General features: G+C 63.1%; 49 protein-coding genes and 1 tRNA gene (1 of these 50 running past the window's edge). 38 read left to right on the forward strand and 12 right to left on the reverse strand.

What is annotated here, in order from left to right; translation table 11 throughout:
• Window positions 1-78: 78 nt before the first annotated feature.
• Together ACFRJ9_RS04035 and ACFRJ9_RS04040 are read right to left on the reverse strand one after the other, a co-directional pair.
• On the reverse strand, window positions 79-2,193 hold the full coding sequence (locus ACFRJ9_RS04035; RefSeq protein WP_377664700.1) for an acyl-CoA dehydrogenase: 2,115 nt from the start codon (window positions 2,191-2,193) through the stop codon (window positions 79-81).
• Window positions 2,194-2,239: 46 nt separating this feature from the next.
• A complete protein-coding gene (locus tag ACFRJ9_RS04040) occupies window positions 2,240-3,004 on the reverse strand; it encodes a TetR family transcriptional regulator (RefSeq protein ID WP_377664702.1) in 765 nt (254 codons plus the stop codon).
• Between ACFRJ9_RS04040 and ACFRJ9_RS04045 the strand changes: the two genes are divergently transcribed.
• From ACFRJ9_RS04045 to ACFRJ9_RS04055, 3 genes are read left to right on the forward strand one after another with little or no spacing between them, the layout of a single operon-like run.
• Window positions 3,003-4,355 carry an acetyl-CoA C-acetyltransferase gene (locus ACFRJ9_RS04045; protein WP_377664704.1) on the forward strand — a complete coding sequence of 451 codons (1,353 nt, stop codon included), beginning with the start codon at window positions 3,003-3,005 and terminating at the stop codon, window positions 4,353-4,355. The two genes, ACFRJ9_RS04040 and ACFRJ9_RS04045, sit on opposite strands and share 2 nt — an antisense overlap.
• An 8-nt stretch (window positions 4,356-4,363) precedes the next feature.
• Window positions 4,364-5,704 (forward strand): 3-oxoacyl-ACP reductase, encoded by a 1,341-nt coding sequence (locus tag ACFRJ9_RS04050; RefSeq protein ID WP_377664706.1) that lies wholly within the window; start codon window positions 4,364-4,366, stop codon window positions 5,702-5,704.
• Window positions 5,701-6,627, forward strand: a complete 927-nt coding sequence (locus tag ACFRJ9_RS04055; RefSeq protein ID WP_377664708.1) for a MaoC family dehydratase — start codon at window positions 5,701-5,703, stop codon at window positions 6,625-6,627. Before ACFRJ9_RS04050 ends, ACFRJ9_RS04055 begins: the two co-directional genes overlap by 4 nt.
• A gap of 91 nt (window positions 6,628-6,718) precedes the next feature.
• On the opposite strand, the gene ACFRJ9_RS04060 is transcribed toward ACFRJ9_RS04055, so the two are convergent.
• The gene (locus tag ACFRJ9_RS04060) at window positions 6,719-7,687 is read right to left on the reverse strand and encodes an alpha/beta hydrolase (protein WP_377664710.1); all 969 of its coding nucleotides are present in this window, start codon (window positions 7,685-7,687) and stop codon (window positions 6,719-6,721) included.
• A gap of 120 nt (window positions 7,688-7,807) precedes the next feature.
• Window positions 7,808-7,890, reverse strand: a tRNA-Leu gene (locus ACFRJ9_RS04065).
• Window positions 7,891-8,156: 266 nt separating this feature from the next.
• Here ACFRJ9_RS04065 and ACFRJ9_RS04070 point away from each other — a divergent pair.
• Window positions 8,157-9,461 (forward strand): M20/M25/M40 family metallo-hydrolase, encoded by a 1,305-nt coding sequence (locus tag ACFRJ9_RS04070; RefSeq protein WP_377664712.1) that lies wholly within the window; start codon window positions 8,157-8,159, stop codon window positions 9,459-9,461.
• Window positions 9,462-9,489: 28 nt separating this feature from the next.
• A complete protein-coding gene (locus ACFRJ9_RS04075; protein WP_377664714.1) occupies window positions 9,490-10,650 on the forward strand; it encodes an acyl-CoA dehydrogenase family protein in 1,161 nt (386 codons plus the stop codon).
• A 13-nt stretch (window positions 10,651-10,663) separates the two neighbouring features.
• Here ACFRJ9_RS04075 and ACFRJ9_RS04080 read toward each other — a convergent pair whose 3' ends face one another.
• On the reverse strand, window positions 10,664-10,897 hold the full coding sequence (locus ACFRJ9_RS04080) for a DUF5703 family protein (RefSeq protein WP_377664716.1): 234 nt from the start codon (window positions 10,895-10,897) through the stop codon (window positions 10,664-10,666).
• Window positions 10,898-10,936: 39 nt separating this feature from the next.
• Between ACFRJ9_RS04080 and ACFRJ9_RS04085 the strand changes: the two genes are divergently transcribed.
• From ACFRJ9_RS04085 to ACFRJ9_RS04140, 12 genes are all read left to right on the forward strand, one after another.
• Window positions 10,937-11,194 carry a hypothetical protein gene (locus ACFRJ9_RS04085; protein WP_377664718.1) on the forward strand — a complete coding sequence of 86 codons (258 nt, stop codon included), beginning with the start codon at window positions 10,937-10,939 and terminating at the stop codon, window positions 11,192-11,194.
• A gap of 266 nt (window positions 11,195-11,460) precedes the next feature.
• Complete coding sequence (locus ACFRJ9_RS04090; protein ID WP_377664720.1) at window positions 11,461-13,137, forward strand: sugar transferase; 1,677 nt, start codon at window positions 11,461-11,463, stop codon at window positions 13,135-13,137.
• Window positions 13,138-13,198: 61 nt separating this feature from the next.
• Complete coding sequence (locus tag ACFRJ9_RS04095; protein WP_377664722.1) at window positions 13,199-14,308, forward strand: Gfo/Idh/MocA family protein; 1,110 nt, start codon at window positions 13,199-13,201, stop codon at window positions 14,306-14,308.
• A complete protein-coding gene (locus tag ACFRJ9_RS04100; RefSeq protein WP_377664724.1) occupies window positions 14,305-15,324 on the forward strand; it encodes an NAD-dependent epimerase/dehydratase family protein in 1,020 nt (339 codons plus the stop codon). Before ACFRJ9_RS04095 ends, ACFRJ9_RS04100 begins: the two co-directional genes overlap by 4 nt.
• The gene (locus ACFRJ9_RS04105) at window positions 15,321-16,487 is read left to right on the forward strand and encodes a DegT/DnrJ/EryC1/StrS family aminotransferase (protein ID WP_377664726.1); all 1,167 of its coding nucleotides are present in this window, start codon (window positions 15,321-15,323) and stop codon (window positions 16,485-16,487) included. Before ACFRJ9_RS04100 ends, ACFRJ9_RS04105 begins: the two co-directional genes overlap by 4 nt.
• Entirely contained in the window at window positions 16,484-17,146 is a 663-nt protein-coding gene (locus ACFRJ9_RS04110; protein ID WP_377664728.1) for an acetyltransferase, read from the forward strand. The genes ACFRJ9_RS04105 and ACFRJ9_RS04110 overlap by 4 nt, the downstream gene beginning before the upstream one ends.
• The gene (locus ACFRJ9_RS04115; RefSeq protein ID WP_377664730.1) at window positions 17,143-18,216 is read left to right on the forward strand and encodes a glycosyltransferase family 2 protein; all 1,074 of its coding nucleotides are present in this window, start codon (window positions 17,143-17,145) and stop codon (window positions 18,214-18,216) included. Before ACFRJ9_RS04110 ends, ACFRJ9_RS04115 begins: the two co-directional genes overlap by 4 nt.
• Entirely contained in the window at window positions 18,213-19,727 is a 1,515-nt protein-coding gene (locus ACFRJ9_RS04120) for an oligosaccharide flippase family protein (RefSeq protein WP_377664732.1), read from the forward strand. The genes ACFRJ9_RS04115 and ACFRJ9_RS04120 overlap by 4 nt, the downstream gene beginning before the upstream one ends.
• A complete protein-coding gene (locus ACFRJ9_RS04125; RefSeq protein ID WP_377664734.1) occupies window positions 19,724-21,001 on the forward strand; it encodes a glycosyltransferase family 1 protein in 1,278 nt (425 codons plus the stop codon). Before ACFRJ9_RS04120 ends, ACFRJ9_RS04125 begins: the two co-directional genes overlap by 4 nt.
• The gene (locus ACFRJ9_RS04130) at window positions 20,998-22,449 is read left to right on the forward strand and encodes an O-antigen ligase family protein (RefSeq protein ID WP_377664736.1); all 1,452 of its coding nucleotides are present in this window, start codon (window positions 20,998-21,000) and stop codon (window positions 22,447-22,449) included. The genes ACFRJ9_RS04125 and ACFRJ9_RS04130 overlap by 4 nt, the downstream gene beginning before the upstream one ends.
• Entirely contained in the window at window positions 22,437-23,333 is an 897-nt protein-coding gene (locus ACFRJ9_RS04135) for a chain-length determining protein (protein WP_377664738.1), read from the forward strand. Before ACFRJ9_RS04130 ends, ACFRJ9_RS04135 begins: the two co-directional genes overlap by 13 nt.
• Window positions 23,334-23,343: 10 nt before the next feature.
• Window positions 23,344-24,696, forward strand: a complete 1,353-nt coding sequence (locus ACFRJ9_RS04140; protein WP_377664740.1) for a hypothetical protein — start codon at window positions 23,344-23,346, stop codon at window positions 24,694-24,696.
• On the opposite strand, the gene ACFRJ9_RS04145 is transcribed toward ACFRJ9_RS04140, so the two are convergent.
• The 3 genes from ACFRJ9_RS04145 to rfbB form a co-directional block, all read right to left on the reverse strand.
• The gene (locus ACFRJ9_RS04145; protein ID WP_377664742.1) at window positions 24,697-27,450 is read right to left on the reverse strand and encodes a WecB/TagA/CpsF family glycosyltransferase; all 2,754 of its coding nucleotides are present in this window, start codon (window positions 27,448-27,450) and stop codon (window positions 24,697-24,699) included.
• A gap of 231 nt (window positions 27,451-27,681) precedes the next feature.
• A complete protein-coding gene (locus ACFRJ9_RS04150) occupies window positions 27,682-29,088 on the reverse strand; it encodes a sugar nucleotide-binding protein (RefSeq protein WP_377664744.1) in 1,407 nt (468 codons plus the stop codon).
• Between the two features lie 3 nt (window positions 29,089-29,091).
• The gene (gene rfbB, locus ACFRJ9_RS04155; protein ID WP_377664746.1) at window positions 29,092-30,090 is read right to left on the reverse strand and encodes a dTDP-glucose 4,6-dehydratase; all 999 of its coding nucleotides are present in this window, start codon (window positions 30,088-30,090) and stop codon (window positions 29,092-29,094) included.
• A gap of 53 nt (window positions 30,091-30,143) precedes the next feature.
• Here rfbB and rfbA point away from each other — a divergent pair, with 53 nt between their 5' ends.
• Window positions 30,144-31,010 carry a glucose-1-phosphate thymidylyltransferase RfbA gene (gene rfbA / locus ACFRJ9_RS04160; RefSeq protein ID WP_377664748.1) on the forward strand — a complete coding sequence of 289 codons (867 nt, stop codon included), beginning with the start codon at window positions 30,144-30,146 and terminating at the stop codon, window positions 31,008-31,010.
• A gap of 7 nt (window positions 31,011-31,017) precedes the next feature.
• Here rfbA and ACFRJ9_RS04165 read toward each other — a convergent pair whose 3' ends face one another.
• A complete protein-coding gene (locus ACFRJ9_RS04165; RefSeq protein ID WP_377664750.1) occupies window positions 31,018-31,950 on the reverse strand; it encodes an aldo/keto reductase in 933 nt (310 codons plus the stop codon).
• A gap of 52 nt (window positions 31,951-32,002) precedes the next feature.
• Between ACFRJ9_RS04165 and ACFRJ9_RS04170 the strand changes: the two genes are divergently transcribed.
• Together ACFRJ9_RS04170 and mshC are read left to right on the forward strand one after the other, a co-directional pair.
• Window positions 32,003-32,836, forward strand: a complete 834-nt coding sequence (locus tag ACFRJ9_RS04170; RefSeq protein WP_377664752.1) for an undecaprenyl-diphosphate phosphatase — start codon at window positions 32,003-32,005, stop codon at window positions 32,834-32,836.
• A 15-nt stretch (window positions 32,837-32,851) separates the two neighbouring features.
• The gene (mshC, locus tag ACFRJ9_RS04175; protein WP_377664754.1) at window positions 32,852-34,129 is read left to right on the forward strand and encodes a cysteine--1-D-myo-inosityl 2-amino-2-deoxy-alpha-D-glucopyranoside ligase; all 1,278 of its coding nucleotides are present in this window, start codon (window positions 32,852-32,854) and stop codon (window positions 34,127-34,129) included.
• A gap of 64 nt (window positions 34,130-34,193) precedes the next feature.
• Here mshC and ACFRJ9_RS04180 read toward each other — a convergent pair whose 3' ends face one another.
• On the reverse strand, window positions 34,194-35,099 hold the full coding sequence (locus ACFRJ9_RS04180; protein ID WP_377664757.1) for a PAC2 family protein: 906 nt from the start codon (window positions 35,097-35,099) through the stop codon (window positions 34,194-34,196).
• A 30-nt stretch (window positions 35,100-35,129) separates the two neighbouring features.
• Here ACFRJ9_RS04180 and ACFRJ9_RS04185 point away from each other — a divergent pair, with 30 nt between their 5' ends.
• The 18 genes from ACFRJ9_RS04185 (at window position 35,130) to ACFRJ9_RS04270 (ending at window position 56,163) form a co-directional block, all read left to right on the forward strand.
• Window positions 35,130-35,942, forward strand: a complete 813-nt coding sequence (locus ACFRJ9_RS04185; RefSeq protein WP_377664759.1) for an HAD family hydrolase — start codon at window positions 35,130-35,132, stop codon at window positions 35,940-35,942.
• Window positions 35,943-37,106 carry a site-2 protease family protein gene (locus tag ACFRJ9_RS04190; protein ID WP_377664761.1) on the forward strand — a complete coding sequence of 388 codons (1,164 nt, stop codon included), beginning with the start codon at window positions 35,943-35,945 and terminating at the stop codon, window positions 37,104-37,106.
• Window positions 37,107-37,224: 118 nt separating this feature from the next.
• Window positions 37,225-38,289 carry a tRNA (adenine-N1)-methyltransferase gene (locus ACFRJ9_RS04195; protein WP_377664763.1) on the forward strand — a complete coding sequence of 355 codons (1,065 nt, stop codon included), beginning with the start codon at window positions 37,225-37,227 and terminating at the stop codon, window positions 38,287-38,289.
• A 97-nt stretch (window positions 38,290-38,386) separates the two neighbouring features.
• Window positions 38,387-40,195, forward strand: coding sequence for a proteasome ATPase (gene arc, locus ACFRJ9_RS04200; protein WP_377664765.1), 1,809 nt, complete (start codon window positions 38,387-38,389; stop codon window positions 40,193-40,195).
• Window positions 40,196-40,245: 50 nt separating this feature from the next.
• Window positions 40,246-41,865 carry a depupylase/deamidase Dop gene (gene dop / locus ACFRJ9_RS04205; protein ID WP_377665224.1) on the forward strand — a complete coding sequence of 540 codons (1,620 nt, stop codon included), beginning with the start codon at window positions 40,246-40,248 and terminating at the stop codon, window positions 41,863-41,865.
• Window positions 41,866-41,985: 120 nt separating this feature from the next.
• On the forward strand, window positions 41,986-42,189 hold the full coding sequence (locus ACFRJ9_RS04210; protein ID WP_377664767.1) for a ubiquitin-like protein Pup: 204 nt from the start codon (window positions 41,986-41,988) through the stop codon (window positions 42,187-42,189).
• Window positions 42,190-42,268: 79 nt separating this feature from the next.
• Window positions 42,269-43,078 carry a proteasome subunit beta gene (gene prcB, locus ACFRJ9_RS04215; RefSeq protein ID WP_377664769.1) on the forward strand — a complete coding sequence of 270 codons (810 nt, stop codon included), beginning with the start codon at window positions 42,269-42,271 and terminating at the stop codon, window positions 43,076-43,078.
• Window position 43,079: 1 nt separating this feature from the next.
• Window positions 43,080-43,787 (forward strand): proteasome subunit alpha, encoded by a 708-nt coding sequence (gene prcA, locus ACFRJ9_RS04220; protein WP_377664771.1) that lies wholly within the window; start codon window positions 43,080-43,082, stop codon window positions 43,785-43,787.
• Between the two features lies 1 nt (window position 43,788).
• Window positions 43,789-45,153: a Pup--protein ligase gene (pafA, locus tag ACFRJ9_RS04225; RefSeq protein ID WP_377664773.1), complete on the forward strand. Its 1,365-nt coding sequence runs from the start codon at window positions 43,789-43,791 to the stop codon at window positions 45,151-45,153.
• 112 nt (window positions 45,154-45,265) lie between these two features.
• A complete protein-coding gene (locus ACFRJ9_RS04230; RefSeq protein WP_377664775.1) occupies window positions 45,266-46,192 on the forward strand; it encodes an FKBP-type peptidyl-prolyl cis-trans isomerase in 927 nt (308 codons plus the stop codon).
• An 83-nt stretch (window positions 46,193-46,275) separates the two neighbouring features.
• Window positions 46,276-46,671: an FKBP-type peptidyl-prolyl cis-trans isomerase gene (locus ACFRJ9_RS04235; RefSeq protein ID WP_377664777.1), complete on the forward strand. Its 396-nt coding sequence runs from the start codon at window positions 46,276-46,278 to the stop codon at window positions 46,669-46,671.
• A gap of 96 nt (window positions 46,672-46,767) precedes the next feature.
• Window positions 46,768-48,786, forward strand: coding sequence for a helix-turn-helix transcriptional regulator (locus ACFRJ9_RS04240; RefSeq protein ID WP_377664779.1), 2,019 nt, complete (start codon window positions 46,768-46,770; stop codon window positions 48,784-48,786).
• Between the two features lie 9 nt (window positions 48,787-48,795).
• Window positions 48,796-49,146: a hypothetical protein gene (locus ACFRJ9_RS04245; RefSeq protein ID WP_377664781.1), complete on the forward strand. Its 351-nt coding sequence runs from the start codon at window positions 48,796-48,798 to the stop codon at window positions 49,144-49,146.
• Window positions 49,147-49,182: 36 nt separating this feature from the next.
• Complete coding sequence (tatA, locus tag ACFRJ9_RS04250; protein WP_377664783.1) at window positions 49,183-49,452, forward strand: Sec-independent protein translocase subunit TatA; 270 nt, start codon at window positions 49,183-49,185, stop codon at window positions 49,450-49,452.
• 6 nt (window positions 49,453-49,458) lie between these two features.
• Complete coding sequence (gene tatC / locus ACFRJ9_RS04255; RefSeq protein ID WP_377664785.1) at window positions 49,459-50,295, forward strand: twin-arginine translocase subunit TatC; 837 nt, start codon at window positions 49,459-49,461, stop codon at window positions 50,293-50,295.
• 24 nt (window positions 50,296-50,319) lie between these two features.
• Window positions 50,320-53,295, forward strand: a complete 2,976-nt coding sequence (locus tag ACFRJ9_RS04260; RefSeq protein ID WP_377664787.1) for a DEAD/DEAH box helicase — start codon at window positions 50,320-50,322, stop codon at window positions 53,293-53,295.
• A 52-nt stretch (window positions 53,296-53,347) separates the two neighbouring features.
• Complete coding sequence (locus tag ACFRJ9_RS04265) at window positions 53,348-55,006, forward strand: amidohydrolase (RefSeq protein ID WP_377664789.1); 1,659 nt, start codon at window positions 53,348-53,350, stop codon at window positions 55,004-55,006.
• Between the two features lie 413 nt (window positions 55,007-55,419).
• Window positions 55,420-56,163, forward strand: a complete 744-nt coding sequence (locus ACFRJ9_RS04270; protein WP_377664791.1) for a polyprenol monophosphomannose synthase — start codon at window positions 55,420-55,422, stop codon at window positions 56,161-56,163.
• Between the two features lie 74 nt (window positions 56,164-56,237).
• On the opposite strand, the gene ACFRJ9_RS04275 is transcribed toward ACFRJ9_RS04270, so the two are convergent.
• Together ACFRJ9_RS04275 and ACFRJ9_RS04280 are read right to left on the reverse strand one after the other, a co-directional pair.
• Window positions 56,238-56,585 (reverse strand): RNA polymerase-binding protein RbpA, encoded by a 348-nt coding sequence (locus ACFRJ9_RS04275; protein ID WP_011774875.1) that lies wholly within the window; start codon window positions 56,583-56,585, stop codon window positions 56,238-56,240.
• A gap of 255 nt (window positions 56,586-56,840) precedes the next feature.
• A protein-coding gene (locus ACFRJ9_RS04280) for an SPFH domain-containing protein (protein WP_377664793.1) crosses the window boundary here: on the reverse strand, window positions 56,841-57,671 show its 3' portion. It continues 150 nt past the right edge of the window; the window shows 831 of its 981 coding nt (coding positions 151-981); its start codon lies beyond the right edge, outside the window — the gene reads right to left on this strand; its stop codon occupies window positions 56,841-56,843.

The raw sequence follows: 57,671 nt of genomic DNA on the forward strand, positions 1-57,671 counted from the left end.
CGCCCCCTTTGGTGGGGGCGGCGCCGTCGTGCTTGGCGAAAGTTCCGCGACTGTTCACCGCGCGGACGCGAAGTGATGCTATCGGGACTTTGATGCCTTGAGAGCCAGGAGGGTTTTCTCGTCGGCGGGCGCGCTTCCGCTGGCACGTTGCTCGCGGAAATGCTGGCGCGCCTCGTCCTGGCGGGCAGCCTCCGCGCCGGTGGCGATCGAAGCACGCAGGTGCTCGGGACCGTAGCCAAAAGCGTCCACGAGGTCCACGGCGTGCGGGCGGATCTTGACCAGCAAACGGTTGATATAGGTGCCCACGGTCCGGCCACGCTGCATGGAGAGCCGGCCGTTCATGAGGTACCAGGAGAGGTGCTTCTCTATCAGCGACAAGCCGAAGAGGTCGCGCAGCCACGTCAGGACACGCTTGGTTCCCTCATCGGAGACGTGGGTGAGCGCCTCGGTAAAGGCCTCCCACTGGAGCAGTTCGGCGTGCGCTTGGGCGGCTTCGATGAGTTCGTGCTGGTGCTGGTTGAACAGCGCCGCCGCCTGGTGCTGGGGAAGCTTGTTGGCTCCCTTCAGGGACGCACCCACTTCAGCCACCATCGACTGCACCCGGTCGGCGAGCAGGGTCCGCTGGCCTTCCTCGTCCCGCAAGGCCAGGGCTGCCTTCTGGACCGAGCCTGTGTCAGCCACGAACTGGGCTACTTGCCGCAAACCGGTCCGGTGCAAGGCAACCCCCGCTGCCTGGTCAACGACGTACCGGGCCAGGACACCAAAGTCCGCGCTGCGGAACTCCTTGGCGTAGTCGGCCAGCAGCCGCTTTGCCACCAACTGGAGCAGGACCGTGTTGTCCCCTTCGAAGGTGACGTAAACGTCGAGGTCTGCCCGCAGTGACGCGAAACGGTTTTCGATCAGGAATCCGGCTCCGCCGCAGGCTTCGCGGCATTCCTGCAGGGTATCCAGTGCATGCCAGGTGCTGAGCGGCTTGAGGGCGGCTGCCAGCGTTTCCAGATCCTGGCGGTCGGCGTCGGTGTCGTGGGCCCCGGAGAAGACGTCGTCAAACTTCTGCAGTAGCTGTTCGTGGGCGAAGCTGGCCGCGTACGTGGTGGCAAGACGCGTGAACAGGCGGCGCTGATGCCGTTGATAGTCCAGGAGAACTTCCTCGTCGGTGGCAGAGGAAGCGTTGAACTGGCGGCGCTCGGTGGCGTACTGGATGGCCGTCTTGAGGGCCACCTTGCTGGCGGCCACCGCGGCGCCATCCAGGGAAACGCGGCCTTGGACCAACGTGCCGAGCATGGTGAAGAAGCGGCGGCCGGGGCTCTCGATGGTGGAGGAGTACGTGCCGTCCACAGCTACGTCGCCGTAGCGGTTCAGCAGGTTGGTGCGGGGGATACGGACATCCGTGAAGTGCAGCCGACCGTTGTCGATGCCGTTCAGTCCGCCCTTGATGCCGTCATCTTCTCCGCCGATACCCGGGAGGAATTCCTTGGTGGCGGGATCGCGGAGTTCCACGTAGAAGGCATGGACGCCGCGGTTGACGTTGCGGGTGATTAGCTGGGCGAACACGACGGCGGCCAAGCCGTCATTGGCCGCATTGCCGATGTAGTCCTTCCACGCCGCGCGGAAAGGCGTGTTGATGACGAATTCCTGGCTTGTTTCGTCATAGGCGGCTGTGGTGGCGATGCTGGCAACGTCTGAGCCGTGGCCGGTTTCCGTCATGGCAAAGCAGCCCGGGATCTCCAGGCTCATGATGCCGGGCAGCCACTTGTCCTGGTGCTCCGCAGTGCCCAGGTGCATCACTGCGGATCCGAAGAGGCCCCACTGGACGCCGGCCTTGATCTGGAGCGAGGGGTCGGCCGTGACGATCTCTTCGAAGCCGGCGATGTTGCCGCCATGGTCATCGGAGCCGCCCAGGCGCGTGGGGAAAGCCCGGTGCACGGTGTTGTTGTCCACCAGGAACTTCAACTGCTCGAACACCCTGGCGCGATGCTCCGTGTGAGAGAGGCCTTCGATCTTTTGCACTGCGGGATTCCCGGCTACGGCGCGGGCCTGATGCCGGATGTGGGCCCATTTTCCGAGGAGCTGCTCGCCAAGGGCAGCGACGTCGACCACCGGCTCCGGGCCAGTGGCACCATTGGGCGCGGCGGCGTCATTGCGGCCAGAGGGCTGGTGGGCTGATGAAGCCCGGTCCACTACTTCAGTCATGTTGATTCCTTCTTTGGTTCCGACAACTGATGAGTCATTGCTGGTGTCAGGTGGTGGCCTTGAGTTCGGGCGCGATTCCGAGGCACAGCCAATCGGTGATTTGCCCGGCCATGGTGGCTTGGTCCGGCTTGGCGCTGCTCGCGGGGCTTCCCAGCCACATCTCGCCGGCGTTCCTAACGAGTCCGATAGCGGCGGTGGGCCAGTAGATGATGACGGATTCCTTCTCTTCACCGAGGTGCTCCCGCATGGGCGTAGCGATCATGTCCGTGATCTGCTCGAAAAAGTTCCCCAGCGCTCCGGACGCTGCAATAGCGTCCTGGGCGGAAGCTTCCCCGGGCGTAAGCCGCGTGATGAAGGCATAGACGTTGGGGCTGGATTCGGCCATTTGCAGATACGCGGAAACCATGGCGAACAACCCTTCGCGGGGCGTTTGCGCCGACTGGGCGGCTTCCTGCATGCGCCGCTGCATCTGCCCCAGCACCACCTCGCCCATGGCTTGTTGCAGGCCCGCCTTGTCTCCGAAGTAGCGGTAGAAGACAGACTTCGAGGTGCCAGCGGCTCCGGCGATGTCCTCCATGGAGGCGTCACTGCCCAGCCGGTGGACTGCCTTCCGAGCCGTCTTGATCAGTTCGCGGCGACGCTCCTCGCGATGGGACTGCCACCGAGCAGCGCGCCCATCAACGGCGGCAGCGCCGACATCCCTCGGGGCACCGGCGGCACTGGCAAATTCTTCGTGGCGACTGTTCACGATACCCAGCGTATCAGGTACGCTGGGTATCAGTAACTGGCATTGATCGAAGGAGACAAGCATGGCTGCAGCAGACGTGACCGCGGGCGGAACCCGGGAATCGAACACCACCCCACAAGCAACGCGATCGGCGGTCATTGTGGGCGGAAACCGCATCCCGTTTGCCCGCACCGGCGGCGCTTACGTCAAGTCCTCCAACCAGGACATGCTCACTGCGGCCTTGGAAGGGCTGATCGCCAGGTTTGGACTCCAGGACGAGCGCATCGGCGAGGTTGCTGCCGGGGCAGTACTCAAGCACTCGCGGGACTTCAACCTCACCCGGGAGGCCGTCCTGGGTTCGGCTTTGTCGCCGGAGACTCCCGCCTACGATCTCCAGCAAGCCTGCGCAACCGGGCTGGAGACCGTCCTCGGACTCTCCAACAAGATCAAGCTTGGCCAGATTGATTCAGCTATCGCCGGCGGCGTGGACTCGGCATCCGATGCTCCGATTGCGGTCAGTGAGGGCCTCCGCGAAATTCTGCTGGACCTCAACCGCGCCAAGACACCGGTGCAGAAGCTGAAGATCATCGGACGCATCCGTCCCAAAGACCTCGCCCCCGACGCACCCAACACCGGAGAACCACGCACCGGTTTGTCCATGGGTGAGCACCAGGCCCTCACCACTGCACAGTGGAAGATCGCCCGTGAAGCCCAGGATGAGCTCGCCTTCAACAGCCACCGCAACCTGTCAGCAGCCTATGAACGCGGCTTCTTCGATGACCTCATCACTCCTTACCGCGGGCTCACCCGGGACTCCAACCTTCGCCCGGACACCACGCTGGAGAAGCTCTCCACATTGAAGCCGGTCTTTGGAAAGAACCTTGGCTCCGAAGCAACCATGACAGCCGGGAATTCCACACCGCTGACAGATGGCGCCTCCACTGTCCTGCTTGCCACCGAAGAATGGGCAGACAGCCATGGCCTGCCGAAGCTTGCCACCGTCCTGGATGGCGAGGCGGCCGCCGTCGACTTCGTCCACGGTAAGGATGGACTCCTCATGGCGCCTGTCTTCGCCGTACCCCGCCTGCTTGCCCGCCACGGCCTGACCTTTGAAGACATCGACTTCTTCGAAATCCACGAGGCCTTCGCCGGAACCGTACTCAGCACACTGGCCGCCTGGGAAGACGAAGATTTTGGCCGGACACGCCTGGGACTCGACGGGGCGCTGGGGAAGGTGGACCACGCAAAGCTTAACGTCAATGGATCGTCACTGGCCGCGGGGCACCCCTTCGCTGCGACAGGTGGAAGGATCGTGGCTTCGCTTGCGAAGATGCTGCATGAGAAGGGCACCGTTGATGGACGGCCGGCTCGTGGCCTGATTTCGGTCTGTGCCGCAGGCGGCCAGGGCGTCGTCGCCATCCTGGAAGCAGCGTAGGGAGCGCCATGACAGACAAGTACACCCAGATCGTCAGTCAGGGACTGGGCAAGGACGTCGCCAAGCGACTCGGCCTTCCGCAACCTGTTGTGTTGCGTCGGCACCAATCCGGTGCGCCGTTAATCACCGGGCCGGTCCTGGTCAACGGCGATAGCGCCGGGGCCGACGACATTGCAACCACGCTTCTGGGCTGGGGCCTGGACGTCCGTCGCAATGCATTGCCCAAGGAAAAGCTGGGTGCCATCATTCTGGTGCTCGATGCTGTCCAGCATCCCGAAGACCTGGGCAAACCCGTCCTCACCGCAGCTGCCTCGCTGCGTGACCTCGCGCCGAATGCCCGTGTGGTCACCATCTCCCGCACATCCCGCTCGGCCCAATCTCCGGCGTCAGCGGCCGCACGGCAGGGAATCGACGGCATGCTGCGATCTTTGGCCAAGGAATTGCGCGCCGGGGCAACAGCCAACGGTATTCTCCTGGAGGACGACCTCAGTACCACGAGCCCTTCGGCGCTGGGAGCGTTGCGCTTCTTCCTGTCCGGCCGGTCCGCCTATGTGGACGGCCAGTTCCTGACGGTCAGCTCGACGTCGGGCAGCCTGCCCGCGGATGCTGACAGGCCACTGGCCGGCAAGGTCGCGGTGGTGACGGGAGCGGCCCGGGGCATTGGAGCGGCCATCGCCCGTACGCTGCACCGGGACGGCGCCAAGGTCGTGGCTGTGGACATCCCCGCGGCAGGGGATCACCTGGCAGCCGTAGCCAACGAGGTCCGGGGAACGGCACTGCAGCTTGACATCAGCCGGGACGACGCCGGCCACCGGATCATCGAGCACGCCGTGGAACGCCACGGCAGGCTCGACATCGTGGTCCACAATGCCGGGATCACTCGTGACAGGCTCCTGGCCAACATGGACGAGGGACGCTGGCAGTCCGTCATCGCCGTCAACATTGCCGCCCAATTGCGCATCAACGAGGCCCTTCTGGCATCGGAGCACTTCAAGGATTCGCCGCGGATTGTCTCCGTGGCTTCCACCAGCGGCATCGCCGGCAACAGGGGCCAGACCAACTACGGCGCCTCCAAGGGCGGCGTGATCGGCATGGTGAGGTCCACCGCCGGCCTGATGGAACCGTTCGGTGGGACCATCAATGCGGTGGCACCGGGGTTCATCGAAACGGAGATGACAGCCAGGATGCCATTTGCCATCCGGGAAGCTGCCCGCAGGTTGAACTCGCTCAAGCAGGGCGGACAGCCCCAGGACGTTGCCGAGGCCATCGCTTTCCTGGCCAGCGATGCCGCCGGCGGCATTTCCGGGGGAGTGTTGCGCGTCTGCGGCCAACAACTGGTGGGCGCATGAACCCTGCCCAGCCGGTCATCCTTGGCGAGCTGCCCTCACTGTCCAAGCTCTACGTCAATGCGGCAGCGACGGCCGCCCGCCGCAGGGTATTGGGAGCATCCGGCGGAAAGAACAAACTGCCCGCCGTCAGCCATGAGGTCCGGGGTGTCCGGGCAGACGTTGGGAACCTGACTGCCTACCAGCACCTGCTCGGGGAGACCGCCAGTGACGCGCTCCCGGCGGGCTTCGTCCATGCCTTGGCTTTTCCCGTATCAATGAGCGTCATGAACCGCGACGATTTCCCGTTGCCGCTCCTTGGCATGATCCACCTGAAGAACCACGTCCAGCAGTATGCTCCCATCCAGTTCTCGGAGGCGTTGGACATCCGTTCCTGGGCCGAGGGCCTTTCAGGTCATAGGGCCGGCACGCAGTTGGACGTGGTTGCCGAGGTGCGGGCCGCATCAACGCATGAATTGCTGTGGAGGGGCGTCTCGACCTATCTCGCCAAAGGCGTCTTCCTGCCTGGCATCGACAAGCCGGGCAGCTCCAACGGAACCGTAACGATGGCGGATTTTTCACCGCCGGATCCAACAGCGCTCTGGCAACTGGGGTTGGACACAGGGCGAAGCTACGCCGCTGTTTCAGGTGACTTCAATCCGATCCACCTCAGCGTCCTCTCGGCTAAAGCGTTGGGACTGCGCGGTTCCATAGCCCATGGAATGTACCTTGCCTCCCGTGCACTGGCTGACGTTGGCGCGGCCAAGTCGGATGCTTTCACCTGGGATGTCGCGTTCGAGGCTCCGGTCTTCCTTCCGGCAAAGGTGGCCCTGGACATCACCACGGTGCCCTCGGCTTCGGGTACATGGCTGCGCTCGGACTTCGTCGCCTGGAATCCACGCAGCGGCCGCCGCCATTTCACGGGCAGCGTCACTGCCGTGGACTGAGTCGCCGCAGTGGACTGAACGGGACAAAACTGAGCGGGACAAAAATGACGGCGGCGGCCACCGGAAAGTGACCGCCGCCGTCGTCGTTTGGCTAGTGGCTCGCCGCCGCGCTTTGCGGCACATACGCCCCCGTCCAGCGGAAAACCTCCTCGAAGAACCTGCTCCGAGCCGGTTCGGCGGACAGCGCGAGGTCATGGATGCCGCCCTCGATCCTTGCCAACGTGACCAAATGGCCCAGACGCGTGCTGCGCTGTGCAATGTGCCTCACGTCCAGGACGATGTCCGAGGAATTGATGGTCTCCAACGGCGCCGTCTCAGCTGCACTGGCTGTTGAGGCGCACACCAGCACAGGGCAAGCGATATCCAAGCCCTTGGCAAGTTCGGTGTGTCCGCGCCTGATGGCACGCAGCCATCCGGCCAGGACCGGAAACCCCTCCAGCGGCTTCCAGCTGAGGTTGAAATCCCATGCTCCACCTGTGTCAGCGTGCAGGCTCCGTCCATACCGATCACCCAGGGAACCCACGCGTCGCCGCGGCTGATAGGTCGCCAGGCGGTTTACGACGGCGGTACCCACCGTGCGTTGCAGGAAAGGCTTGTTGAGGTCGAACCAAGGACTGTTGAGGACCAGGGCATCGATGATCCCGTCGAATCGCCGCCTGTTGGCCCACAAACTGGTCACCAGGCCACCTGTTGAGTGGCCTAGGACCACCAGGACATCATGCCCGTCGTCCTCCTTGATGATGCGGGCCGCCTGATCAAGTTCTTCGTCGTAGCTTTCCAGGGACTCAATATAGTTGGGTGTCTGGTGGGGGAGCAGGGAACGCCCGTACTTCCGGAGGTCCAGGGCATAGAAGTCATAGCCAGCTTGGATCCACTCATCCGCGAGGTGCGTTTGGAAGAAGTAGTCAACGAAGCCGTGGACGTACAGCACCGCCCGGCCGGTGGGATCCGGGATTTTCCTTGAGACCAGGGTGGCTACGACATCGCCCTCGGCATCGGGTTGGAGGGTCAGTGTCCTGACGGAGTAATCAGGACCAAGAATGTCTTCGGAGCCGGCCATGTTTTCCTTAGATGAACTGGGAAGAAACAATTGTGATCAAGCTCGCATTCTAATTCGCACCATGAATTCCCGGCAAAACAAACAAGGCCCGGAATCCGTGGATTCCAGGCCTTGTGATTGTGCGCGGAGGGGGACTTGAACCCCCACCCCCTTTCGAGGACTAGCACCTCAAGCTAGCGCGTCTGCCATTCCGCCACCCGCGCAGGTGGTGTTCAGCTGGACCGTTCCGCACCTTCCGGTGCTTCACTTTCCTCCGAAGCAGCGAGAAAAACTCTAACACGGTTTCGGGTCACTGAAAAATCCGTGCTGGTCAGGGCTGGTACGCAGTCATTCGGAGACTCCTGCGCGCATTGATTCCTGACTCCTCCGGCCGCTGGTGAGTAGGCTGATGGGACACGGGACGGGACACACGCGGGATCCGCAGTGCGCGTCTCCGGACCTGCAGCCCAGCCACGCAAGGAGAGTTTCCATGTCTGTCATCCGCCCCGAAGACGAAGTTGTCCGGATCTGCCAGGAGCTCATCCGCATCGACTCCTCCAACTTCGGCGACGACACCGGACCGGGAGAGCGCGCAGCGGCCGAATACACCGCCGGGCTGATCACCGAAGTCGGATTGGAGGCCGAGATCTTCGAATCGGCCCCGGGACGAGCGAATGTTGTGACCCGGATGGCGGGCGAAGACCCGTCCGCCGACGCCTTGGTAGTCCACGGACACCTGGATGTCGTTCCTGCCCTCAAAGACCAGTGGAGCGTTGATCCCTTCAGCGGCGAACTGAAAGACGGGCTGGTCTGGGGCCGTGGCGCTGTGGACATGAAAGACATGGATGCCATGATCCTGTCGGTGATGCGCGGTTTTGCCAGGACCGGCCGCAAACCCAAGCGAGACATCATTTTTGCCTTCTTTGCCGATGAGGAAGCCGGCGGCACGTACGGTGCCCGCTACGCCGTGGAACACCGGCGCGAGCTCTTCGACGGCGCCACGGAGGCCATCTCCGAAGTGGGCGGCTTCTCCGCCACTATTGGCGGACAACGGACCTACCTGCTTCAAACCGCGGAAAAGGGTCTCTCCTGGTTGCGGCTGGTGGCCCACGGCCGGGCAGGGCACGGCTCCCAGATCAACACGGACAACGCCGTCACCCGGCTTGCAGCTGCAGTGACCCGAATCGGTGAGTACAAGTGGCCGGTGGAACTGACGCCCACCACGCGCCAGTTCCTTGACGGCGTGACTGAACTGACCGGCGTCGAGTTCGATGCCGACAACCCCGACATCCTCCTGAAGGAACTGGGCACGGTGGCCCGGTTCGTTGGTGCCACGTTGCAGAACACGTCCAACCCCACGTTCCTGCGTTCGGGCTACAAGCACAACGTCATCCCTGAGTCGGCCGAGGCATTCGTGGACTGCCGTACCCTGCCGGGCCAGCAGGAGCTGGTGTTCGAGACCATCAAGGAACTCGCCGGAGACGGTATCGAGATCAATTACGTCAACAAGGACGTCTCCTTGGAGGTGCCGTTCGCCGGCAACCTGGTGGACTCAATGATCGACGCGCTGCACTCCGAGGACCCCGGGGCCAAAGTCCTTCCGTACACCCTCTCCGGCGGCACGGACAACAAATCGCTGAGCAAGATCGGCATCACCGGCTACGGATTCGCTCCGTTGATGCTGCCGGACGACCTTGATTTCACGGGAATGTTCCATGGCGTGGACGAGCGCGTCCCTGCAGAGTCCCTCCAGTTCGGTGCCCGGGTACTGAACACGCTGCTCAGCAACTACTAGGAAGCAATTTCCGGAAGAAGGCCCCGCGATGGCTCCTGAAGATATCCTGCCCGATGCCCTCCTTGAACGCCTTCGTGGACGTGCTGCCGGTTACGACCAGAACAACCAGTTCTTCCACGAGGACCTTGAGGACCTGGCGGCGGCCGGCTACCTCAAGCTGTTCGTGCCAGAGTCCGACGGCGGCTGGGGACTCGGTCTCGAAGCGGTAGCCGGGCTGCAGCAGCGTCTCGCCACGGCTGCCCCGGCCACCGCGTTGGCTGTGAACATGCACTTGGTCTGGACCGGCGTCGCGCATGTCATGGCAGCCCGGGGCGACACGTCCTTGGACGCTGTGCTGAAGGAAGCCGGGCAGGGGGAGATCTTTGCGTTCGGTATTTCGGAGGCCGGCAACGACTCCATGTTGTTCGATTCGGGAACCGTCGCCGAGCCCTTGCCTGACGGAAGTTACCGTTTCACGGGCCGGAAGATCTTCACCAGTCTTTCGCGCGGTTGGACCCGGCTGGGAACTTTCGGCAAGGATCCAGACGGGCGGAACGGTGAAGGGGAACTGGTTTTCGGTTTTCTCCGCCGCGATGAGCCCGGCCACGAGACCTTGAGCGACTGGGACACCTTGGGCATGCGCGCGAGTGCTTCAAATACAACGCTCCTGCATGGCGCCGTGGTGCCCCCCGAACGGATTTTCCGGAAATTGCCGGTGGGACCCAACCAGGACCTGCTGATCTTCGCCATCTTCGCTTGTTTCGAAACACTGCTCGCCGCTGTGTACACCGGTGTAGCGGAGCGTGCTTTCACACTGGGCGTGGAAAATGTGAAGCGTCGCGTTTCGGCCAAACACGGTGGCCGCAGTTTCGCCCAGGACCCGGATATCCGGTGGAAGGTTGCCGACGCTGCTTTGGCGCTGGACGGGATCTACCCCCAGATTGCCTCGGTAGCCAGGGACATAGACAACCGGGTGGACCATGGTGCGCAATGGTTCCCCAAGCTGGTGGGCCTCAAGTCCAGGGCTACGGAAAACGCCCGGCACGTGGTGGACCTGGCGATCCGGGTCACGGGAGGATCCAGCTACTTCAAGGGCTCCGAGATGGAAAGGCTGTACAGGGACGTGCTTGCGGGCATCTTCCATCCCTCCAACGATGAATCAGCGCACAACACAGTGGCGAACGCCTGGCTGGGTCCCCTGGCTGATTAGCGTCCGCTAAGGGTCATACCGTGCGTTGCACCGAATAGACCTTCCGGCGGAGCCAGAAGCGCCGCCCGCCCCCGACATAGAGGACGCTGCGTTCCAGTTCCCACTTGCCGTACTCGGAATGTTCCGCGAGCCGGCGCCGGGCGTCGGGCAGCGAATCGTCAGGTCCCACGGTCAGAACGAGGTACTCGTACTGACGTGCATAGTCTCGTTGGCGCTCTATGGAGCTGCCTGGAAATTGTTCTCTCATCCCTCTCCATTTTCGTCCTTTTCGGGCTAACGTGAAGTCATGAGCATCGATCCGCGTGTCGCGCTTCAGTCCTTGACTGGCGCCTTGGAAGAGCATCTTGCCGCCGCTTCTGCCCGGCGGGGTGAGGGTGACCCAACCGTCGAAGCCGCTTTTTTCGCTGTCGCAGATGCCTTCGAAGTTTACGAAGACGCACTCTATGAGGCCTATTCCGAGGTTACTCCGCTGCAAGTGTTCGACGACGAAGACGAGGACGATGACGAAATCCTCGACGAAGACCTGGAAAGCCTTGAGGACTAGTTACTGATAAAACCGGCCACCCTGGGGTGGCCGGTTTTTTGTGCCCTTTACCGGCCTCGATTGTGGCGGTTCAGCCCCGGTTTTCCGGGGTTTTTCCACTGGCCGGCAGGTATGGAAGCACGTAGTCCCGCCACCGTCAGCTAGGTACTCGCACGTAGGCACAATGGGTAATCCTGCGCAAACTTGAGTACCGACTACTGGTGCGCCTCCAGACCGCCGCCGCTTCACTGAATGTAGGCATTGGCAGGTCTGAAAAGAAGGCTGACATGGTGAAAGTTCCAGTCTTGCGTACGGGCAAGGTAGCGGCACCCAAGGGTGCGGCCCATGCCACCGTGGGCGCAGCGTTCACGGCACGACCCGCCATTGCCGACGTCAATCCGCCGCTGTCTCCCTGGATTGACAAGTCCGTTGCTGCACAACGGACTGAAAAGGCGGGACTGGCGGCACAGAGGCCGGATGTCACCCTGGACCTCGTGCCGCCAGTCACCCACCGGCACTCCCGTGTGCGGGCACCCCGCCGGCATGCGTCCACCTGGACCCGCTTCCTGACCACCAGCTTGCGGGTTGCTGATACCGCCCTGGTGGCGGCAGCCGTCTTTGCCGGCTACGTCCTGAACACCGACGGACCGGCGTCCACGGGCGGCTACGGCATGACGGGCCACTTGGCCCTCGGATTGATCCTGGGAACCGCATGGCTGGCAGCCTTGGAGGTCTACAGGACAAGGGATCCAAAAGTCCTGGGCGTCGGGCCGGAGGAGTACAAGCGCGTACTCTCGGCCAGCCTTCGCGTCTTCGGCTTCCTGGGCCTGGTGGCCGTCATTCTTCGTCTTGAAGCCGTAAGCTCCTTCGTCCTGGTCTCCCTGCCACTTGGATTGGTGGCGCTCACAGGAAGCAGGTGGGGGTTCCGGCGCTGGCTGAGCCACGAGAAGTCCCGCGGCCGCTGCCTCTCACGGGCGATCGTGGTGGGTGAACCGCAGGACGTCAGGTACGTCATCAAGCAAATCAACCGCAAGTCCGGAGCCGTCTACGACATCCTCGGAGCCTGCCTCCCGGGCGCGCGGCGCGGAGCCGTTCTCGTGGTGGATCAAGTACATGTCCCCGTCCTGTCCTCTATCTACGGAATTGCCCACACGGTCCGGCAGACAGGGGCGAACGCCGTGATCGTTGCCGGCCCCGTTCCCGGTGGCCACCAGTTCATCCAGGAACTGGGGTGGCGCTTGGAAGAAGATGCCGCCGAACTGGTCCTGGCGGCAACACTGACCAACGTCGCCGGTCCGCGTATCCATTGGCGCCCCGTGGAAGGCCTGCCCCTGATGCACGTGGACATCCCGCACTACTCCGGTGGAAAGCACACACTGAAGCGGCTCATGGACGTTGCGGTGTCCTCGGCCGCGTTGATTCTCCTCTCGCCGCTGCTCCTGGTCCTGTCACTGATCGTCAGCGCGGACAGCCCGGGGCCCGTCCTCTTCCGGCAGGAACGGATCGGAAAGCGCGGCACCACCTTCCAGATGCTGAAGTTCCGCTCAATGGTGGTGGATGCCGAAGCCCGTCTGGGTGAGCTCAGCAACCAGGACGAAGGCGCAGGTGTCCTGTTCAAGATCCGCGGTGATCCCCGCGTCACCAAGTGCGGCCGCTGGATGCGCAAGTACTCCCTGGATGAACTACCCCAGTTCTGGAATGTCCTGGTGGGAAACATGAGCCTGGTGGGTCCACGGCCGCCGCTTTCGCGAGAAGTCAGCGGCTATGAACGCCACACCCACCGAAGGCTCCTGATCAAACCAGGCATCACAGGATTGTGGCAGATCAACGGACGATCAGACCTTCCGTGGGACGAGGCCGTCCGGCTGGATCTCTACTACGTGGAGAACTGGTCAATTGCCGGCGACTTCATGATCATGTGGCGGACTTTCCGGGCCATGACCAGACCGTCAGGCGCCTATTAGCTTCAAGCAAGCAGTACCAACCAACCGAGAACCGAGCTACCAACACAGATCTGAGTGGGAAATGAGCATACGAACTATTCCATCAGGCCAACTGAACGGCAATGGGCTGCGGCCGCGGCTGCGGATTGCGGTAGTTGGGGCCGGCTACTGGGGCCCCAACCTTGCCAGGAACTTGAAAGCGAGCCCCGACTGGGACTTGGTGGCCATTTGCGACCTCGACGTCGAACGCGGGCTGAAGCTCGCTGAGACGGTTGGCGGAGTGCCCGTCGTCGAGTCCTTGGACGAACTCCTGGATACGTACAACCTGGACGCCGTCGCTGTGGCAACGCCCGCGCATACCCATCACGGCGTGGTGATGACTGCCCTGCGCGCCGGCAAGCACGTGCTGGTGGAGAAGCCGCTGGCCGACAGTCGCGCCAAAGGCATTGAAATGGTGGAGGAAGCCAAAGCCAGGGGATTGGTCCTCATGGCAGACCACACGTACTGCTTCACCCCGGCAGTCCTGAAAATCCAGGAACTGGTGGCCAGCGGCGCCTTGGGCGACATCCTGTACGTGGATTCGGTCCGCATCAACCTTGGACTCGTCCAACCAGACGTCAACGTCTTCTGGGACCTGGCCCCGCATGACCTCGCAATCCTGGACTTTGTCCTCCCCGGCGGACTGCACCCCACGGAAATTGCCGCCCACGGTGCCGATCCGCTGGGCACTGGCCGGGACTGCGTGGGACACCTGACGTTCGGGCTGCCCAACGACGCCATGGTCCACATCCACGTGAACTGGCTCAGCCCCACGAAGATCCGCCAAATGATCATCGGAGGATCAAAGAGGACCCTTGTGTGGGATGACCTGAACCCCCAACAGCGCCTCAGCGTCTATGACCGCGGGGTCAGCCTGGACCATCAACCACGGTCCGCAGCGGACAAGAAGGCCTCCGCTATCTCCTACCGGCTTGGGGACACGTGGTCGCCGGCGCTGCAGGAACGCGAACCGCTGGGACAGGTAGTGGCAGAACTTGCCTCGTCAATCAGGAACCACACCACACCCCGAACCAGCGGCGAATCCGGGCTCCGGGTTCTGTCAGTCCTTGAAGCCGTCACCCAAAGCCTGGGCACCGACGGGCGGTCCACGGTGGTGGCCGGCAACGAGGTCAACCTCCAGGTTGCGCGGTGAAAGAGCTGCTCGGCGCCAACGTGCTGGTCACAGGCGGCGCCGGAACCATAGGCTCCACGCTCGTTGATCAGTTGCTCGACGCCGGGGCGGCGCACGTCGACGTACTGGACAACCTCGTCCGGGGCCGCCGGGCAAACCTGGATGACGCTTTGGCCAGCGAACGGGTCCGCCTGGTCGAAGGCGACTTGCGGGACCGCGACCTTGTCCATGACCTCACCCAAGGCAAGGATCTGGTGTTCCACCAGGCTGCCATCCGCATCACGCAGTGCGCAGAAGAGCCTCGGCTGGCCCTTGAGGTCTTGGTTGACGGGACCTTCAACGTCCTCGAAGCTGCCGCGGACCACAAAGTGGACAAACTCATCTCGGCCTCAAGCGCGTCCGTCTACGGCATGGCCGAACAGTTTCCCACCAAAGAGAACCATCACCACCACAACAACGACACTTTCTACGGCGCATCAAAGTCGTTCAACGAAGGAATGGCCAGAAGCTTCCGTGCCATGTCGGGACTGAATTACGTCCTGCTCCGGTACTTCAACGTTTACGGCCCCCGAATGGACGTCCACGGACTGTACACCGAGGTGCTGGTGCGGTGGATGGAACGGATCGTGGACGGCCAACCTCCACTGATTTTCGGCAGCGGGGAACAAACCATGGATTTCATCCACACCGCAGACGTCGCAAGGGCCAACGTCCTGGCGGCCCTCAGCGATGTGCAGGAAGGCGTGTACAACGTGGCCAGCGGTACCGAAACCAGCCTGGCCGACTTGGCACACACCTTGCTCAGAGTCATGGACTCGCCCCTGCATCTGGAACACGGTCCGGAGCGCGCAGTGAACGGCGTGGCTCGCCGCCTGGCGGACGTCACCGCAGCCAGGGAGGACCTTGGTTTCGAGGCAGCCGTTGGCCTGGATGACGGCCTGCGGTCGCTGGTTTCCTGGTGGCAGCCGCTCCGCGGGGAAATCGCGGCAGCACGGCTCGTGGGTCGCCCCGAGGCTCCGGCAGTAGGTGCACGATGACCGCACAGGAGACCGGCTTGCGGCGCATAGACGTCATGAAGCCATGGCTTGGCGCCGAGGAAGCCCAAGCCGTCGCCGAGGTGATCGCATCCGGTTGGGTGGCCCAAGGCCCCAAAGTCCGGCAGTTCGAGGAAGCGTTCGCCCTCGAGCAGCAGGCTGGCTTCGCCGTCGCAACCTCCAGCTGCACCTCAGCGCTGCATCTGGCGCTCGCCGTAGCCGGTGTAGGTCCAGGCGATGACGTGGTGGTTCCTTCCTTCTCCTTCATTGCCACCGCGAACGCAGCAACCTACGTGGGAGCACGTCCGGTGTTCGCTGATGTCAGCCCCGTGACGGGTTGCGTGACCGCTGAAACCATTGCGGCCGCCCTGACCCCGGCGACGAAAGCTGTCATCGCTGTTGACCAAGGCGGAGTTCCGGTGGACCTTCAATCCCTCCGGGTCCTCTGCGACCCGTTGGGCATCACAGTGGTCGAAGATGCCGCATGCGCCATCGGTTCCCGGTACCGTGGGCGCCCGGTAGGTTCCGGCGCCGAGGTTGCCGCGTGGTCGTTCCACCCCCGCAAGATCCTTACGACAGGCGAAGGCGGAATGCTTTCAACGTCCCGGCAGGACTTCGCCGACAGGTCCCGCCGGCTCCGCGAACACGCCATGAGCGTTTCGGCCACCGACCGTCACGCCAACATCCTCGCTCCCCCGGAGGAGTACCTCGAGGTGGGGTTCAACTACCGCATGACCGATCTTCAGGCCGCCGTCGGAATCGTTCAACTGGGACGGCTCAGGGAGGCTGTGCAGCGCCGGCGTGACTTGGCCGACGCCTACGCTGAGGCTCTAGCCGGCGTCGAAGGCCTGCGGTTGGTACGGGACCCCGACTACGGTACCGGAAACTACCAATCGTGCTGGCTGGAAGTCGGGGAAGATTTCACCCTGGACCGGGACGCCCTGATGGAACGGCTGGCCCAGGACGGAATCTCCGCCCGGCGAGGCATCATGGCCGCTCACCTCCAGCCTGCCTACGCGGGGAAGGACACCGGCAGGGCCTCACTGGAAAACACTGAGTGGCTCACCAACCACACCCTCATCCTGCCTCTGTATCACCAACTCGAAGAGGGCGACCAAGCCCGCGTCATCGAATCGGTGCTCCACGCCGCCGGGCGGGGAACATGAGCGAACTCCTCCTCATCGCGGCCAGCGGCCTGGCCCGGGAAGTGCTTGCCATGGTCCGCAGCAGCGGGCCGTTCGACGTCATCGGGATCCTCGACGACGACGAGGACAAGCTTGGGCGGGTGGTGGACGGCGCCCATGTGCTCGGCCCGATCCGCGATGCCTTGAAATTCCCCCACGCCCTCCTCCTGGTGTGCATTGGTTCCGGCAGCGGCCGGGAAAGCGTCGTGATGAGGCTGCGCGCCCTCGGACTCGCCGAGGACCGCTACGCCACAGCGATCGATCCCTCAGTCCATGTGCCCGAGGGATGCATGATAGGCCGCGGAAGCATCCTTCTGGCCCATGTCAGCATGACAGCGTCGGTGACGCTCGGCAGCCATGTCGTGGCCATGCCAGGGGTCACCTTCACGCACGACGACGTCATCAGCGACTTCGCGACGTTCGCCTCGGGCGTCTCCCTTGGCGGTAACGTCCACATCGGCCGTGCCGCCTACATCGGGATGAACGCCAGTGTCCGCGAGCGCCGGACCGTCGGCGCCAAGGCGACAATCGGCATGGGGGCCGCAGTACTGACCGATGTCCCCGAGGACGAGACTTGGGCCGGTGTGCCGGCCCGGGTGATCCGGCGGGGCAATTCGCCGGCGCTGGAGGGCATCCAGTGAAACTCACGCGTCCCATTCCCCTGCGAAGCCGGCCGAGTGTCTCGGTGGTGGTTCCTTGCTACAACTATGGCCGGTACCTGCCGGACGCCGTAGCGAGTGCACTGACGCAGGAGGGTGTGAACGTTGAGGTCATAGTGGTTGATGACGCCTCCACGGATGACAGTGCCGGCGTGGCCTTGCAACTGGCCTTGGCGGATAAACGCGTTTCAGTGGTATTCCATGAAAAGAACCAGGGGCACATCGCCACGTACAACGACGGCCTCTCCAGGGCCAGGAACCGCTATGTCACGCTGCTCTCGGCCGATGACCTGATCGCGCCGGGGGCCTTGGCACGTGCCGCGGCGTTGATGGAAGCGAACCCCCGGGTGGGGATGGTGTACGGCCTCCCCAAGGACTTCACGGACCAGCCGCCGCCGCGGGCTTTGCATGAGCACACCACATGGACCGTGTGGGGAGGCAAGGGGTGGATCTCCCTGGCCTGTGCACGGGGTCGGAACTTCATCCTTTCCCCCGAAGTGGTCATGCGGACGGAAGCTGTTCTCAGCATCGGCGCGTACAGTGCGGCGCTGCCGCACTCGGGAGATCTTGAGTATTGGCTGCGGGCTGCGGGGTCCTGGGATGTGGGCCGGATCAACGGACCAGTCCAGGCGTACTACCGGGTCCATGGGGCGAACATGCACCAAACGGAGTACGCGGCCGCTGCCGTGGACCTCCATCACCGGCTTGAGGCCTTCCGCGTCCTTGAGGATCCCCGCTTTCCGTCGTCCCCGGAGACCCGGGCCAGGCAGTTGCAGCGGGCAAAGCGTGCACTGAGCAAGGAAGCAGCCCAGCTCGGGTTCAGGGAGACCACCCGCGGCGGTTCAGTGGAAGCCGCCACGGAACTCCGAAAGTTCATCGAATGCCTGCATGATGTCCCTGGCAACATCCACAGGGCCAACGCGCTTCAGTCGCGGATTACCCGGGCCGCCAGCGGCAAGAGGCCCGGGACGGGTCCGTCCGCTGCTGAGTTTGTGCGTAGCCAGTTGGACCGCGTCCGCTGGCGCCTGTGGGCGATGACGGGGATCTCATGACTACCGTCCGAGGTCAGGACCGCACGCTGGGCCACCGGGCCGCGAACGCCACGGTCTGGGGCGGGGTCAACATGGCGTTGGGCAGGATCGTCCAGTTCACCACCACTATCATCGTTGCCCGGATGATTGCGCCGGAGCACTTTGGCGCTCTTGCTGTCGCCATCGTGGTCCAGACAATTGCCACCAACATGGCCGAGCTTGGCGCGACTGCCGCGCTGGCAAGGGGCAACGGGGATCCGGACAAGATCGCCCCCACCGTTTTCAGTATCGCTTTGGTGACAAGCGGGATCATGACGGCGGCCGCTATTGCTTTGGCGCCGGCACTGGCCGCGGCCTTTGACGATCCCGCCGCAACACCGGTCATCCAGGTGCTCTCCATCACCATCCTCTTGCAGGGGATCGGCGCTGTCCCGTCCACGATGGTGTGGCGGGAGTTCCTGCAGAAGCCGCGTGTCGTCGTCGACGTCGGCAGCGTTCTGACGGTCCTGGTGCTCGTGGTTCCCATGGCCCTGGACGGCTGGGGCGCCATGGCTCTGGCCTGGTCCAGGGTAGGCGGCCAGCTTGTTGCCATGGTCGGGTATTGGATCATCACCCCCAAACGCTATGCGCCCGGTTTTGACCGGACCGTGGCGGGGGAGATCCTGCGCCTGGGAATGCCGTTGGCCATGGCGAACCTCGTGGTGTTTGTCACCCTCAACATGGACTACCTGTTGATCGGCCGGATGCTGGACCCGACGGCCCTGGGCTTGTATTTGCTCGCTTTCAACCTGGCCGGCCTACCAAGTTCAGTGATCACGGCAGTCATCCGCGCAACAGCGGTGCCGACATTCGGCCGGCTCTTCGCCGAAGGCACGCTTGGCACGCTCGCGGCCAGGTTCGTGGCCGGTGTTTCGTACTGTGCTTTCCCCATTTCCGCCCTGCTCATAGCGTTGGCCCATCCGCTGATCGTGACCGCCTACGGTGAGGCCTGGGCCCCGGCCGGGATCGCACTGGCCACGTTGGGGGTGTTCGGTGCCACGCGGATCCTTGTGGAGCTCTTCGCCGACCTGAGTTTGGGCGCTGGTCGGACCGGGTGGCTTTTCTGGGTCCAGGTGGCGTGGCTTGTCGCCCTCGCACCGGCACTGTACGTGGGCATAACGCAGTGGGGTATAGCGGGCGCGGGCATAGCCCACGCCACCGTTGCCTGCCTCGTGGTTATTCCCCTCTACGTCAAAGCCTTGACATCGGTCCTGCGAATCTCCGCCTGGCAGCTGATGGGGGGAAGCCTTCCCTCGCTTCTGGCCGCCAGCGCAGCAGGGCTCGTTGCCTGGCTGGGTACCAACGGGATCACCGACCCCGTGCTCGCAGTGGTCGCGGGCGCATTGCTCGGGACCATGACCTACGCCCTCCTGACGTTCCGCCAAGGCAGGGCGTTGGCCGGGGAGATCCGCTCCTTGCTGCACGCCAAGGGGACCGCGAGCGATGAAACGTCACCGCATGCTTCCACGCAGGGAAGAACCGGTACGCCATGAAGCCCACTCTGAAGAACCTTGACTTCGTTATCAAGCGTGTCCGCAGGGACGGCCTCGCTTCGGTGGCGCGGACCGTGATGGCCCGGGCAGCGAACACGATGGTGGACGCCTGGCATTTGTCAGAGCCCAGCCTTCCCTTGCGGGAACCCGACATCTGCGATCCCGGACTCGTTTACCGCGAAGCCCCGGCCCGGCGCACGGCGGCACCGCTGTCTGTTGGCTGGGTCTGCACCCCACCAGCGCCCGGCTCGGGCGGGCACACCACGTTCTTCCGCATGGTCAAAGGCCTTGAAGACCGGGGACATCAGTGCACCTTGTTCCTCTACGACCGCAATGACGACGACGTAGACCGGCACACCGAGACCATCCGCCGATACTGGCCGGAGCTGCGTGCCGTGGTTCGCAGCGCCACGGATGGAATGGAAGGGGTGGACGCCATCGTCGCGAGTTCCTGGCCCACGGCACATGTTGTTGCCGCAAGGGCCCCGCGCGGCGTCCATCTCTTCTACTTCATCCAGGACTACGAACCGTACTTCTACCCCAGGGGAGCACACTACGCGCTTGCTGAAGACAGCTACCGCCTGGGCCTCACCAACGTTGCCCTGGGAGCGATGATCGGTGAAGCCATGAAGGCCGAACTGGGGTTTGCCCCGGGAGCGGTAGTTCCCTTCGGCTGCGACACGGGCGTTTACCGGCTCCTCCATACCGCCGGACAGGCACCGCGCACGGGAGTGGTCTACTACGCCAAGAAGTCGGTGGATCGGCGCGGTTACCTCCTCGCCAAACTGGCACTCGAACAATTCCACGCGCTACACCCCGAACAAGAAATCCACATCTACGGCGATGTGATCACCGGATGGTCAGTGCCCGTCACCAACCACGGCAACCTGGCTCCCCGGGAACTCAACAAGCTGTACAACCGAACCATCGCAGGCCTGGCCATATCCTTCACGAACATTTCACTGGTACCAGGAGAGCTGCTGGCCGCCGGCAACGTCCCCGTACTTAACAAGGCAGCTTTCGCGTCGGGCCTCCTCACAGAGGCAGGACCAATCTGGGCATCCGCAACGCCCGCCGGGCTCGCCGCAGCCCTCGCGGAGGTAGTCAGCGCCCCTGACATTGCGGCACGGGCAATCAGCATTGCCGGCCGGGACCGGCCCAATTGGGCCGCAACCCAAAGTACCTTCGCGGACCTGGTGGAGGCTGCCTGCACCAGTGCACCCTCCACCCTTGCGGACCACCGGTTGGCCCCCGCGGACGGTGTCCAACCATGAGGTCAGCACGCAAAGCCCTGGTCTTCCCTCCCGCTCCAGAAGTCGGAGTGGATGACCTTACGGTGAATCCCGCCACATCAGGCCACGTCTCCCTGCTGTTGCAGTTCGCAGCGTTCGGGGTCTTCTTCTTCCCTTCGAACATGGTCATCAAGCCCTTGGGGGCCGTAGGAACCGTGCCCGTCCTCCTGGCCCTGCTGCTCCTGGCCCTCTGGGTGTGCTCCATGCTCTTCGGCTTGAACCATCCCCTGAAGGGCAGGCACCCGGGCAGGCTGGCGATAGGTCTGCTGTGGGTGGCCACGTGCGCTTCCTACGTAGCCATGTTCTCCGGTCTGTCCGGGGACACCAGCGCCGCATCACAGGCCGCCGCCGACCGGTGGCTGATACTCGTCCTCGCGAGCGGCGGAATCATCCTCGTCACGGCAGAGGCCGTCCGGACCGTGAACCATGCGATGTCGCTGGTACGGGCAATCCTCGCCGGAGCGTTCTTCTGCTGTTTGGTCGCAGCAGTACAGTTCGTCTTCCGGATCAACCCGATGGTGTGGATCCAGGAGGCGCTTCCCGGGTTCACGGACAACGGAGGCAACACCGCATTCCAAGTCCGTGGCTACTTGGTGCGGGTGGCCGGCAGTACGTTCCATTCCATCGAACTGGCGGTGGTCTGCTCCATGCTGCTGCCCCTGTCCATCTGGCGGGGCCTGTACGACCCCATCGGCCGTAAGTGGTTCCACTGGACCGGAACGGCCTTGCTGGTTTTCGCCATCGCATCCACCGTCTCCCGCTCGGGGGTGCTCGGGCTCTTCCTCGGACTCCTGGTGTTCATCCCGTTCATGCCAAAACCGGCCCGAAACTGGGCTGTCATCACCGCACCGGCGGCCTTGGCCGTACTGTTTGTGGCCATGCCCGGGCTGGTGGGGACCTTGACGTCATCCTTCACAGCCGGGGACAGCGACCCCTCCATCACCACACGGACCAACAACTATCCCCGCGTAGCCGCCATGGTTGCGGAGAATCCCGTCCTTGGCCTGGGCCCCGGAAACTACCTGCCCAGCAACGCCCTGTACATCCTGGACAACCAGTACCTCAACTCCTTGGTGACCTTGGGCATCGTCGGCTTCATCGCCACGGCCGTCTATTTGGCGCTTCCTGGCCTCTCAGCGGCCATCGCAGCCCGCGCGTCCCGAGTACCTGCACTCCGGGCGCTCGCCGGGGCCGTGGCGGCCGGAGGCATCGTAGCGGCTGTCTGCGCACTCACCTTCGATTCCATGGCCTTCCCGGTCTTCACCCTGACCTACCCGTTCATCGTTGGCCTGGCCGGCGGAACCTGGATCATGATCCAGCGCGAGCTGGTGCTGCGAAGACAGACCAGCACCAGCAGCGGAACGCCCCCACTCCAACCCACCGAACGCTTTACCAGCACCAGATTCGAGGACATCACATGGACCCGATAGCCGTACTCAAGACACTGTGGCACCACAAGCTCGTGGTGCTTCCCGTACTGCTGCTGACAGCAATCGCGGCCGTGTACGTGTACTCCTTTGCGCCACGGCTCTACGAGGCCAAAGCAACCTACGCAATCGTGAATCCGAAGATCCCCTCCGAGGCCGAGATGGAGAAGGACCCCGCCCTCCGGAACCTCAACGCGGACAATCCCTACCTCCGCTCCGCCGACTCATCACTGATCGCGCAGGTGGTCGCCACAAGGCTCAGCGACGATTCCACGGGGGAGGCCATGAAGAGCGGCGGCCTGAGCACAGACTTCACCGTTGCACGCCCTCCGTCGTCCTTCCTCATCGAAATCTCGGCGGCAGCTGACAGCAAGGAATCGGCCATCGCCACAGTCCATGCCCTCGGCACCCGGTTGGAGGAGGACCTCAAGACCATCCAATCGGTCAACGGCGCGGCCGAACAGTACCTCTTCACCTCGATCATGATTGCTGCACCCGATGACGCCACGGAGCAGTTCTCCAGCCGCCTCCGCTCCCTGATCGTCGTCGCTGTTGCCGGCCTGGTCCTTGTCATCGGCGCCGTTTCAGCGGCCAGGGGAGTTGAGGCAGCAAGGGAACGATCACCGAAAGCGGCCCCGCGCCGCCAGAAGGGGACCCGTAAGAAGCACTCGGACACCAGCAGCAATGAGGCCCCGCCAGGGAAAAGCCCGGAAGCGCCCGCTGAACGGTCCAAGGCAAGCTCCCTCAAACACCGTGACGAACTGGCGTTCCGCGACGTCATGGAGCACGGCTCCGACGCCGACGCTTTTCCAGGAAACGAGACATTTCGCGACACCATCAACGCGAGGGCAACAGGGAAAACAGCCGTGAAAGAGACCAGGGTCTGACGGGTGAGGCGTGAAAGCAAAGACAGCTGTCATAGGCGCGGCGCTGCTGGCAGGCGTCGCCGTGGTCGCCTCCGCCGCCACCGGAGTTCCACGTCTCACCACAACCACCCCGCAGGAGCCTCCCCAGGTGTCCGTTCCAGCAGCCACGGTACCGGCCGACGCCCCACCGGGTAGCCTGGCGCTGCGGCCCGTCGACGGTGGACCGGACTACTACTCCCGCTACAAGAACGGACTCCCGTCAGACCCATCTTTCTTCCCCGTGGGTGTCTGGTTCGAAAGCGTCCTCGACAAAGGCAACATTGCCTTGGACACGGGGGTCGGCATCAACACCTATGTAGAGCTCACAGGCAACTCCGACCTGCAGCTCGTCCGGGCCTCCGGAATGTACGCCATACCCACGTTCGAGTCCGCACATGCCTCAGGATTCGCCCTGAGCGATGAAGTGGACATGTGGGCAGGTCCCGGCAGCGTCCCTTGGACAGGCAAGTACCCCGGCGAAGGCGCCCTTTGCATCCCCGAACAGGGCAAATGCGGCTACACCGTCCAAAAGGAACGCCGGGCAGCCGCACCGCAAGGAACAATGCTGTACGCCAATTACGGCAAAGGCGTAACGTTCTGGCTCTCTGACGAAGAGTCGGTCGAGTTCTTCAAAGGAATCCAGGACATCGTCTCGGCGGACAACTACTGGTTCACCGACCCCAACATCTGCGCCAAAGGCGAAGGCGGCGCCATCATCGGTTACGAACGCGACCTGACACCGGACGAATGCAGGCTGGCATCGAACTACGGATGGACCGTCGAACGCGTCCGCACACTGCAGACCCTGGCCTCCGCCACCACCCCCATTTGGGCGTTCATAGAAACCGGACACCCCTTCAAGGACTCCGCCAACGCAGCCTCCATCACAGGACCCCAGATCCGTGCAGCCGTGTGGAGCAGCCTCATCCACGGCGCAAGGGGAGTCATCTACTTCAACCACAACTTCGGTGGCGACTGCATCTCCCAGCACGTACTGCGGGACTGCGGCGAACAGATACGACCCGCAGTTACAGCCCTCAACAAACAAATCAAGGAACTCGCGCCCGTCCTGAACGCTCCGTTCCTGGACGGAGCGGCAACCGTGACCGGCCCCATTGACGCAGCCAGCAAACTCTACAACGGCAAGGTCTACGTCCTGGCAGGTGCCAACAAGCAGGCCGGCGGCACCGCAACCATCCACGTGCAATGCGGCGGCAGCTCCGCCGTCGTCATCGATGAAAACCGGACCATCCCCATCGTGGACGGAAACTTCACCGACGCGTTCGCCGACGGCAACGCCGTCCACCTCTACAGGATCGAAGGCGGCGGCAGCTGCGGCTTCTGACTAACGGCTGCTGTTATCCCGCTCCCACACCACCGGCCGCTTACGGGACAACAGCGGACGACGGCGGCCCGCACCGGCGAACACGATGTAGACGGCGGCGTCAACAGCGGTCAGCGGCCCCCGGACCGAAGCAAGCAACTCCTGCAACGTACGTCTAGTAGACACACCCACATATCCGGAATCCTGCTGCGAATTCCCACGATAGGCCCGGCGCAGGACAGCCAACAACGCCGCAGAGGTCCGAGGTGTGCGAACCACCACAGGCTCAGTACGAACAACAGCCTTCTCCCGCGCCTCAAAGAGCCGGTCAACGTAGTAGTCATCTCCCGTCAAAGCAGGAAACGAACCCAAGCGCTCATGCCCGGAGCGGCTCAAAGCATACGCACCGGCACCCCAAAGCCCCTGGGAGTTGCCCGGTACCCGGTCGCGTGCACGGTAGTAGGCGCGGACCAGCACCGAAGCACCCAAAGTGTCGTAACGAAACGCCGGACGCGCAGCCAACAGCCCCTCACCGTCCAAAGCCCTGAAAACCTCACGCAAAGCCCCCGCACTGACCTCAATATCGGCATCCAGGTACAGCCGCGGCCACCGCTGCGTCACCTGGTCAGCGGCATTCAACGCAGCAGTCTTTGACGCTTCCGCCACCTGAAGGACCCGGACACCCCTGTAACGGGCCGCGATCTCCTCGGTGTCATCCGTACACCCATTGCAGGCCACCACCACATCAACAGTGCCCCACCCGATGACCTCCGTCAGCGAATCAAGCGTCCGCGCAATAACGGAAGCCTCATTGTGCGCAGGAATGATCACCGCGCCAGAGGGGGGAGGCCCGTCAACGAAGGAACGTCCAAGCCCTGTCCGCGTAGCTTTGGGAAGAGCATCCCGCTGCCGACGACTCACCACTGCCAACACAGCCCCGCGATGCCCCGGCTTATGGACCCGCACAAGCTCCGACGCCAGGACAGCGCCCTTGAACAACACCAACTGGCCCCGCCCAAGGTACTTGGCCGCATAACGCACACGGTTGACCGACATCAACGCCGTCAACTGAGCCGACGTACCCGAACCCCCACGCTCATGCCACATCCGGGCACCCGGCTCAAACCAAATGCCGTACCCCGCCTCACGGACACGCCGGCAATAATCCGTCTCCTCGGAATACAGGAAGAACTGCTCATCCCACACCCCCACCACAGCGGCGGCATCGGCACTGATCAACAGCGCAGCACCGGTGGCCCAGTCAACACGATGCCCATGCAAATAGCTCTCCGGCTCAAAGTCCATCTCAGACAACCACCCCGGCCGCGCCTGCAACCGGCTGCCCAAAGCCGCATCGCCCAGCGCTCGCAGAATCCTCGGTTCGCGGCGCAACGACGGATAGACGCTTCCGTCATCGTCCAACAGGACGGGCACCACCATGCCAGCCCCCGAATCCTGCATGCGTTGGCGCATCGCGGCAATGGCGCCGCGTTCAACGCGCAGATCGGGGTTCAGGATGAGGTAGGTGTCTGCTTCACCGGCTGCGGACAAGGCACGATTGATGCCGCCGGCGTAGCCAAGGTTGCCTCCAGTAGGGATCGTGGTGACGTCAGGGTGGCCGGACAGCTCGTCCAGGGTCCGGTTGTCTGGCGAGTTGTCCGCCACCACCACCTTGATCGACTGGTCGGCGGTTTCCTTCCGCAGGCTGGTAACCAGCGGCCCGACATCGTCCGCGTTGTTGTACGTCACCACGATCACCGCGACGTCGGCCCGCTCTGAAGCGGGCACGAAAAGTCCCGGAGCACGGCTGGGGGCGTACTCCGGGACGGCTGGGGGACGGTTGCTCGTCAGGCTCGCCGACTCTGCGACGCTGCTGCTGCCGTTGCGCAGTTTCAGGTACGCCTCAGGGCCGTCAACCAGATAACGGCGGGCCAATCTGCGCGGCTCCAGCACCAGGCGCCACGCCCACTCGAGGCTGTTGTCACTGACCCAGGACGGAGCACGCCTGATGTGGCCTGCCAGGAAGTCCACTACCGCACCAAAAGCAAGCAATACCTTGGCGCCAGTCAAATGACCGTATTCGGCGATCCACAACTCCTGGCGGGGCTTCCCCAAGCCCACCACAAGGATGTCCGGGGCGCTTGCGGCCACATCGGCCGCCAGCTCACTGGACGCCTTGGCGTCCCCCAGCGTGGAGCGCTCCGGAGCCCACCATCCGGCCACCTCCAAACCCGGCCGCTCCACCGCAAACTTGCCGCGGATGAGTTCCTGCGTCTCTGGCGAGCCACCCAGGAATCCCACGCGCAGCCCCCGAACCGCTGCCTCGTCCAGCAGGGGTCCTACCAGGTCACTCCCTGCCAACCGGGGCCACGCACGTGCGGTCAGACGTCGCGCTTCCGTCGCCAGGGGTGCGCCGTCAATCAAGGTCAGCCACTCCACAGACGATGATGCCGGATCGAGGGTACCCAGCCAGCGGCTTCCCACGCCAAAGTGGCGGATGTGGTCCAGGTTCGCTGAGCACACCCCCAAGGGCGGTGCCCCTTCCGTGGATGCGCGTGCCAGGATTTCCTGAAGCGCGTCGTCGAACTCCACCAGCTTCACGGGGACCCCTCCCAAGTTCACCCACGGAGCTTCGGGGGAGCCTGCCTCGGGGCCAACTTCATTGGCGCCTGGTGGGAGGAGGAAGCTCGGGCCGGCGAGGTCGGGGCGCGGACTCCGGTGGGGGACCGCCAAGGGGCGAACGTCCCGGGTGGGCATGATCTTCGGTAGCAGCATTCTTGACTCCAAGCTCGGGTCCAGCTCAAGGCATCACCATGTTGCCCACGATCCGAGGCTGCTGCACTGCCCGGATCGTGGGTGGCGGACTCATGCCGCCCATCAACTGTTCACTTGAGTTGTCTCCCGGCCCCTCGTGGAGGCTGCCGTAGGGCCACTTTAGGCCGATTTCACGGCCGGCGCCATAGCTGCGGTTGGTCCTGCTGCCGCCGACGAATTCCGCAACCGCCGCTAAGAACCGCCGTCGAGATATTCAGCCAGGCGCTGGGCCGCCGCCGGCGGATCAAAGCCGGTCGCGCGGATCTTGGACAGATCCAGGACACTGCTGCGCGGACGCGGGGCAGTCCCGGGCTTCGCATATTCTTCCGTGCTCACGGGCGTCACCTGCCCAGGATCGGCTCCGCACAGCCTGTACACGTCGCGTGCCACCTGGGCCCAGGATTGCCGCTCACCACTGCTACTGATGTTGTAGATCCCGTACGGAGCCTCATGGTGGAGCAAGTGCCGGATCCCCGCCGAGATGTCTGTTGCGAAGCTCACCCTTCCCCACTGGTCATCCACCACTGACACAGAGGCTCCCCGCGCCGCCAGCCCGGCCATGGTTCGAACAAAGTTCTTTCCTTCACCCACCACCCAGCTGGTCCGCACGATGTAGTGCTTCGGCACCGCCGCCACCGCTGCGTCTCCGGCGGCTTTGCTCTGTCCGTACACGCCCAAAGGCCCGGGAATCTCTTCCTCGGTGTGGGCATCGGCGGTGCCGTCGAAGACGTAGTCGCTGCTGACGTGGACCAGGGTCAGTGAATGCTCGACGGCGGTCCTCGCCAAGCGGGTTACGGCAGCTGCGTTGATGCTCCAGGCCGCTGTGCGGCCGTCCGCGGTCTCCGCGGCGTCCACGCCGGTAAAGGCGGCCGCATTGATGATGGTGCCGTATTTGCGCCAGTCCGTGGCACGGTAGGCCTTTTCCGAGGTGACGTCGAACTGTGCACGGCCCGCGAAGTCCACGGTGGGGTCGCCGTCAAACGCCCGACGCAGCGCCGTGCCAAGTTGACCGTCCGCTCCCAGGACCAAGGTACGCCGCCGCTCCATGGGCCTGACGTCCGCCAAGCGTGGATGGGTCCTGTCCTGCGGCGAGACGGTGGCACGGTCCAAGGGAATCGGCCAAGGCACGGCGACGTCCTCATCGGCCAGGTTGAGGAACGTGTACTCCGCCTGCGCCTGGGCACTCCAGTGGTCATTGACCAAGTACGTATAGGCGGTGTCGTCCTTCAAGGTCTGGAAGGCGTTGCCTACACCGCGCGGAACGTAGATGGCGTCCTTGGCCGTGAGTTCGGCGCAGAACAGCGTGCCGAACGCCGGGCCCTCGCGGAGGTCCACCCATGCGCCGAAGATGCGGCCCGAGGCAAGGGAAATGAACTTGTCCCATGGCTCAGCATGAATCCCGCGGGTGGTCCCGCGTGCGGCGTTGAAGGAAATGTTGTTCTGCACGGGCTGGAAGTCCGGCAAGCCGACGTCCAGCATCTTGCTCCGGTGCCAGTTTTCCTTGAACCACCCTCGGTTATCGCCGTGAACCGGCAACTCGAAGAGCATCAGCCCGGGGATAGGGGTGGTCCTTGCTGTCAGTTGCCGCGCCGGTTCCATGGGCTAGTGGCCCTGCCCGGCGTACTTGGACTCCGTTGCCGCCTTCTGGGGGCGCCACCAGTCCTCGTTGTCCTTGTACCACTGAACAGTGTCAGCCAGGCCTGCATGGAAGTCGCCGAACCGCGGTACCCAGCCGAGTTCCCGGCGGAGTTTGGCCGAATCGATGGCGTAGCGAAGGTCGTGCCCTGGCCGGTCGGTCACCAGATCGAAGGCATCGGGGGATTGGCCTGCAAGGGAGAGGAGCATCTCCACAACCTCACGATTGGACCGTTCTCCGTCCGCCCCGATCAGGTAGGTCTCACCCAGCCGCCCGCGCTCGAGAATCGCCAGTACCGCGGAGGAGTGGTCCTCCACATGGATCCAGTCCCTGACGTTGCGCCCGTTGCCGTAGAGGCGGGGACGGCCGCCGTCCAGGATGTTGGTGATCTGGCGCGGGATGAACTTCTCAACGTGCTGGTAGGGACCGTAGTTGTTGGAGCAATTGCTCACGGTGGCCTTCAGGCCGAACGAACGTACCCAAGCGCGCACCAACATGTCGGAGCCCGCTTTCGTGGCGGAATAGGGACTCGTGGGCCGGTACACGGAATCCTCGGTGAACCGCTGGGGATCATCCAAGGCCAAGTCACCGTAGACCTCATCGGTGGACACATGATGAAAGCGCGTGCCGTGCTTCCTGGCTGCTTCGACCAACGTGAAGGTGCCCACCAGGTTCGTATCCACGAACGGCCGGGGATCGGCCAGGGAATTGTCATTGTGGGACTCGGCAGCAAAGTGGACCACAGCATCCACGGCGGCCACGAGCCTGTCCACCAACGGCGCATCGCAGATGTCCCCTTGGACAAAGTCGAAACGCACCGACGGCAATCCGGACAAGGATTCGATGGTGCCTGCGTAGGTCAGTTTGTCCAATACCGTGACATGGAGCCCTGTGTGCTCCATGATGTAGTGGACAAAGTTGCATCCGATGAATCCGGCCCCGCCGGTGACAAGGATTCTCTGCATGGCCCTAGAGTAGCCGTCCGCGGCGAGACTGGGCACAGGTGAGGACGGCAGGTTTGCGAGGAATTGTTCTTGCAGGTGGGACGGGCTCAAGGCTCCACCCCATCACGCTCGGAATCAGCAAGCAGCTGGTTCCCGTGTTCGACAAGCCGATGATCTATTACCCCCTGTGCACGTTGATGCTCGCCGGGATTCGGGACATCCTGATCATCACCACGCCGGGGGATGCAGCCCAGTTCCAGCGGCTCCTTGGCGACGGCTCCCAGTTCGGCATCAACCTCACGTACGCCGAGCAGCCGACGCCGGACGGCCTCGCGCAGGCGTTCATCCTGGGGGAGGAGCACATCGGCAGCGGCAAGGTGGCCCTCATCCTGGGGGACAACATCTTCAACGGGCCCGGAATGGGCAACCAGCTTCGCCACTATGTGGACGTCGACGGCGGTGCCATCTTCGGCTATCGGGTCAAGGACCCCACCGCTTACGGCGTGGTGGAGTTCGACGACGACGGGCTGGCAGTTTCCATCGAGGAAAAGCCCGCAGTACCCAGGAGCAACTACGCCGTTCCCGGACTGTACTTCTACGACAACAATGTGGTTGCCATGGCAAAGGACCTGGAACCCTCCCCGCGGGGGGAACTGGAAATCACCGACATCAACCGCAGGTACATGGAGCTCGGCCGTTTGCACGTCCAGAAGTTCCCCCGGGGCACTGCCTGGCTGGACACCGGTACGTTCAGCGACCTGAACGATGCTTCAAACTATGTCCGAACCACTGAGAACCGGCAGGGCTTGAAGATCGGCGCTCCCGAAGAGGTGGCATGGCGGATGGGGTACCTGAACGACGACGAACTCCGCCAGCAAGCGGCCAAACTCGCAAAGAGCGGCTACGGAAGCTACCTGTTGGACATCCTGGACCGCCAATAGCCGCGAACTAGGCGGCAGATACATCCTCGAGCGCGCGCGCAATTTCCGCGGGCAGGACTGTCAGCTGGGCGTCCAGCAGTTCCTTGAGCTGGACGGCGTTCCTTGCTCCGACGATCGCAGTCGAAACCCCGGGTCGGGACAACAGCCAGCTAAGGGACACATCCAACGGCGAACGTCCCAATCCTCGTGCCGCCATGGCTACGGCTTCGACTATCCGCGAAGCCTGCGGCTCAAGGTACGGTTCCACGTAGCCGGCGAGCCTGCTTTGGGCGGCACGGGAATCGGCGGGAATTTGCCCGCGGTATTTACCGCTCAGGACGCCCCTGCCCAGCGGTGCCCAGGCCATCAGGCCCAACCCGGCATCCTCCACGGCCGGAATGAGTTCGTCCTCGGCTTTGCGTTGGACCAGCGAATACTCAGACTGGTTGGCCACCAGCGTAAACCCCGCCACCGCAGCGGCCTTGGCTGTCTGCCAGCCGTTGTAGTTGGAGATTCCGACGTAGCGGGCTCGTCCTGTCCGTTGGGCGAGTTCCAACGCTGACAGGGTCTCGTCCAGGGGCACGTTCGGGTCCCACTCATGGGCGAACCAGATGTCGATGTAGTCGGTTCCAAGCCGGGCGAGGCTGGCATCCAGGGCGGACAGCATTGCGCCGCGTGAGGCGTTGATGCTGCGCCTGGAATCCGACGACGACACGCCGGCTTTGGTCGAGATGACAACTTCAGAGCGGGCCACCACATCGCCCAACATGGAACCCAGCATCGCCTCGGCCTGGCCTTGGGCGTAAGACGCCGCGGTATCGATGACCGTGCCTCCGGCGGCGACAAATGCATGGAGTACCTCGGCAGCGTCCTGCTCGTCTGTTTCCTGGGCCCAGGACATGGTGCCAAGGGACAATGAGGACACACGGAACCCGCTGTTTCCGACATAACGCTGCTGCATAGCAGCAAGCTTACGGGGAGTTCCGGGTGTTCATGACGTAGGGTCTATTCACGTGAACTGGATAGAAGCAGCCTTGCTGGGCCTCGTGCAGGGCCTCACCGAATTCCTCCCGATCTCCTCAAGCGCACACCTGCGGATTGTGGGTTCATTCCTTCCGGATGCAGCCGACCCGGGTGCGGCGTTCACCGCCATCACGCAGCTCGGAACGGAAACTGCCGTGATCGTCTACTTCTGGCGCGACATTGTCAGGATCGTCCGGGCATGGTTCGGGTCCCTGACCGGCAAGGTCGAACGCAACAATCCCGATGCCCGCATGGGATGGCTGGTTATTATCGGCAGCCTTCCGATCATCGTCCTCGGCCTCTTGTTCCAGGACCAGATCGAGTCCGTCCTGCGGAGCATGTGGATTGTGGCCACCATGCTGATTGTTTTCGGCATGATCCTCGCCGTCGCCGATGCCATCGGACGGCAGGAGAGGGATCTCACGCAACTCACCTATAAGCACGGCATCTTGTACGGCTTCGCCCAGGCCATGGCCTTGATTCCCGGCGTTTCCCGCTCGGGCGGAACCATCACCGCAGGCCTGCTCATGGGCTACACGCGTGAAGCGGCAGCCCGGTATTCCTTCCTTCTTGCCATTCCCGCAGTCTTCGGCAGCGGCCTCTACCAGCTGTACAAGACAGTCTCGAATGAAGGTCTCGCGGGACCCTACGGCCTTCCGGAAACGGCCCTGGCCACGGTCATAGCTTTTGTTGTTGGCTACGTCATCATCGGTTGGTTCCTGAAATTCGTGTCCACCCGCAGCTACCGCCTCTTCGTTTGGTACCGCATATTCCTTGGACTGGCCTTGTATGTCCTGCTCGGTTTCAATGTGATCAGTGCCTAGCACTAAGGTTGAGTCGTGAAATCGTGGACCTCCCGCCCTGTTCCAGAGCTGCCCGGCAGCATGCCGCAACTACGCCTCTTTGACACCGCCGTGGGCGGGGTCGTGGACGTCGAACGGCAGGCCGAACAGTCCATGTACGTCTGCGGGATCACTCCTTATGACGCAACGCACATGGGGCACGCCGCCAGCTATGTGGCGTTCGACCTCCTGAACCGGGCCTGGCGCGACGCCGGGGTCCGGGTGTCCTATGTCCAGAACGTCACGGATATCGACGACCCCCTGCTGGAACGGGCCACGGCCACAGGGGTGGACTGGCGTGAACTGGCGCAGAGCCAGATCGAGCTTTTCCATAGCGACATGGACGCCCTCAACGTCCTTGCCCCCGACCACTACATCGGCGCTGTCGAGGCCATCCCGGACATTGTGCCCGCCATCGAGCAACTCCTCGCGGACGGCGTCGCCTATCGCGTCCACGGTACAGACGGCGAACCCGACGGCGATGTCTATTACGACGTCGAAACGGCCGGCAAGCGCTCAGACGCCACAGACGCCTGGACGCTGGGCGACGTTTCCGGACTGGGCGAAACGGAAATGCTGTCCTTGTTCGCGGAACGCGGCGGCGACCCTGCCAGGTCCGGCAAGCGCAATGCTCTGGACCCGCTGCTGTGGCGGGTGGCCCGCGACGGAGAGCCGAACTGGCCCGGTGCAACCCTGGGTGATGGACGGCCTGGTTGGCACATCGAGTGTACGGTCATCGCGCAGAAGCATCTTCCGGAGCCCTTCACCGTCCAAGGTGGCGGCTCGGACCTCATCTTCCCTCACCATGAAATGGGCGCCGGACATGCGTACTCGCTCTCCGGCATTCCCCTTGCCCGGCACTATGCCCACGCCGGCATGGTGGGCTTGGACGGCGAAAAGATGAGCAAGTCCAAGGGAAACCTGGTTCTCGTTTCCAAGCTGCGTGCAGCGGGTGAGGAACCTGCCGCCATCCGGCTCGCCATCCTTGCGAACCACTACCGCGCCGACTGGTCGTGGACCGAAGAAACCTTCGAGTCAGCCAAGTCACGGCTCGCTCGCTGGCGTGAAGCCCGGGATCAGGCCCCGGCAGGTTCGGCCGCCGGACTGGTCGCGGCGATGCGGCGTGAGTTGGCAAACGACCTCAACGCACCCGGGGCCATTGCCGCAATCGATCAATGGGCCGTCGAGGCCTTGGACAACAATTCCGAGGCCTCCGCGCTGGACAGTGCGATCATTTCGGACGCCGTCAGTGCGTTGCTTGGTGTGGAGCTCTAGTTCATTGCTAAAAAACCAATGGCCCTGACGTGTTCGTCAGGGCCATTGGTTTCTTATCGAATTTTCAGGGCCTGTCCTTGCCACGGCGTTTGAGGTACCGCTCGAATTCGCGGGCAATCGACTCTCCGGAGGCTTCGGGCAGGTCGGCGGTGTCTTTTGCTTCTTCCAACTGCCGAACATAGGCAGCAATCTCCGGGTCCTCGGTTGCAAGCTCATCCACACCGCGTTCCCAGGCCTCGGATTCTTCTGCAAGGGCCTGGCTGTCCAGGGGAACCTGGAGCAGGTCCTCAACCTTGTGAAGGATGGCCAGTTGGGCCTTGGGGGAGGGAGGCTGGGCAACGTAGTGGGGGACCGCCGCCCACAATGACACGGTGGGCAAACCGGCCAGCATGGCGAACTCCGCCAACACACCCACAATTCCCACCGGCCCCTCGTACTGGGAAGCCTCCAGGTTGAGGCGCTCCCGGAGGGAACTGTCCTCGGTGGTGGTACTCACCGGTATAGGACGGCTGTGGGGTACATCGGCCAGTAGGGCGCCGATCAAGATCACGGAATCAACCTTGAGCGCCTCGGCGTGAACCAGCAATTCGGTGGTGTACGCCCGCCAACGGTAGGAGGGTTCGGTGCCCAGCACGAAGACGACGTCCACATTGCTGTCCGGGACAGCTGCCTTGTAGATCCTGGTTGATGGCCATTTGACCTTCCGGGCGCCGGAGGATGTACGCCGCACGGTGGGACGGGTGAACTGGAAGTCGTAGTACTCCTCGGCATCAACCGTGCCGACCTTCTTGCCGTCCCAAAGCTTGTTCAAGTAGTGCAGCGCATCACTGGCGGCCTCACCGGCGTCGTTCCAGCCCTCAAAGGCTGCAAGCATTACGGTGACGCGTTGGCCGTCCGCAGCTTCCTTGAGGAAACGCTCGGGCTCCGCGGTGATGTCCTGCCCTTCGGGGGTCCCGTCCACACTGTTCATCCACTCACCCTACGTCCAAGACCCTCGGGGATGCATGGCATTTCGCGTCAATGCGTGTCACCGATTCGCCCACAGCGCAATGCACGGACAGCCGCCCGCCAGGTTCCACGTAGACTTGAATCCATGCATTCGTTACCCAGCCAGCCCCTCCTCAAAGCCGTGCTCTGGGATATGGATGGCACACTCGTGGACACCGAGCCCTACTGGATCGCAGCCGAGCGCGCGCTGGTTGAGTCCCACGGCGGCAGCTGGTCGCACCAGCAGGCCATGCAATTGGTGGGACAGTCCTTGCTGCACTCGGCAGCCGTTCTGCAGGCCGCAGGGGTCAGGCTCGAGGCCCGTGAAATCGTGGACACCCTGAGCAGCCAGGTCATCGAGCAGGTCCGCAAAGAGGTTCCCTGGCGGCCCGGTGCGCGCGAGCTGCTCGACGAACTGCACCAGGCCGGCATCCGTTGCGCCTTGGTGACCATGTCAGAAGGCCCCCTGGCCGGCGTTGTCGTAGAAAGCCTGCCCCGGCCCTACTTCGAGTTCCTGGTCACCGGAGACTCCGTCACCAACGGAAAGCCCCATCCGGAGGCGTACCTCACCGCGGTGGAGCGGCTCCGATTGGACGACCCCTCCTTGACCATCCACCACTGCGTAGCCCTGGAGGATTCCGTGCCGGGGGCAACCGCCGCCATTGCCTCGGGTGTGGTCACGGTGGGAATTCCGCATCAAGTGCCGCTGCCCCATGACCACCGCATGATCTTGTGGGACACCTTGGTTGGCAGGACTGCCGCGGACGTCGCCCGGCTGGTCGATGAGCGCATCACGGCAGTAAACCTGCTTGAAGGGGCCAACTAGGTGAGTAGTTCTTCCACGCCGCACCACGCTGCCACCAAGAAGGACGGCATACCCCTCGGGAGAATCGCCGGAATCCGGGTTTACCTCGCTTACTCGTGGTTCGTGATCGCCGGTTTCACCGTGATTGTGTATGGCCCGGCCGTTTTGGTGCAGTTTCCTTACCTTGGGATGGGCGCGTACCTGGTGGCACTTTGCTACGCATTGCTGCTCGCCGTGTCCGTACTGGTCCACGAGCTCGCCCACGCACTGAGCGCCAAGGCTTTCAACTGGCCCACAGAGAAGATCGTGCTCAATCTTTGGGGCGGACATACTCAATTCGAAAGCTTCACATCGTCTCCGGGGCGGGCTGTCATTGTCGCCATGGCAGGGCCGGCCTCAAACTTCGTTCTGGCCGGGATCCTGGCACCTGTGGTGTTTGGCGGCGTCTTTGACGGCGTGGTGGAAATGCTCGCCAACATCCTGATGTGGGCAAACTTGCTCATCGGTCTCTTCAACGTGCTGCCTGGTATGCCATTGGACGGTGGGCGGCTGGTCGAATCCGCTGTCTGGAAAGCTACCGGCAGCCAGGACAAGGGAGCGATTGCCGCAGGATGGTCAGGACGCGGCATCGCCATTGCCTTGGTTATCTGGGTGATCGGGCTGCCATTGCTGCGCGGCGCGCCCCTCGACATCAACCTCATGCTCATCACCGTCCTTGTCTGCGGCTTCCTCTGGATGGGAGCTTCGAGCTCCATCAACCACGCCAAGCTCCGCAGCCGTCTCTACCTGGTGAGCGCTGCCGGCCTGGCGGAGCGTGCCGTGGGCGTACCGAACTCGGCCACTGTCGCCGACGTCCTGGCCGTATCGCCGGCCGGAAGTCCCGCCGTCGTGATTTGTGGTCCTGACGGAAAGCCGCAGGGAGTCGTGGACGCAGGCGCCACTGCCGCCGTACCCGCCGAAGCCGCCACGACGACGCCCGTCACCGCGGTTGCCCACGCACTGGCCGCCGGAGCCTATGTCCCTGAATGGTCCAAGGGGCAGGAACTGATCCAGTACTTGGCGCGGCTGGAGGGCGGCGAATACGCTGTGGTGGACCACAACGGCCTCGTCACCGGGCTTTTGCGCCAGCAGGCCGTAGTGACTGCCATTACAGGCAAGGAAGCCCGCCGGAGCGGACGCGCCTGACACCCTGCCGGTAGAGTTACATGCTGGCCGCTTTAACCCAACCACCCGTTGAACTTTTTTGGCGCCCACCAGCCAGCAACACATCGCGGCCCAGCCGTACAGGAGCGAGGAACACCACATGAGCAGCGAAACCGCCGCCCCCGAAGCAGGCGCAGGCACCGAAGAGGCAGCAACCGGCACGTCCGTGCAGCCGACAGGCGCTGCGCGTCGCCGCGGACCTTTCCGCGTGGGCGAGCGGGTCCAGCTCACCGACGAGCGCGGCCGTATGAACACCATCACTTTGGAGGTGGGCGGCGCCTTCCATACACACCGCGGCTTCCTGAACCACGATGAGATCATCGGCCAAGTGGACGGCTCCGTGGTCAGCAACAACGTCGGTCAGCAGTACCAGACCCTGCGGCCTCTGCTGTCCGACTTTGTCCTGTCCATGCCCCGCGGTGCTGCAGTTGTCTACCCCAAGGACGCCGGCCAGATTGTCACCATGGCTGACATCTTCCCGGGCGCACGCGTGGTTGAAGCCGGCGTGGGTTCCGGAGCCTTGTCCATCTCCCTCCTGCGCGCAGTAGGCGACGGCGGCTACCTCCATTCGTTCGAACGTCGCGAGGAATTCGCTGACATCGCCCGGGGAAACGTTGAGACCATCTTCGGTGGCCCGCACCCCGCCTGGCAGATCTCGCTGGGCGACTTCCAGGAAGAAGTAGTCCGCGCCGAAGCTCCCGGTTCGGTGGACCGCGTGGTGCTGGACATGCTCGCCCCGTGGGAATGCCTGGACGCCGTTGCCACCGTCCTTGCTCCCGGCGGCGTCTGGATCAACTACGTGGCCACAGTCACGCAGTTGTCGCGTACTGCCGAAGCCATCCGCGCCGACGGCCGCTTCACCGAACCCGATGCCTGGGAGTCAATGGTTCGAGGCTGGCACCTCGAAGGACTGGCCGTACGCCCGGACCACCGCATGGTCGCACACACCGGGTTCCTCCTCGTCACCCGTCGCCTCGCCGATGGCGTCACTGGAATTTCCGTCAAACGCCGCCCTTCGAAGACAGAGTTCAGCGCGGAGGACCTCAATGCCTGGACACCTGCCGCAGTGGGGGAGCGTGCGGTATCGGACAAGAAACTCCGCCGCGCAGCACGCGACGCGATCGCTGGAACCAACGTTCAGGATGACCCTTCAGTCACAAACTGAGAAAGGTCACAATCGAGTCCGCATTCCGGATGTCACACAACCCCCTGGGCTTTTCGGGACTATGGTCTTGTTAAGCGCAGGAAGGGGCTGATGAATCGTGGATACGTCAAACAACGACCTTGGACGGCCGACGCCGGAGGAACCAAACGCCGCATCGGAAGAGGCAGCAAGCCGGGGACTTGCCGCGATCCAACCCCCGGAACCCTCGAGTGAACTGACCGTCGCCGAACGGCAAATCAACATCCTTCGGGACAAGCTTCGCCATATCGACCGCCAGTTGGCAGCTGCTACGCAGAACAACAGCAAGCTAGTCACCATGCTGGAGACGGCGAAAACAGAAATACTTCGCCTCAAGGGTGCTTTGGAGCAGGAAGGGCAACCGCCCTACAGCTTCGGAACCGTGGTGCAGATCAACCCCCGCAGGCAGCCGGCCGCCGGCAGCTCCGGCCAGGCAGCAACTGAAGAGTCCGTGGACATTTTCAATGCCGGGCGCAAGATGCGCGTGGGTGTCAGTCCGCTGGTCAACGTCAGCCAGCTCGCCGTCGGACAGGAAGTCCTCCTCAACGAGGCCCTCCTGGTGGTTGCCGGCCTCGGTTACGAGCGCGCCGGAGAGCTGGTCACGCTCAAGGAAATGCTGGGCAAGGACCGTGCCCTGGTGGTGGGCCGCGCTGACGAAGAACGCGTGGTCCGGCTCTCCGGAGCACTGCAGACCATCCACCTGAAGGTGGGCGACGCTTTGTCGCTGGACTCCCGCACCGGCTACGCGCTGGAGAAGGTTCCACGCGCCGAGGTGGAGAACCTGGTCCTCGAGGAAGTACCGGACATTACGTACGAGGACATCGGTGGCCTCGGCCCGCAGATTGAACAGATCCGTGACGCCGTTGAACTACCGTTCCTCCATCCTGACCTTTACCGCGAGCACGGGCTGAAGGCTCCCAAGGGCATCCTTCTTTACGGCCCTCCCGGCTGCGGCAAGACGCTCATCGCCAAAGCCGTCGCCAACTCCCTGGCGGCCCGCGCTGCCGAACGTGCCGGCAACATCGACCTCAAGAGCTACTTCCTGAACATCAAAGGCCCCGAGCTCCTGGACAAGTATGTTGGCGAAACCGAACGCCACATCCGGCTGATCTTCTCCCGTGCCCGCGAAAAGGCTTCGGACGGCAGCCCGGTGGTGGTCTTCTTCGATGAGATGGACTCGTTGTTCCGCACCCGCGGGACCGGTGTATCTTCCGACGTCGAAACCACCATCGTTCCTCAGCTGCTCAGTGAGATCGATGGCGTGGAGCGGCTGGACAACGTGATCGTTATCGGCGCCTCCAACCGCGAGGACATGATTGACCCTGCAATTCTTCGCCCGGGACGCCTCGACGTGAAGGTGAAGATCCAGCGGCCTGATGCCGAGGCCGCGGCGGATATCTTCGCCAAGTACATCACCACGGACCTGCCCTTCCACGCCCAGGACCTGGCCGAGTACGGCGGAGACGTGCAGGCCACTGTGGACGCCATGATCCAGCGCACCGTAGAGGCCATGTATTCGACTGAGAAGTCGAATGAATACCTCGAAGTCACCTACGCCAACGGCGACACGGAAATGCTGTACTTCAAGGACTTCAACTCAGGCGCAGTGGTTCAGAACGTGGTGGACCGCGCCAAGAAGTACGCCATCAAGGACCTGCTGACCACCAATCAAAAGGGCCTGAGGATCGATCACTTGCTGCGTGCCGTGGTGGATGAGTTCCGCGAGCACGAGGACATGCCCAACACCACCAACCCTGACGACTGGGCGAGGATTTCCGGTAAGAAGGGCGAGCGGATCACCTATATCCGTACGATCGTTCAGGGCAAGGCCGGACAGGAACCGGGCAAGTCGATTGAAACCACCGCCAACACGGGCCAGTACCTGTGACAGCTAGACCCGAAGGTTCGCCTGCCGACAAGTTGCCCGTTGGCGGTGCCATGCGTGTCATGGGCTCGGAGACGGAATACGGAATCCACGCCCCATCGGCTCCAGGCGCGAACGCAACCATGATGTCTGCGCGGATCATCCAGGCCTATGCCACGGTGACCCGGCAGCGGGCGGCCGGCGGTGCTGAGACGCGGTGGGACTACACGGACGAGGAACCGCTGCACGATGCCCGCGGTTGGACAGTGGACAGGGCATCGGCGGATCCCAGCCAGCTCACGGACCAACCACCAGTGCTCGACGCCGAAGCTGTCGCGTTGGCGTATGGTCGCCAGGAGTTGGAACTCGATGGCGCGGACGAGTCCGGCTCGCTTCTGATGAACATGGTCCTGGGCAACGGTGCACGCCTTTATGTGGACCACGCGCATCCGGAGTATTCCAGCCCGGAGGTCACCAACCCCCGGGACGCCGTTGCCTGGGACGCCGCCGGTGACTTGGTTGCCCTTGCCACGGTCCGGAAAGTCGCAGCTGACAGCAGCCTTCCTGCGATCAATCTTTACAAGAACAACACGGACAACAAATCGGTGTCCTACGGCTCGCACGAGAACTACCTCATGCCACGCTCGGTGCCCTTCGGTGACATCATCCGTGGCCTGACCCCGTTCTTTGTCTCCCGGCAGATCATGTGCGGTGCCGGACGGGTGGGCTTGGGCCAGGACAGTTCCACCGCCGGTTACCAGATCAGCCAGCGGGCCGACTTCTTTGAGGCCGAGGTCGGTTTGGAAACCACCATCCGACGCCCCATCATCAACACGAGGGACGAGCCGCATGCTACCGCGGACAAGTATCGCCGCCTCCATGTCATCATCGGGGACGCCAACCTCAGCCAAGCCTCCAACTACCTGAAGTTCGGCACCACCGCCATGGTCCTGAGCCTGATCGAGGCCGGGCAGGCTCCGCGGATCGAGGTCCACGAACCCGTTCAGGCGCTCCAGGCCGTCAGCCACGACACCACGCTCACCGCCACTGTCCGGCTCCTTGACGGCCGACGCGTGACGGCGCTGGACCTCCAGTGGATGTACTACGAGTCGGCCGCCAAGCTGGCCCAGGAAACCGGCGTGGCGGACTCCGTCACAGGTGACGGACACACCCATGAGGTCCTGGCACGCTGGGAGGCTACCTTGGCAACGCTGGGCAGCGACCTTGGCGCCGCTGCCTCATCGGTCGAGTGGGTTGCCAAGAAGTCCCTGCTGGATGGTTACCGAAACCGCGACAACCTGTCATGGAACGACGCCCGGCTCGGTCTGGTGGACCTCCAATGGTCCGATATCCGTCCCGAAAAGGGCCTCTACTACAGGCTTTTGTCCCGGGATCGCATGACACGGATCGTCGACGACGCCGACATCGCCCGCGCGGTGGGGGAACCGCCGTCGGACACGCGCGCGTACTTCCGCGGCAGGTGTGTTTCCAGGTTCGGCAAGGACGTCGTAGGGGCTAGCTGGGATTCGGTGATTTTCGACGTCCCGGGGCTAGGCAAACTTCAGCGCGTTCCCACCCGGGAACCCCTGCGCGGCACGCAGGCGCTGACGGGCGCACTCTTCGACCGCCACCAGGAGGCGGGCTCATTCCTTGCGGAATTGATGGGCCAGAACCCTCCTCCTGCCAAGAACTGAGGCGTGCCCGTCACAGCAAGATTCAAGCCTCGCGAATGCCGCACGCAGCAGCCCGCAGCGTGGCAATATGGCAGTTAGGAAGTCTCCATCATCAGGGGACTGACAGTAGGGAGAAAGAAAATGGCAGCTCAGGAGCAACAGCAACCACAGTCGCGGGAGTCCGAGACCGAGGTAGACGTACCGGAGGCACCGCCCGCGGCACCCGAAGCGCAGGCCTCGGAAGCAACCCAGGGCGTGGACGATCTCCTTGACGAGATTGACGGCGTCTTGGAATCCAACGCCGAAGAGTTCGTCAGGGCCTTCGTCCAAAAGGGCGGACAGTAAGCGGCCCCACCAAGGAACGTACTGCCCGGACGGCGTGAGGCCGCCGGGCATCGGAATGCAGAGTCGAAGGAGTGCAGCAATGCAGGACCCATCAGCCGGCCCCCTGGCCACCCAGGCAACGTCTTCATTCACGGAGCATCTCCAACGCTCGCGTCCCGAACTCCTTCCGTTTAGTCAATCGTTACCCGCCGGCACGGTGCCGGCCTCGCCGCACGCCACCACCATCGTCGCGCTGACGTACGCGGGAGGCGTCCTCATGGCGGGGGACCGCCGTGCCACCATGGGCAATGTCATTGCAAGCCGGCACATTGAGAAGGTCTTCCCGGCCGACGAGTACTCTGTGCTGGGCATCGCAGGTACGGCAGGCCTGGCCATTGACATCACGCGGCTTTTCCAGGTGGAGCTGGAGCACTACGAGAAGATCGAGGGCACGCTGCTTAGCCTTGTTGGCAAAGCGAACCGTTTGGGCGCCATGATCCGCGGCAACCTGCCCATGGCCATGCAGGGTATGGCCGTCATCCCCTTGTTTGCCGGGTTTGACCAAGTATCCGGCGTTGGACGGTTGTTTTCCTACGACATAACAGGTGGCCGTTACGAGGAGCAGGAGCACCACTCGGTTGGTTCGGGTTCGGTGTTCGCGCGGGGGGCCTTGAAGAAATTGTGGCGTCCCAACCTCCAGGAAGAAGACGCAGTAGCAGTGGCAGTCGAGGCACTCTACGATGCTGCTGATGACGATTCCGCCACCGGAGGCCCGGACCCTGTCCGCCAACTGTGGCCGGTGGTGTACACCGTCAACCGAGCCGGAAACCGGCGCGTTCCGGACCGGGACCTTGCAGCCATAGCCAGCGCAATTGTGGAATCGCGGGCCATCGCCGGACGGGAGGCCTGATATGACACAGCAGTTCTACGTTTCACCTGAGCAACTGATGAAGGACCGTGCGGACTTCGCACGGAAAGGCATCGCCAGGGGGCGGTCAGTGGTGGTCATCAGCTGCGCTGACGGGATCGTGTTAATCGCAGAAAACCCGTCGCCTTCACTGCATAAAATCGGTGAGATCTACGACAAAATCGCATTCGCCGCCGTGGGCAAGTACAACGAGTTTGAAAGCCTCAGGCAGGCCGGGGTCCGGTACGCCGATGTGCGCGGCTACTCGTATGACCGTGAAGACGTCACTGCCCGCGGGTTGGCCAGCGTCTATGCTCAGAGCCTCGGAGCGGTCTTCACAGCTGAGCAGAAGCCGTTCGAGGTTGAGCTGGCTGTCGCTGAGGTGGGTTTGGCTCAGGACCAGGACCACCTGTACCGGCTGACATTCGACGGCTCGATCGCGGATGAGAACGGCTTCGTCGTCATGGGCGGCGTCGCTGAGCAAATTTCCGACGTCGTGAGCGGGGGTTGGGAGCCCGAACTCAACCTTGCCGGGGCCCTGCGTTTGGCACTGCGCGCCTTGGCTGCGGACAAGGAAGCGGAAGCACTTCCGGCCACCGCCGTCGAAGCGGCTGTCTTGTACCGGGCTTCGGAGAGTCACCGCGGATCGCGCAGGGCGTTCCGGCGGCTGTTGCCCGAGGACCTTATCCTGCTGCTCACAGAGGAGGCTTGAGATGGACAAGCGGATATTTGGCATTGAAACCGAGTTCGGGATTTCCTATTCCAGTCCGGATTCGCGTCCACTGGCCCCAGAGGAAGTAGCGCGCTATCTCTTCCGCAAGGTGGTGAGTTGGGGCAGATCCTCCAACGTGTTCCTGACGAACGGCTCCAGGCTCTACCTCGATGTGGGCTCACACCCCGAGTACGCCACTGCAGAGTGTGACGACCTCGCTCAGCTCATTGCCCACGACAGGGCCGGAGAACTCATCCTCGACGACCTCGTCGACGAAGCCCAGGCCAGGCTCGCCGCAGAGGGGTTCAACGGAACGGTCTACCTGTTCAAGAACAACACCGACTCCGCCGGCAACTCCTATGGCAGCCACGAAAATTACCTCATTCCGCGGCGGGGGGAATTTTCCCGCCTGGCGGAGATCCTGATCCCTTTCCTGGTCACGCGCCAGTTGATCGCCGGGGCGGGCAAGGTCCTGAAAACTCCCCATGGCGCCACGTTTGCATTCTCGCAGCGTGCCGACCACATCTGGGAGGGCGTGTCCTCGGCCACCACGAGGTCCCGGCCCATCATCAATACCCGCGATGAGCCTCATGCGGACGCTGAGTTCTACCGTCGGCTCCACGTCATCGTGGGCGACTCCAACATGTCTGAGACGTCGGCGCTGCTCAAAGTGGGCACTGTGGACCTCATTCTCCGGATGATCGAGGCCGGAGTGATCATGCGGGACATGCGGATGGAGAATCCCATCCGCAGCATTCGTGAAATCTCCCATGACCTTACGGGGCGCGCTTTGGTCAGGCTCGCCAATGGCAGGCAGCTCACGGCGCTGGATATCCAGCGGGAGTACCTCTCCAAGGTTACCGAGTTTGTCGCGGCGAATGGTGCCCACAACGCCCACGTACCGCTCATTCTGGATTTGTGGCAGCGGACCTTGGATGCCATAGAGAGTGGTGACACTTCTACTATCGACACCGAGGTGGACTGGGCCATCAAGAAGAAGCTCATGGACGGCTACATGCGCAGGCATGATCTCAGCCTCGATTCTCCCCGGATCGCCCAGCTTGACCTCACTTACCATGACATTTCCCGCCAGCGGGGCATCTTCTTCCTGCTGCAGGCAAGGGGAGCGGCACGCAGGCTCGTCACCGAGACCGAGGTCAAGGATGCCGTGGACGCACCTCCCCAGACCACCCGGGCAAAGTTGCGCGGAGACTTCGTGCGGCGGGCCCAGGAACTTGGACGCGACTACACGGTGGACTGGGTCCACCTGAAGCTCAACGACCGCGCGCACCAGACGATTCTGTGCAAGGATCCCTTCCGCAGCGTGGACGAGCGTGTGGATGCGCTCCTGGATTCTATGAGCTGACTCCCAGCTTCACGGGCTATTCTGGATAGTGGTCTCTTCCCGAGAGACAACCTGCTTGGATGCGCGACGCGTCTTTCCGAGTGTCCTTTGCCCCGACGAAAGTGTCTTTTTTGTGCGCCGACTCCTAGCGATCCTTCTTCCTGCCCTGCTGCTTATTACCGCGTGCGGCGGAAGCAGCACTCCGGCCGCCGAGCCCACCAGCCAGTCATCCGGAGACGTGTCCAAGCTCGACTCCGTCAAGGTGACGGACAACGGCGACGACAAAGCACCCGGCCTTGAATTCTCCAAGCCGCTCACAGTAACCGAGCCCACCGTCAAGGTGGTCAGCGAGGGCGACGGTGCACGCGTGAAGGCCGGTCAAACCGCCGAGCTGGTGTACCTGGCCGTGGACGGCAATGACGGCAAGACCGTAGAGGATGCCTACACGAACGGCCCGCAGCCCATCGAATTGACCGATGAGCTGAAAACCGGCAACGCCGTGATCTACAACGCCATCGTCGGAGCCAAGATCGGCTCGCATGTAGCTTTTGCCGCGCCGGGCAACGCCAGCGGCTCCACCCCTGCCTCCACACAGTTGGTCGTCTTCAAGTTGATTTCCGCCAAGGACCCTGCCCCGGTCCTGGAAAAGCCGGAAGGCGAGACCGTGACCCCTCCGGCCGGACTCCCCACGGTGAAGGATGACGACAAGGGCATCCCGCAGATCTCCGTTGAAGGCGCCACGGCTCCCAAGGAGCTCATCGCCCAGGACCTGATCAAGGGATCGGGTGCCGCTGTGAAGGCAACTGACACCCTCACGGTCAACTACGTCGGCGTCAACCTTGTAGGCGGAACCAAGTTCGATTCCAGCTTCGACCGCGGCCAGACGGCCAGCTTCGCACTGTCCGGCGTCATCAAGGGCTGGACCCAGGGCCTGGAAGGCAAAACTGTTGGCTCCCGCGTCCTCTTGGTGATTCCGCAGGATCTCGCCTACGGCGCAGCCGGCCAAGGCGAAGCCAAGGGCGATCTCGTTTTCGTCGTTGACATTCTCGGCGTCAAGTAAGTCATCACCAATTTCTGCAAGACAGCAAGGCACTGGCTTAAGCTGGTTCCTGACACCCTTGTCCCCAACACTTAGGAGCAACCATGTCCTTTGGTCAGCGTGACTTCGACCGTACCAAGCCCGAAATCGACTTCCCGGAAGGCGATGTCCCCACGGATCTCGTGATCACGGACCTCATCGAAGGATCGGGCGCCGAGGCCAAGGCCGGCGACACCGTATCCACCCACTATGTGGGCGTTGCCTGGTCCACCGGCGAAGAATTCGACGCTTCCTGGGGCCGTGGAGCTCCGCTGGACTTCCGCGTCGGCGTTGGCCAGGTCATCCAGGGCTGGGACCAGGGCTTGCTCGGCATGAAGGTCGGCGGACGCCGCCGCCTGGAGATCCCCTCCGAGCTTGCCTACGGCTCGCGTGGAGCGGGTGGAGCCATCAAGCCCAACGAGGCCCTGATCTTCGTGGTGGACCTCGTAGCCGTCCGCTAGGACTCAAGCCTCAATGCAAGGCGTGTCACTATCCGGTTTTGCCGGACGGTGACGCGCCTTGCTGCTTTCCGGCCGGTCTTTAGTAACGTAGCAAGCGTGTCCGCATCCCGCACTGAACGTCTCCTGAACCTCCTCCTGGCTTTGCTCAACACCAAAGTCGGCCTCCCACGTGCTGTCCTCCGCGAGAAGGTCTACCACGACACCGCGGACAATGACGTCGCGTTCGGCCGCATGTTCGAACGCGACAAGGTGGATTTGAAGCAGTTCGGCTTTGAGATCGAGACGCTTACGGATCCGCGCAGTTTCGGTGCCGACGACCCCGCGTCAACGCGCTATCGCATCGGTAAAGATTCCAACAGGCTCCCGGAAGTCAGCTTGACGTCGGCCGAGTGCACCGTTCTCCTGCTCGCTGCCCAGCTGTGGGAGCGCGCCGCGCTGGGAACGGCGGCCGCCAATGCAGTTCGCAAACTGCAGGCTGCGGGGGGATTCACCGACGTCGACCTCCCCGCGGGAGTCCAGCCGCGTATCAAGCCCGCAGGACAGGCCTTCGACGACGTCGTAGCGGCCATGCATGGCCGGCATCCCGTCCTCTTCGGCTACCTTGCGGTCAGTACCGGACGCGAAGAAATCAGGGAGGTGGAGCCCTGGGGTTTGGGCAGCCGCTTCGGACAGTGGTACCTCGTCGGCTTTGACCGGGGGAGGGCAGCCAAGAGGCTCTTCCGCCTCTCCCGGATGACCTCAGCAGTCACGGTGGTTCCCGGCAGTTCCTTCGAACCGCCCGCAGGCTTTGATGCCCGCGCGGAGCTCGATTCCCTGGACGAGCTGCCCTTGCAGCGGGCCACGCTGGAAGTCGATGCCGGCCGGTTGCTGGCCCTGCGCAAGCGGGCCGCGCCCCATGAGCAACTCCCTTCCCGGAGTGGCCGGGACCACGTCGTGGTGGACTTCCGTGATCCGGAGCAGCTCGCCGAGGAGCTGGCGTCCTATGGCCCCCATGTCAAAGTGCGCGAGCCTGCTGAACTTCGCACCGCCGTCGTCCGCCGACTCCAGGGCGCCACGGATTTTTCCGCTACTGCCGCCATTCCGGTGGAATTCCCGGAGGCCGGCCGTGCGCCCCGCGCTCGGAAGCGTACCTCGGAGGATCAATTGGCGAGGATGCTGCAACTCGTCCCGTTCCTGGTCCACCACCAGGGGCTCCATGTCCAGGAAGTCGCCAGTCGCTTCGGCATCAGCCGCAAAGAACTCATAGACGACCTCAAAATCCTGATCTGTTCAGGACTTCCCGGGGGATACCCGGACGACCTCCTGGACATCCAGTGGGAAAACGACCATGTATACATTTCCGAGCACTTGGACCTGAACCGTCCGGTGCGCTTCAACGAGGACGAGGCCGCCGCGTTGCTGACTGGTTTGGCAATGCTGGGTGATCTGCCGGCGCTGGCGGGCATGTCCGAGGATGAGCCCGGGAGCGCACTCGATTCGGTGACGATCAAGTTGACTGGTGCAGCAGGGCAGGCTGGCAGGCTGGCCGGCTCCGTCTCGGGACAGTCGGTGGCGCCGGAGCAATCAGAGTCCTTCGCTGCCATCACCCAAGCCATCCGGGACGGCCACCAGCTCCAGCTCAGGTATCTGTCGTTGCAACGTGACGAGGTGACAGAGCGCGACGTCGACCCCTTACGCCTTTATTCCCTGGACAACACGTGGTACTTCGAGGCCTACTGCCACAGCAAGGCAGGAATCCGGAATTTCCGGCTGGACAGAGTGGACTCCTTGAAGCCCAATGGCCGTCCGGCCTCGGGTATGGCAACGCCTGAACAGGACTTCCCGGCCCGCCTGTTCACCCCCAGTGACGACGACGTCCTGGTGGTCCTGCAGCTGACGCGCCAGGGTGCCGGGCTGGCCGATGATTACTACGCCGAACGCACGGCGGAACTGCACGACGGCGGGCTTCTCGCCGAGGTGCGTTTCGGCAACGCCGGGTGGCTGCCCATGTTCGTGTCCCAGCACGGCGGCTCGGTTCGGATCTTGCACCCGGAGACACTGCGCCACGAAACCGACGCATGGCTCGACGCGGCACTGGCGCAGTACAAATCTCCTTCCGACACGACGGCTGGCTAGACTACTCAGATGCCTTGGTGGTTTTGGGTCCTCCTGTGGATCGCGCTCGTAGCCCTGTCCCTGCTCCTTTACGTGACCCTGGGATATCGCTTGTTCAGAAAATTCATGGCAACTGTTCATGATTTGGCTGAAGCGGGTAAACGGTTCAGCAACATTTCGCCGCCCCCAGAAACCTCCGATGTTGAAACGGCGGAAGCCCGGCCTGAACCGGGGTCCGCAATTTTTGCCTCCCCGGAAGAGATGCGTCATGATTACCTGACGGCCAAAGCCTTCCGCCAGGAAGTTCGTCGCCAGAAGCGCGTTCAGCGCAAAGCCGAGCGGGGTCAGCCCCAATCCCTGCACGACATAGAATTCAGATAGACGTAGGATGTATCCAAAAGGAAAGGACCTCCACACATGAGGCTCGAAGGCTGGCATCTCATCATCATCATCGTCCTCGCTCTGGTGCTTTTCGCGGCACCGAAGCTGCCGTCAATGGCGCGCAGCATTGGGCAGTCGATGCGCATTTTCAAGTCTGAAGTCCGGGAAATGAAGAAGGACGGTTCTTCGGAAACGAAGGACTCCCAGGAACCTTCCGACGCCGTTGAAGGCAGGGTCGTGGATCACCCGGACGTCAAGGCCAAGAACAACGGCGAGACTGACGTTCCGCCCTCAAACCGCGTCTAAAAAGAAGTGGTAGAAACGAAGGGGCGCAAGGCAAACCCCGAAGCCCGGATGGCGCTGCTTGACCACCTCAAGGAGCTGAAGAACCGGCTCTTCAAGGCTGCCATCGGCATCATCCTTGGAACTGTGGTGGGCTTCCTTGTCTACCAGCCCCTCTTGGAGGCCTTGATCAAGCCGATCAAGGACCTCAACGAAAAAGAGGGGCGTGCCGCCACTCTTAACTTTGACGGTGTCGCCAGCTCGTTCGACCTCATGGTGCAGGTTTCCGTCTTTCTCGGGGTCATCCTTGCAAGCCCGGTATGGATCTACCAGTTGTGGGCCTTCATTGTTCCCGGGCTCCACAAGAAGGAACGCCGGCTGGCGCTTTCCTTCGTGGCGGCAGCAGTGCCCTTGTTCATCGGTGGCGTCCTGCTTGCGTGGCTCGTCCTGCCGAACGCTGTACGGGTCCTCACGGACTTCACGCCCATTGGCGGGTCAAACTTCATCAGCGCCGAGATTTATCTGGCCTTCGTACTGAGGCTCCTGCTTGCCTTCGGCATCGCATTCCTGGTTCCCGTTGTCCTGGTGGGACTCAACCTGGCCGGGATTGTCAAGGGAAAGCAACTGGTCAAGAGTTGGCGCATTACCATCTTCCTGGTGTGCCTTTTCGCTGCAATGGCCGCTCCCGGCGCTGACGCCATGAGCATGTTCTATCTGGCGGCACCGATGCTCCTGCTGTTCTTCGCAGCAATCGGCGTCTGCCTCTGGAATGACCGGCGCCGCGAACGCCGGGCCATCAAGCGTGCGGCTGAGACCGAGGCCACGGCTGATATCGCCACGTCGGCGTCGGATCTGGAGAATCTCTAGAGCTCTGGCCACTAGGCTTGAGGCATGTCCTTCCTTTCCGGGTCTCCTTCACCTTCAGACCGCTATCAGGCGGCAGCCCACAGGGCAGCAGAGGCTAAGACCTACCTAGGTGCTTTTGCCCTCTCCCTGGACTTTGAACTGGACGATTTCCAACGGGAGGCGTGCCGGTCCCTCCAGGAGGGCCGGGGCGTTCTCGTTGCAGCCCCTACAGGAGCAGGAAAGACGATAGTTGGCGAATTTGCCATCTATCTGGCCCTGCAGCGCGGGCTCAAGGCTTTCTACACCACCCCTATCAAGGCGCTAAGCAACCAGAAATTCTCTGAGCTCTCGGCCAAGTACGGTGCCGAAAACGTGGGTTTGCTGACGGGCGACACCACCATCAACGGTGATGCCCCCGTGGTGGTGATGACCACCGAAGTACTCCGGAACATGCTGTATGCCGACTCGGAAACCTTGGGTGACCTCGGTTTTGTGGTCATGGACGAGGTCCATTACCTGGCTGACCGTTTCCGTGGCGCTGTCTGGGAAGAAGTCATTATCCACTTGCCGAGCGAAGTTCAAGTGGCATCCCTGAGCGCCACGGTTTCCAACGCTGAAGAGTTCGGGGCCTGGCTGGACACCGTTCGCGGCGATACCGATGTCATCGTTTCCGAACACCGTCCAGTCCCGCTGTGGCAGCACGTCATGGTGGGTCGGGAAATAGTGGACCTCTTCGCCGGCGACACAACCTTTGACGAGATCGCTCCCGGATCCGTTGATGATGCGCTGGATTCCGAAGCGCCGGACCTTTCTGAGTCGGAGGAGGTTCCTGAAGAACCGGCAGCCTCGGCTCGCCAGGTTTCAGCCAAAAGGTCTTCCTCCGCAAAGGTCCGGCAGGTTGTAGCCGGGCCCGAGTTCGAAGTGAATCCGGACTTGCTTGCCATGGCCCGATCGGAAAGCCGCATGAACCTCAGCGGACGCTTCGGCCACGGCGGACGAAGTCGCCGGCGTCAGGACCGCTACCGTGATGAGCGGCAGCAGTCCGAGCAACGCAGCCCTGTCAGGAAGGCCAGCCGGCCGCAGGTCATCGAAAGCCTCAGGCGCCAGGACCTCCTGCCGGCCATCACGTTTATCTTCTCGCGTGCAGGCTGTGACGCAGCGGTAGCGCAGTGTGCAGCCTCCGGCCTGTGGCTGACAACGGAGCGGGAACAGCAAATCATTGCCCAGCGGGTTGATGAGGCCAGCCACGAGATTCCCGCTGACGACCTCGATGTCCTGGGGTTCTGGAGTTGGCGCGACGGGCTTCTCAGGGGTTTTGCCGCCCATCATGCCGGCATGCTTCCCACCTTCAAGGAAGTGGTGGAAAAGCTGTTTGCCGATGGCTTGGTCAAGGCCGTCTTCGCCACCGAGACATTGGCTCTCGGCGTCAACATGCCGGCACGCTGCGTGGTCCTGGAAAAACTCGAGAAATTTAACGGTGAAGCCCACGTCAACATCACGGCGGGGGAGTACACGCAGCTCACCGGACGGGCCGGACGCCGAGGAATCGACGTCGAAGGCCATGCTGTTGTTCTGTGGCAACCGGGCACGGATCCGGCCGCGGTGGCCGGCTTGGCTTCGAGGCGCACCTATCCGCTGAATTCCAGCTTCAGGCCGACCTACAACATGAGCATCAATCTCATTGCCCAGTTTGGCCGGGTTCGGGCTCGTGAAATCCTGGAATCATCCTTCGCGCAGTTCCAGGCGGACCGCTCGGTAGTTGGCCTTGCGCGTCAGGTCCGCGGCCGCGAAGAGTCGCTGGCCGGTTATGCAAAATCGATGGAATGCCATCTTGGCGACTTCACCGAATATGCGAAACTGCGGCGCGAACTGTCCGATGCCGAGAACTTCGCGGCCAGGGACCACCAACGCGCACGGAAAACCCGCGTCGCCGATTCCCTGACGCGGCTCATCCCTGGCGACATCATCAGTATTCACGGTGGCCGCTTGGCCGGTCACGCCGTGGTCCTCGACGTCGATCCCAATGCCCGGGAGCCCCGGCCGTCGGTGCTGACGTCAGACAACCAGCTTCGCCGCATTGGCGTCCACGACCTCGATGGCCCTGTTTCCCCGGTGACAAGGATCAGGATACCCAAAGCATTCAACGCGAAAGTGCCTAAGTCACGCCGCGACCTTGCCGCCTCGATGCGCCACGCCATCAGTGAGGACGCACCGCAGAGCCGGCGAAACAGCAGGCATGAAGACTTCGGGCTTGGTGCACGCCTGCCGGACCAAGAACAGAAGATCGCCGACCTCCGCAGGGCGCTCCGATCCCATCCATGTCACGGCTGCAGCGAGCGGGAGGATCATGCGCGGTGGTCAGAGCGCTGGTGGAAGCTGCGTAAGGAGACCGACGGCCTGGTCCGCCAGATCCAAGGCAGGACCAATACCATCGCCAAGACCTTCGACCGTGTCTGCGACGTCCTGTCAGCGTACGGTTACCTGGAAACGAACGACGCCGGCCACGTCACCATCAGCACCGACGGGCAGAGGCTTCGTCGGATCTACGGTGAAAAGGACCTCCTCATTTCGCAGGCCGTCCGCCGCGGCGCCATCAATGACCTCGACGCCGCCGAACTCGCGTCCTTTGCCAGCACATTGGTGTACCAAGCCAAGCGCGAGGACCGCGGCCTGCGCCCCAAGATGCCATCAGTGTCCCTGGAGTCCGCAGTGGACGTCGTGATCCGAGAATGGTCCCAGTTGGAGGACACGGAGGAACATCACCGGTTGCCCTTGACCGGCGAACCGGAACTTGGACTCATGTGGCCCATGTTCAAGTGGGCCAAGGGGCGCCATCTCCAGGAGGTGCTCAACGGTACCGACCTCGCTGCCGGCGACTTTGTCCGCTGGGCCAAGCAAGTGGTGGACCTCCTGGACCAGCTGGCCAAGATCCCGCAGCTGGACCCCCGCTTGGCGCGGATCTGCCGCGATTCCATTGATTTGGTCCGCCGTGGCGTCGTGGCGTACTCCACGGTGAGCTGACACCAGCCCGATTAGAGTCATTGACTGTTTCAACGCTCAAGGAGCACAACGCATGAACCAGCCAGGCATGCCTGCCGGCCAACAGCAGGACGACAACCGCCGCAAGGTCACCATGTACCGCAACGGTTCGATCTACACAGCTGCGGACCCCTTCGCGACCGCCATGGTGGTTGACGGCGATACCGTAGCGTGGGTGGGCTCAGAGCAGGCAGCAAGCTCCATCGCGGATTCATCCATGGACATCATCGACCTTCGCGGTGCCCTCTTGGCGCCGGGTTTCGTGGACTCGCATGTTCACCTCACTGAGACGGGCCTCGCCCTGGCCGGCCTGCAACTCGGCGGGATAAAGTCCGCTCGGGAACTGCTGGATGCCGTCGCCAACATCGGCGGGTCCGGCACCATTCTTGGCCACGGCTGGGATGAGACGACGTGGCACGATCCCGCCCTCCCAACTCTTGCGGAGATAGACCGCGCTGCGGGCGGCCGGCAGGTGTACCTTTCGCGCATCGACGTTCATTCCGCGCTGGTCTCCCCATCATTGGTTGAAGCGGCAGGTCTCGACGGCAAGGACGGATTCTCCGGCACCGCGAGGGTAGTGCGCGCAGCACATACGGCTGCACGGCTGGCGGCAAGGCAGTTCCCGGAAGCCGACAGGCGCGTTTATCAGGAACGGGCCTTGCAGGAGGCAGCAGCCAACGGATACGTGGCATTGGCCGAGATGTCGGCACCCCACATCTGCGGTCCCGACGATCTCCGCATGGCCATGTCATGGAACGACGCACCAGGAAGCCCGCAGGTGCTCCCGTACTGGGGCGAGCTTGCAGCGTCGGAAGAACATGCCCGCGCCATCCTTGACGGCTTGGGCGCCGGAGTACTGGGCTTGGCCGGGGACCTCAACATCGACGGTTCCCTTGGTTCCCGGACAGCAGCCTTGCTGGACGACTACACTGACGCGCCCGGGCAACGCGGCAGCTTGTACCTCTCCGTGGATGAGGCCGCAAAGCATCTGGCGGCCACCTCCCTGCTGGGCGTGCAGGCCGGCTTCCACGTCATTGGCGACGCCGGCCTAGGTGCAGTGCTGGATGCGTTGGACGCTGCAGCCGCAGAGGTAGGGGAGCAGCGCGTCCGCGCAGCAGGGCACCGACTTGAACACGTCGAGATGGCTGACCAGTCAGCCATCGACAGGTTGGCGAAGTACTCCGTCACCGTGAGCGTACAGCCTGGATTCGATGCCTCCTGGGGTGGTCCGGGACGTCTATACGAGCAGAGGCTCGGCGACCGTAGCCACGCGATGAATCCCCTTGCCGCTTTCTATGCCAGTGGAGTACCTATCGCATTCGGCAGTGACAGTCCCGTCACTCCGCTCCGCCCATGGTCCAGTGTCCGGGCATGCTTGGAGCACAGCAACGTCGGTCAGCGAATCTCGGCGCGGGCGGCGTTCCTGGGCCACACACGTGCAGGATGGCGTGCGAGCAAACACCGGAATCCGCTGATGGGCCAGCTCGTTCCCGGCGCCCCGGCCAGCTTTGCAGTGTGGGAAGTGGACGAGCTCATGGTTCAGGTGGCCGACAGCCGGGTCCAGTCATGGAGCACTGATCCCCGGGCCCGGACACCACTGCTGCCGGCCCTTGACACAGGGGAGGACCCCCGCTGCCTGCAGACCGTCAAAGAGGGACAAGAACTGTTCGCCCACGAATCACTGCGCGTGTAGGCAACTATTTTCCACCGGCACCCTGACCCCTGAACTGGGACGACGCATGGATCCGCAGGTCAAGGGCCGGTTGACACCCCTTACTGAGTCCGTAGCATTGAGGCTCAACGGATGATCACGCAGTCGCAACTGCCGGGGCTTGATGGTCTGGCTGCGGCCGGAACACGTTCCTGGTAGTGGCAATGAAGCGGGCAGGTCCACGGCGACCCGGAAAACAGTTGGTTCGGGACTTCATGACCGGACACCACTGGTGCTGGGACTATGGACCTGCCCGCAGTACGCCAACACATGTGTCCGCCACCACAGCCGCGAAAGGTGCCTCCGCCTTCGCCCTATAATGGAGAGTTGCGCCAGAACGCCAGCCGCCAGGCTGCTCCGGCTCACTGACCGCTCCATCAAGGAAAGGCCTCTTCTTGCGTGTCCTGACGATCATTCCCACCTACAACGAGCTCGAATCGCTCCCCAAGACCCTGGGACGGCTGCGCGCAGCGGTGCCTGAGTCCGATGTTCTGGTGGTGGACGACAACAGCCCTGACGGCACGGGAAGGCTTGCCGACGACATCGCAGCGAAGGACAGCCAAGTCCACGTGTTGCACCGAAAAGGCAAAGAAGGGCTCGGAGCCGCCTACATCGCGGGTTTCAAGTGGGGCCTCGCCGCGGGATACGACATCCTGGTGGAAATGGACGCCGACGGATCCCACAAGCCGGAACAGTTGCCGTTGCTCCTGGATGCAGTCAAGGACGGAGCTGATCTCGCCATGGGTTCGCGATGGGTGCCAGGTGGCAGCGTCGTCAACTGGCCGCTCTACCGGCAGGCCATTTCGCGGATCGGCAGCACCTATGCGCGCATCATGCTGGGCGTGAAGATCAAGGACGTCACCGGCGGGTACCGCGCATTCCGGCGCAGCACCCTCGAGGCCCTCAAGCTCGATGAAGTCGAGTCGGTTGGATACGGCTTCCAGGTGGACCTCGCTTGGCGAGTCGCCAAGCTCGGACTCCGCATCGAGGAACGCCCCATCACGTTCGTGGAGCGCGAGCTCGGAGCCTCCAAGATGAGCGGCAACATCGTGGTTGAAGCCATGATCAACGTCACCAAATGGGGACTCGCGGCCCGGTGGGCCAAGCTCACCCGCAAGTCGCCCGCAACAGCCAAGTAAGCCTCGTCAACGTCGAAGGCCCGGTCCGGTTCCCACGGGAACCGGGCCGGGCCTTCTGCGTGTGATCTTCGAAACTATGCGGAGCGGCGCTCTCCACGGCGCTCACGCAGGATGTTCAAACGATCCTCAAGGATCTGCTCCAACTCGGGAAGGCTGCGGCGTTCCAGCAGCATGTCCCAGTGCGTACGGACGGCTTTCTCGTTCGCATCAACTGGACGCTCGCCATCAACCAGCAGCGCTTCCTTACCGGTCTTGGAAACCCAAACAGGGGGGATCTCGGCTTCGGAGGAGAAGGTGACAAAAACCTGTTCGCCATCCTCGCAACGGTATTCGACCCGCTGGCGCGGCGCCGGTTCAACGCCGGATTCGGTTTCCATGCTTTGGGCGCCAAGACGCATACCCCGCAGGCTGCGATCGCTCATGATTACTCCCTCTGTCTGATCGCGGAGCAGAAACTCCGCGCTAGCCGCAAGCCGTTTTCACGATCCTTGCGGACTACTTCTGCACACCTTGCATCACTAATTGCAACGCCTGGCCAAGCTTTTATGTTCCATCCACACTGAACCAGCCGGACAAATATCCCATTATACGCGGATCAGGGTCCAGTACTCAAAAGGGCCGCACGCCAAGAGCGGCCAGCCGCAGTGGCTGACCGCTCTTGGCGCTCGATTTGCTGCTTATTCGGCGGGCTTGGAGTGCGCCGCTGGGCTGGCCGGATCCGAAACCTTCGGATTCTCCTTGCCAGCGAAGAGCCCGGCGACGGGGGAGTCCCCATCGCTTCCTCCCAGGGCGCCGCCGATGCCCTTGAGCGCTTCACCGATCTCGCTGGGTATGATCCACAGTTTGTTCGAGCTGCCCTCGGCGATCTTGGGAAGCGTCTGCAAGTACTGGTAGGCCAGGAGCTTCTGGTCCGGGTTGCCCTTGTGGATGGCGTCGAAGACCTTCTGAATGGCTTGGGCTTCACCGTCAGCGCGAAGGATGGCAGCCTTGGCATCACCTTCAGCGGCGAGGATGGCGGCCTGCCGCTGGCCTTCCGCTGTCAGGATTTGCGATTGCTTGGTACCTTCAGCCGTGAGGATCGCCGCACGGCGATCGCGTTCGGCTCGCATCTGCTTCTCCATGGAATCCTGGATGGAGTGGGGCGGATCAATCGCCTTGAGTTCCACGCGGGAAACGCGGATACCCCAACGTCCAGTCGCTTCGTCGAGGACGCCGCGCAGCTGGCCGTTGATCTGGTCACGGGAGGTCAGGGCCTCTTCGAGGTTGAGTCCACCCACCACATTACGAAGCGTGGTGGTGGTCAACTGCTCCACTGCCTGGATGTAGTTGGCAATTTCGTAGGTGGCAGCCCTGGGGTCTGTGACCTGGAAGTACACAACGGTGTCGATGGAGACCACCAGGTTGTCTTCAGTGATGACCGGTTGCGGCGGGAATGACACAACCTGCTCGCGCAGGTCGAGCAGCGGCAGGAGCCTGTCTACGAACGGGATGAGGATGGTAAGCCCCGG

It is taken from the genome of Paenarthrobacter sp. NPDC056912 (assembly GCF_042786555.1).
In the GTDB taxonomy this organism is placed as follows: Bacteria; Actinomycetota; Actinomycetes; order Actinomycetales; family Micrococcaceae; genus Arthrobacter.

Bases quoted from the DNA above. Each gene is read 5' to 3' on its own strand.
- ACFRJ9_RS04035 (WP_377664700.1), bottom strand. From the start codon at position 2,193: ATGACTGAAGTAGTGGACCGGGCTTCATCAGCCCACCAGCCCTCTGGC.
- ACFRJ9_RS04045 (WP_377664704.1), top strand. From the start codon at position 3,003: ATGGCTGCAGCAGACGTGACCGCGGGCGGAACCCGGGAATCGAACACC.
- ACFRJ9_RS04040 (WP_377664702.1), bottom strand. From the start codon at position 3,004: ATGCTTGTCTCCTTCGATCAATGCCAGTTACTGATACCCAGCGTACCT.
- ACFRJ9_RS04050 (WP_377664706.1), top strand. From the start codon at position 4,364: ATGACAGACAAGTACACCCAGATCGTCAGTCAGGGACTGGGCAAGGAC.
- ACFRJ9_RS04055 (WP_377664708.1), top strand. From the start codon at position 5,701: ATGAACCCTGCCCAGCCGGTCATCCTTGGCGAGCTGCCCTCACTGTCC.
- ACFRJ9_RS04060 (WP_377664710.1), bottom strand. From the start codon at position 7,687: ATGGCCGGCTCCGAAGACATTCTTGGTCCTGATTACTCCGTCAGGACA.
- ACFRJ9_RS04070 (WP_377664712.1), top strand. From the start codon at position 8,157: ATGTCTGTCATCCGCCCCGAAGACGAAGTTGTCCGGATCTGCCAGGAG.
- ACFRJ9_RS04075 (WP_377664714.1), top strand. From the start codon at position 9,490: ATGGCTCCTGAAGATATCCTGCCCGATGCCCTCCTTGAACGCCTTCGT.
- ACFRJ9_RS04080 (WP_377664716.1), bottom strand. From the start codon at position 10,897: ATGAGAGAACAATTTCCAGGCAGCTCCATAGAGCGCCAACGAGACTAT.
- ACFRJ9_RS04085 (WP_377664718.1), top strand. From the start codon at position 10,937: ATGAGCATCGATCCGCGTGTCGCGCTTCAGTCCTTGACTGGCGCCTTG.
- ACFRJ9_RS04090 (WP_377664720.1), top strand. From the start codon at position 11,461: ATGGTGAAAGTTCCAGTCTTGCGTACGGGCAAGGTAGCGGCACCCAAG.
- ACFRJ9_RS04095 (WP_377664722.1), top strand. From the start codon at position 13,199: ATGAGCATACGAACTATTCCATCAGGCCAACTGAACGGCAATGGGCTG.
- ACFRJ9_RS04105 (WP_377664726.1), top strand. From the start codon at position 15,321: ATGACCGCACAGGAGACCGGCTTGCGGCGCATAGACGTCATGAAGCCA.
- ACFRJ9_RS04110 (WP_377664728.1), top strand. From the start codon at position 16,484: ATGAGCGAACTCCTCCTCATCGCGGCCAGCGGCCTGGCCCGGGAAGTG.
- ACFRJ9_RS04120 (WP_377664732.1), top strand. From the start codon at position 18,213: ATGACTACCGTCCGAGGTCAGGACCGCACGCTGGGCCACCGGGCCGCG.
- ACFRJ9_RS04125 (WP_377664734.1), top strand. From the start codon at position 19,724: ATGAAGCCCACTCTGAAGAACCTTGACTTCGTTATCAAGCGTGTCCGC.
- ACFRJ9_RS04130 (WP_377664736.1), top strand. From the start codon at position 20,998: ATGAGGTCAGCACGCAAAGCCCTGGTCTTCCCTCCCGCTCCAGAAGTC.
- ACFRJ9_RS04135 (WP_377664738.1), top strand. From the start codon at position 22,437: ATGGACCCGATAGCCGTACTCAAGACACTGTGGCACCACAAGCTCGTG.
- ACFRJ9_RS04145 (WP_377664742.1), bottom strand. From the start codon at position 27,450: ATGCTGCTACCGAAGATCATGCCCACCCGGGACGTTCGCCCCTTGGCG.
- ACFRJ9_RS04150 (WP_377664744.1), bottom strand. From the start codon at position 29,088: ATGGAACCGGCGCGGCAACTGACAGCAAGGACCACCCCTATCCCCGGG.
- rfbB (WP_377664746.1), bottom strand. From the start codon at position 30,090: ATGCAGAGAATCCTTGTCACCGGCGGGGCCGGATTCATCGGATGCAAC.
- ACFRJ9_RS04165 (WP_377664750.1), bottom strand. From the start codon at position 31,950: ATGCAGCAGCGTTATGTCGGAAACAGCGGGTTCCGTGTGTCCTCATTG.
- ACFRJ9_RS04180 (WP_377664757.1), bottom strand. From the start codon at position 35,099: ATGAACAGTGTGGACGGGACCCCCGAAGGGCAGGACATCACCGCGGAG.
- ACFRJ9_RS04185 (WP_377664759.1), top strand. From the start codon at position 35,130: ATGCATGGCATTTCGCGTCAATGCGTGTCACCGATTCGCCCACAGCGC.
- ACFRJ9_RS04195 (WP_377664763.1), top strand. From the start codon at position 37,225: ATGAGCAGCGAAACCGCCGCCCCCGAAGCAGGCGCAGGCACCGAAGAG.
- dop (WP_377665224.1), top strand. From the start codon at position 40,246: ATGCGTGTCATGGGCTCGGAGACGGAATACGGAATCCACGCCCCATCG.
- ACFRJ9_RS04210 (WP_377664767.1), top strand. From the start codon at position 41,986: ATGGCAGCTCAGGAGCAACAGCAACCACAGTCGCGGGAGTCCGAGACC.
- prcB (WP_377664769.1), top strand. From the start codon at position 42,269: ATGCAGGACCCATCAGCCGGCCCCCTGGCCACCCAGGCAACGTCTTCA.
- prcA (WP_377664771.1), top strand. From the start codon at position 43,080: ATGACACAGCAGTTCTACGTTTCACCTGAGCAACTGATGAAGGACCGT.
- pafA (WP_377664773.1), top strand. From the start codon at position 43,789: ATGGACAAGCGGATATTTGGCATTGAAACCGAGTTCGGGATTTCCTAT.
- ACFRJ9_RS04235 (WP_377664777.1), top strand. From the start codon at position 46,276: ATGTCCTTTGGTCAGCGTGACTTCGACCGTACCAAGCCCGAAATCGAC.
- ACFRJ9_RS04245 (WP_377664781.1), top strand. From the start codon at position 48,796: ATGCCTTGGTGGTTTTGGGTCCTCCTGTGGATCGCGCTCGTAGCCCTG.
- tatA (WP_377664783.1), top strand. From the start codon at position 49,183: ATGAGGCTCGAAGGCTGGCATCTCATCATCATCATCGTCCTCGCTCTG.
- ACFRJ9_RS04260 (WP_377664787.1), top strand. From the start codon at position 50,320: ATGTCCTTCCTTTCCGGGTCTCCTTCACCTTCAGACCGCTATCAGGCG.
- ACFRJ9_RS04265 (WP_377664789.1), top strand. From the start codon at position 53,348: ATGAACCAGCCAGGCATGCCTGCCGGCCAACAGCAGGACGACAACCGC.
- ACFRJ9_RS04275 (WP_011774875.1), bottom strand. From the start codon at position 56,585: ATGAGCGATCGCAGCCTGCGGGGTATGCGTCTTGGCGCCCAAAGCATG.